General features: G+C 55.8%; 57 protein-coding genes, 1 tRNA gene and 1 pseudogene (2 of these 59 cut by a window edge). 35 read left to right on the top strand and 24 right to left on the bottom strand.

Features of this window, described 5'->3' with window-relative positions; genetic code table 11:
* From iolB to OXE05_02540, 5 genes are all read left to right on the top strand, one after another.
* Positions 1-200: the 3' end of a 5-deoxy-glucuronate isomerase gene (iolB, locus tag OXE05_02560; GenBank protein MCY4436199.1), read on the top strand. It extends 643 nt beyond the left edge of the window; 200 of the gene's 843 nt are visible here — the last part of the coding sequence; its start codon lies beyond the left edge, outside the window; its stop codon occupies positions 198-200.
* 95 nt (positions 201-295) lie between these two features.
* A complete protein-coding gene (locus OXE05_02555; protein ID MCY4436198.1) occupies positions 296-1,687 on the top strand; it encodes a dihydrolipoyl dehydrogenase in 1,392 nt (463 codons plus the stop codon).
* A 526-nt stretch (positions 1,688-2,213) separates the two neighbouring features.
* Positions 2,214-2,298, top strand: a tRNA-Leu gene (locus tag OXE05_02550).
* A gap of 778 nt (positions 2,299-3,076) precedes the next feature.
* The gene (locus OXE05_02545) at positions 3,077-4,255 is read left to right on the top strand and encodes an ATP-binding protein (GenBank protein ID MCY4436197.1); all 1,179 of its coding nucleotides are present in this window, start codon (positions 3,077-3,079) and stop codon (positions 4,253-4,255) included.
* Between the two features lies 1 nt (position 4,256).
* Positions 4,257-4,925 (top strand): response regulator transcription factor, encoded by a 669-nt coding sequence (locus tag OXE05_02540; protein ID MCY4436196.1) that lies wholly within the window; start codon positions 4,257-4,259, stop codon positions 4,923-4,925.
* 170 nt (positions 4,926-5,095) lie between these two features.
* Here OXE05_02540 and OXE05_02535 read toward each other — a convergent pair whose 3' ends face one another.
* From OXE05_02535 to OXE05_02515, 5 genes are all read right to left on the bottom strand, one after another.
* Positions 5,096-5,269 (bottom strand): winged helix-turn-helix transcriptional regulator, encoded by a 174-nt coding sequence (locus tag OXE05_02535; protein MCY4436195.1) that lies wholly within the window; start codon positions 5,267-5,269, stop codon positions 5,096-5,098.
* A 4-nt stretch (positions 5,270-5,273) separates the two neighbouring features.
* Positions 5,274-5,873 carry a hypothetical protein gene (locus OXE05_02530; GenBank protein ID MCY4436194.1) on the bottom strand — a complete coding sequence of 200 codons (600 nt, stop codon included), beginning with the start codon at positions 5,871-5,873 and terminating at the stop codon, positions 5,274-5,276.
* Between the two features lies 1 nt (position 5,874).
* Positions 5,875-6,753, bottom strand: a complete 879-nt coding sequence (locus OXE05_02525) for a nucleotidyltransferase (GenBank protein MCY4436193.1) — start codon at positions 6,751-6,753, stop codon at positions 5,875-5,877.
* 115 nt (positions 6,754-6,868) lie between these two features.
* Positions 6,869-7,993, bottom strand: a complete 1,125-nt coding sequence (locus OXE05_02520; protein MCY4436192.1) for an ATP-binding protein — start codon at positions 7,991-7,993, stop codon at positions 6,869-6,871.
* A gap of 95 nt (positions 7,994-8,088) precedes the next feature.
* Complete coding sequence (locus tag OXE05_02515; GenBank protein MCY4436191.1) at positions 8,089-10,965, bottom strand: hypothetical protein; 2,877 nt, start codon at positions 10,963-10,965, stop codon at positions 8,089-8,091.
* Between the two features lie 152 nt (positions 10,966-11,117).
* Here OXE05_02515 and OXE05_02510 point away from each other — a divergent pair, with 152 nt between their 5' ends.
* The 3 genes from OXE05_02510 to OXE05_02500 are packed head-to-tail and all read left to right on the top strand — an operon-like array spanning position 11,118 to position 15,213.
* Positions 11,118-12,308, top strand: a complete 1,191-nt coding sequence (locus OXE05_02510; protein ID MCY4436190.1) for a DUF4338 domain-containing protein — start codon at positions 11,118-11,120, stop codon at positions 12,306-12,308.
* A 29-nt stretch (positions 12,309-12,337) separates the two neighbouring features.
* A complete protein-coding gene (locus tag OXE05_02505) occupies positions 12,338-13,453 on the top strand; it encodes a hypothetical protein (GenBank protein ID MCY4436189.1) in 1,116 nt (371 codons plus the stop codon).
* Positions 13,454-13,455: 2 nt separating this feature from the next.
* Entirely contained in the window at positions 13,456-15,213 is a 1,758-nt protein-coding gene (locus OXE05_02500) for a DUF87 domain-containing protein (GenBank protein MCY4436188.1), read from the top strand.
* A gap of 187 nt (positions 15,214-15,400) precedes the next feature.
* On the opposite strand, the gene OXE05_02495 is transcribed toward OXE05_02500, so the two are convergent.
* The 10 genes from OXE05_02495 to OXE05_02450 form a co-directional block, all read right to left on the bottom strand.
* Complete coding sequence (locus OXE05_02495) at positions 15,401-15,589, bottom strand: hypothetical protein (GenBank protein ID MCY4436187.1); 189 nt, start codon at positions 15,587-15,589, stop codon at positions 15,401-15,403.
* A 215-nt stretch (positions 15,590-15,804) separates the two neighbouring features.
* Complete coding sequence (locus OXE05_02490) at positions 15,805-16,782, bottom strand: transglutaminase family protein (protein ID MCY4436186.1); 978 nt, start codon at positions 16,780-16,782, stop codon at positions 15,805-15,807.
* Positions 16,783-16,789: 7 nt separating this feature from the next.
* On the bottom strand, positions 16,790-17,755 hold the full coding sequence (locus OXE05_02485; GenBank protein ID MCY4436185.1) for an alpha-E domain-containing protein: 966 nt from the start codon (positions 17,753-17,755) through the stop codon (positions 16,790-16,792).
* Positions 17,756-17,783: 28 nt separating this feature from the next.
* Positions 17,784-19,181 carry an ammonium transporter gene (locus OXE05_02480; GenBank protein MCY4436184.1) on the bottom strand — a complete coding sequence of 466 codons (1,398 nt, stop codon included), beginning with the start codon at positions 19,179-19,181 and terminating at the stop codon, positions 17,784-17,786.
* A gap of 28 nt (positions 19,182-19,209) precedes the next feature.
* Positions 19,210-20,625 carry a circularly permuted type 2 ATP-grasp protein gene (locus tag OXE05_02475; GenBank protein MCY4436183.1) on the bottom strand — a complete coding sequence of 472 codons (1,416 nt, stop codon included), beginning with the start codon at positions 20,623-20,625 and terminating at the stop codon, positions 19,210-19,212.
* A 404-nt stretch (positions 20,626-21,029) separates the two neighbouring features.
* Complete coding sequence (locus OXE05_02470) at positions 21,030-23,192, bottom strand: ATP-binding protein (protein MCY4436182.1); 2,163 nt, start codon at positions 23,190-23,192, stop codon at positions 21,030-21,032.
* On the bottom strand, positions 23,189-24,415 hold the full coding sequence (locus OXE05_02465) for an ABC transporter substrate-binding protein (GenBank protein MCY4436181.1): 1,227 nt from the start codon (positions 24,413-24,415) through the stop codon (positions 23,189-23,191). The genes OXE05_02470 and OXE05_02465 overlap by 4 nt, the downstream gene beginning before the upstream one ends.
* Before the next feature lie 50 nt (positions 24,416-24,465).
* Positions 24,466-24,885, bottom strand: coding sequence for an ATP-binding protein (locus OXE05_02460; GenBank protein MCY4436180.1), 420 nt, complete (start codon positions 24,883-24,885; stop codon positions 24,466-24,468).
* A 2-nt stretch (positions 24,886-24,887) separates the two neighbouring features.
* Entirely contained in the window at positions 24,888-26,048 is a 1,161-nt protein-coding gene (locus OXE05_02455; GenBank protein MCY4436179.1) for a SpoIIE family protein phosphatase, read from the bottom strand.
* A gap of 90 nt (positions 26,049-26,138) precedes the next feature.
* Positions 26,139-26,477: an STAS domain-containing protein gene (locus OXE05_02450; protein MCY4436178.1), complete on the bottom strand. Its 339-nt coding sequence runs from the start codon at positions 26,475-26,477 to the stop codon at positions 26,139-26,141.
* 763 nt (positions 26,478-27,240) lie between these two features.
* Between OXE05_02450 and OXE05_02445 the strand changes: the two genes are divergently transcribed.
* Positions 27,241-27,594 (top strand): hypothetical protein, encoded by a 354-nt coding sequence (locus tag OXE05_02445; GenBank protein MCY4436177.1) that lies wholly within the window; start codon positions 27,241-27,243, stop codon positions 27,592-27,594.
* Here OXE05_02445 and OXE05_02440 read toward each other — a convergent pair.
* Positions 27,582-28,739, bottom strand: a complete 1,158-nt coding sequence (locus OXE05_02440; GenBank protein ID MCY4436176.1) for an NAD(P)/FAD-dependent oxidoreductase — start codon at positions 28,737-28,739, stop codon at positions 27,582-27,584. The genes OXE05_02445 and OXE05_02440 overlap by 13 nt on opposite strands.
* A gap of 228 nt (positions 28,740-28,967) precedes the next feature.
* Here OXE05_02440 and rfbD point away from each other — a divergent pair, with 228 nt between their 5' ends.
* Positions 28,968-29,837 (top strand): dTDP-4-dehydrorhamnose reductase, encoded by an 870-nt coding sequence (gene rfbD / locus OXE05_02435; GenBank protein ID MCY4436175.1) that lies wholly within the window; start codon positions 28,968-28,970, stop codon positions 29,835-29,837.
* Positions 29,838-29,962: 125 nt separating this feature from the next.
* Here rfbD and OXE05_02430 read toward each other — a convergent pair whose 3' ends face one another.
* Positions 29,963-30,628: a metal-dependent transcriptional regulator gene (locus OXE05_02430; GenBank protein ID MCY4436174.1), complete on the bottom strand. Its 666-nt coding sequence runs from the start codon at positions 30,626-30,628 to the stop codon at positions 29,963-29,965.
* A gap of 334 nt (positions 30,629-30,962) precedes the next feature.
* Complete coding sequence (locus OXE05_02425; GenBank protein ID MCY4436173.1) at positions 30,963-31,427, bottom strand: hypothetical protein; 465 nt, start codon at positions 31,425-31,427, stop codon at positions 30,963-30,965.
* 236 nt (positions 31,428-31,663) lie between these two features.
* On the opposite strand from OXE05_02425, the gene OXE05_02420 reads away from it, so the two are divergent.
* The 21 genes from OXE05_02420 to OXE05_02320 all read left to right on the top strand — a co-directional run bounded on the left by OXE05_02420 (position 31,664) and on the right by OXE05_02320 (position 49,969).
* Complete coding sequence (locus OXE05_02420; GenBank protein MCY4436172.1) at positions 31,664-32,632, top strand: MraY family glycosyltransferase; 969 nt, start codon at positions 31,664-31,666, stop codon at positions 32,630-32,632.
* Between the two features lie 30 nt (positions 32,633-32,662).
* Complete coding sequence (locus OXE05_02415; protein ID MCY4436171.1) at positions 32,663-33,661, top strand: C-terminal binding protein; 999 nt, start codon at positions 32,663-32,665, stop codon at positions 33,659-33,661.
* Between the two features lie 25 nt (positions 33,662-33,686).
* Positions 33,687-34,523, top strand: a complete 837-nt coding sequence (locus OXE05_02410) for an SDR family oxidoreductase (GenBank protein MCY4436170.1) — start codon at positions 33,687-33,689, stop codon at positions 34,521-34,523.
* A gap of 326 nt (positions 34,524-34,849) precedes the next feature.
* Positions 34,850-35,977: a Gfo/Idh/MocA family oxidoreductase gene (locus OXE05_02405; protein ID MCY4436169.1), complete on the top strand. Its 1,128-nt coding sequence runs from the start codon at positions 34,850-34,852 to the stop codon at positions 35,975-35,977.
* A gap of 138 nt (positions 35,978-36,115) precedes the next feature.
* The gene (locus OXE05_02400) at positions 36,116-36,343 is read left to right on the top strand and encodes an AtpZ/AtpI family protein (GenBank protein MCY4436168.1); all 228 of its coding nucleotides are present in this window, start codon (positions 36,116-36,118) and stop codon (positions 36,341-36,343) included.
* An 8-nt stretch (positions 36,344-36,351) separates the two neighbouring features.
* Positions 36,352-37,119, top strand: a complete 768-nt coding sequence (gene atpB, locus OXE05_02395; protein MCY4436167.1) for a F0F1 ATP synthase subunit A — start codon at positions 36,352-36,354, stop codon at positions 37,117-37,119.
* 76 nt (positions 37,120-37,195) lie between these two features.
* Complete coding sequence (gene atpE, locus OXE05_02390) at positions 37,196-37,426, top strand: ATP synthase F0 subunit C (protein MCY4436166.1); 231 nt, start codon at positions 37,196-37,198, stop codon at positions 37,424-37,426.
* Positions 37,427-37,498: 72 nt separating this feature from the next.
* On the top strand, positions 37,499-37,993 hold the full coding sequence (gene atpF / locus OXE05_02385) for a F0F1 ATP synthase subunit B (GenBank protein ID MCY4436165.1): 495 nt from the start codon (positions 37,499-37,501) through the stop codon (positions 37,991-37,993).
* A complete protein-coding gene (gene atpH, locus OXE05_02380) occupies positions 37,990-38,526 on the top strand; it encodes an ATP synthase F1 subunit delta (GenBank protein ID MCY4436164.1) in 537 nt (178 codons plus the stop codon). The genes atpF and atpH overlap by 4 nt, the downstream gene beginning before the upstream one ends.
* A 26-nt stretch (positions 38,527-38,552) precedes the next feature.
* Positions 38,553-40,085, top strand: coding sequence for a F0F1 ATP synthase subunit alpha (gene atpA, locus OXE05_02375; protein MCY4436163.1), 1,533 nt, complete (start codon positions 38,553-38,555; stop codon positions 40,083-40,085).
* The gene (atpG, locus tag OXE05_02370) at positions 40,086-40,967 is read left to right on the top strand and encodes an ATP synthase F1 subunit gamma (protein ID MCY4436162.1); all 882 of its coding nucleotides are present in this window, start codon (positions 40,086-40,088) and stop codon (positions 40,965-40,967) included.
* Positions 40,968-41,014: 47 nt separating this feature from the next.
* Positions 41,015-42,436 carry a F0F1 ATP synthase subunit beta gene (atpD, locus tag OXE05_02365; protein MCY4436161.1) on the top strand — a complete coding sequence of 474 codons (1,422 nt, stop codon included), beginning with the start codon at positions 41,015-41,017 and terminating at the stop codon, positions 42,434-42,436.
* Positions 42,437-42,438: 2 nt separating this feature from the next.
* Entirely contained in the window at positions 42,439-42,873 is a 435-nt protein-coding gene (locus tag OXE05_02360) for a F0F1 ATP synthase subunit epsilon (GenBank protein MCY4436160.1), read from the top strand.
* Positions 42,874-43,062: 189 nt separating this feature from the next.
* Complete coding sequence (gene murA, locus OXE05_02355; protein ID MCY4436159.1) at positions 43,063-44,343, top strand: UDP-N-acetylglucosamine 1-carboxyvinyltransferase; 1,281 nt, start codon at positions 43,063-43,065, stop codon at positions 44,341-44,343.
* Positions 44,344-44,351: 8 nt separating this feature from the next.
* A complete protein-coding gene (locus tag OXE05_02350) occupies positions 44,352-45,362 on the top strand; it encodes a rod shape-determining protein (protein ID MCY4436158.1) in 1,011 nt (336 codons plus the stop codon).
* Positions 45,363-45,810: 448 nt separating this feature from the next.
* The gene (locus OXE05_02345; protein ID MCY4436157.1) at positions 45,811-46,581 is read left to right on the top strand and encodes a YebC/PmpR family DNA-binding transcriptional regulator; all 771 of its coding nucleotides are present in this window, start codon (positions 45,811-45,813) and stop codon (positions 46,579-46,581) included.
* 9 nt (positions 46,582-46,590) lie between these two features.
* Positions 46,591-47,082 (top strand): crossover junction endodeoxyribonuclease RuvC, encoded by a 492-nt coding sequence (ruvC, locus tag OXE05_02340; GenBank protein MCY4436156.1) that lies wholly within the window; start codon positions 46,591-46,593, stop codon positions 47,080-47,082.
* Complete coding sequence (gene ruvA, locus OXE05_02335) at positions 47,079-47,660, top strand: Holliday junction branch migration protein RuvA (GenBank protein MCY4436155.1); 582 nt, start codon at positions 47,079-47,081, stop codon at positions 47,658-47,660. The genes ruvC and ruvA overlap by 4 nt, the downstream gene beginning before the upstream one ends.
* Positions 47,661-47,793: 133 nt before the next feature.
* Positions 47,794-48,828, top strand: coding sequence for a Holliday junction branch migration DNA helicase RuvB (gene ruvB, locus OXE05_02330; protein ID MCY4436154.1), 1,035 nt, complete (start codon positions 47,794-47,796; stop codon positions 48,826-48,828).
* Between the two features lie 18 nt (positions 48,829-48,846).
* Positions 48,847-49,479, top strand: a complete 633-nt coding sequence (locus OXE05_02325) for a CPBP family intramembrane metalloprotease (protein ID MCY4436153.1) — start codon at positions 48,847-48,849, stop codon at positions 49,477-49,479.
* Between the two features lie 238 nt (positions 49,480-49,717).
* Positions 49,718-49,969 (top strand): Trm112 family protein, encoded by a 252-nt coding sequence (locus tag OXE05_02320; GenBank protein ID MCY4436152.1) that lies wholly within the window; start codon positions 49,718-49,720, stop codon positions 49,967-49,969.
* A gap of 126 nt (positions 49,970-50,095) precedes the next feature.
* Here the strand turns inward: OXE05_02320 and OXE05_02315 are convergent, their stop codons facing one another.
* The 3 genes and pseudogenes from OXE05_02315 to OXE05_02305 form a co-directional block, all read right to left on the bottom strand.
* Positions 50,096-51,193: a DSD1 family PLP-dependent enzyme gene (locus tag OXE05_02315; protein ID MCY4436151.1), complete on the bottom strand. Its 1,098-nt coding sequence runs from the start codon at positions 51,191-51,193 to the stop codon at positions 50,096-50,098.
* A complete protein-coding gene (locus tag OXE05_02310) occupies positions 51,190-52,185 on the bottom strand; it encodes a Gfo/Idh/MocA family oxidoreductase (protein ID MCY4436150.1) in 996 nt (331 codons plus the stop codon). Before OXE05_02310 ends, OXE05_02315 begins: the two co-directional genes overlap by 4 nt.
* A gap of 96 nt (positions 52,186-52,281) precedes the next feature.
* Positions 52,282-52,548, bottom strand: a pseudogene (locus OXE05_02305) (metal-sensitive transcriptional regulator).
* Between the two features lie 317 nt (positions 52,549-52,865).
* Between OXE05_02305 and OXE05_02300 the strand changes: the two are divergent.
* Both OXE05_02300 and OXE05_02295 read left to right on the top strand, forming a co-directional pair.
* Positions 52,866-53,264: a MaoC family dehydratase gene (locus tag OXE05_02300; protein ID MCY4436149.1), complete on the top strand. Its 399-nt coding sequence runs from the start codon at positions 52,866-52,868 to the stop codon at positions 53,262-53,264.
* On the top strand, positions 53,261-53,668 hold the full coding sequence (locus OXE05_02295) for a MaoC family dehydratase (GenBank protein ID MCY4436148.1): 408 nt from the start codon (positions 53,261-53,263) through the stop codon (positions 53,666-53,668). The genes OXE05_02300 and OXE05_02295 overlap by 4 nt, the downstream gene beginning before the upstream one ends.
* Before the next feature lie 34 nt (positions 53,669-53,702).
* Here OXE05_02295 and rfbB read toward each other — a convergent pair whose 3' ends face one another.
* From rfbB to OXE05_02280, 3 genes are all read right to left on the bottom strand, one after another.
* Positions 53,703-54,731, bottom strand: coding sequence for a dTDP-glucose 4,6-dehydratase (gene rfbB, locus OXE05_02290; protein MCY4436147.1), 1,029 nt, complete (start codon positions 54,729-54,731; stop codon positions 53,703-53,705).
* A gap of 43 nt (positions 54,732-54,774) precedes the next feature.
* Entirely contained in the window at positions 54,775-55,152 is a 378-nt protein-coding gene (locus OXE05_02285; protein ID MCY4436146.1) for a phage holin family protein, read from the bottom strand.
* A 301-nt stretch (positions 55,153-55,453) separates the two neighbouring features.
* Positions 55,454-56,158, bottom strand: coding sequence for a hypothetical protein (locus OXE05_02280; GenBank protein ID MCY4436145.1), 705 nt, complete (start codon positions 56,156-56,158; stop codon positions 55,454-55,456).
* Positions 56,159-56,406: 248 nt separating this feature from the next.
* On the opposite strand from OXE05_02280, the gene OXE05_02275 reads away from it, so the two are divergent.
* Together OXE05_02275 and OXE05_02270 are read left to right on the top strand one after the other, a co-directional pair.
* Positions 56,407-56,919 (top strand): hypothetical protein, encoded by a 513-nt coding sequence (locus OXE05_02275; protein MCY4436144.1) that lies wholly within the window; start codon positions 56,407-56,409, stop codon positions 56,917-56,919.
* A 44-nt stretch (positions 56,920-56,963) separates the two neighbouring features.
* Positions 56,964-57,671, top strand: the start of a protein-coding gene (locus OXE05_02270) for a DUF5671 domain-containing protein (protein MCY4436143.1). It continues 993 nt past the right edge of the window; 708 of the gene's 1,701 nt are visible here — the first part of the coding sequence; its start codon is at positions 56,964-56,966; its stop codon lies off the right edge, out of view.

Here is a 57,671-nt window from a genome sequence, read left to right as displayed (position 1 = left end):
TTGAAGATGGCGACGTGGTGGCCATTCCTCGGGGGTACCATCCTGTCGTCGCAGGACCGGGCTATCAGCTCTATTACCTTTGGATTCTCGCCGGGAATCAACGAGTGCTGGCCCCCAGGGACGATCCGAATCACGCCTGGCTGAAAGACAGTGAAGCGGTGATTACGGCTGTGGGTGGAATGGGAACACCCGCCGGGTGAATAGTCCCCCAATGGCATACCGATGCAGCATAGACGAATGCCAAAATCTATCGCGTACGCAGCAATTGCAATGACACGAGGAGAATGGAAGACCCTTGGATGATCGTTTCGACCTGGTCGTTCTTGGCGGCGGCAGCGCCGGCTACGCCGCCGCGCGCACGGCTGCTGAGGCGGGCGCTCGTGTGGCGATAGCAGAGCAAGGGCCGTTGGGCGGCCTGTGTATCTTGCGGGGTTGCATGCCCAGCAAAGCCATCCTTGCCTCGTCCAATCGTCTCTACCAATCCCAACACGCGGCAGAGCTGGGCATTGGTACCCGTACGCTTACGCCCGATCTGCCCGCCATCATCGCCCGTAAGCGACGGCTCATAGAGGGATTTGCAGACTATCGCATTGAGCAACTCAACGCCCCGGACATCGCATTGATCGATGGCGCAGCGCGATTCCTCTCGGCCGAGCGTGTCCGAGTGGGCGACCATGTTCTCTCGGCGCCCAAATTCATCATTGCCACCGGATCGGTACCATTCGTGCCCAAAGTTCCGGGGCTGGAGGAAGCTGGTTACCTGACCAGCGACGATGCGCTGGAGTTGGAAGAGTTGCCGGAGTCAATCTGCGTACTTGGCGGCGGTCCAATCGGCTTGGAGTTAGGGCAATTCTACTCACGGCTTGGTGCGGCCGTCACCCTCTTGCAGCGCAGTAACTGCATCCTAAGCAACGAAGATGATGCGGTGGGCACGGCGTTGGAGGAATACCTGCGGGAAGATGGTATGGACGTGCGTTGCGCCACCCGCCTTACGGCCGTAGCGCAACGCAACGGCAAGAAAGTGCTGCATCTGCTGCAGGACGACACCGAGAGCGTCATCGAAGTCGACCACATCCTGGTCGCCACCGGGCGCAGTCCGTACTTGGAAAGTCTAAACCTTGGCGCCGCCGGTGTGGAGAGCACTTCGCGCGGCATTGCCACTGATACCGCCATGCGCACGTCCAACCCGAACATCTTTGCCGTTGGCGATGTAACGGTCTCATTCGACATTGTGCATGTGGCTATCCAACAGGGCGAGATTGCGGCCCACAACGCCCTCGACGCCGGTCCGCCGCAATACATGGACTACCGCGTCGTGCCCATCGTCATCTTCACCGAGCCGCAGTACGGACGCGTGGGCATGACGGAGAAGGAGGCCACCGCTAAAGACATTCCCATCGTCACCGCTTCTTATCCGTTCAACGACCATGGCAAGGCGCTCTGCCTGGGCGAAACACGCGGCTTCGTGAAGATGATCGGCCACGCGCAGACGGGTGAGCTTCTCGGCTACCAAGTGCTGGGACCGGAAGGGGGCGAGTTGATCCACGAGTGTATCGTGGCACTTCACTATCGTGCTACAGCGCAGGACTTTATGCGCATCCCCCACTACCACCCGACCCTTGCGGAAATCCTCACCTACCCCGCTGAGGAAATCGCCGAGCAGGTCGCGGCAAGGAATGGACAGTAGTGGTCTCACGGGTTCGGATTGATGGGTAGCGAAGGTTTTGCATCCTGCGCTCTTGTTGACCGGTAGTGCCGGCTATAAACCTATGCCAGGCCGGCTGCAGACCTACGCCAGAAGGTGTTGGCATTGACCACCCGATCCGTGTATCTGTCTCCCGTTCGCGCTGAGCTTCCACCAAATCCGTTCCCGCTGAGCTCCCACTGGTTCCGTTCGTGCTGAGGTCCTCAAGCTGTGATCCTTAAGCTGTGATCCTTAAGTTGAGGTCCATAAGCTGAGGTCCTTAGGCTGAGGTCCTTAGGCTGAGGTCCTTTAACCGTTCGCACTGAGCTTGTCGAAGTGCGCAGGCAGCGCCAGCACTGCCGATTCGTGTTGAATTCTTGATGGGCCCTCTTCCACCTCGCAACTTGCCACCCCAACCGTTCGTGATGAGGCGGCTGCGCCAAGTCCCTGTCGAAGCGCGAACGGTTGCGAAGTCTGGCGATATTGCCATCTAGTTCCACTGCCGCGCCGCTGCTAGAATGGAAGGTGCGGGGACGTGTCGGAACTGGAAGACGAGCATGACTTAGGATCATGTGCCGCAAGGCGTGCGGGTTCGAGTCCCGCCGTCCCCACCAGAATGCGGTTGGCAACAGACAAGTACACCGTTGTTGCCATAGTGCGGGAGAGCTAATGCATTGCCCAGGCAATCTTGCGACCCTGCAGGATAGGGTTGGCGACCAATGCGCAAGTTTGGCTAAGGCCCCAAGGTGCGCGGGCCCTAAGTTTGGCCGGATTTCCTTGCTCCCACTTCTTGCCGTACTGCCGGGCAGTCCTACCTGGATTTGAACTACGTAGAGTTCTAATCTCTGCCTCCCAGTTTCACGGGTGCCCCGGTCGTTTAGCCCACCCGGTCTCACCGACGCTTGCTCGTCAAATTAGGGACAGGCTAGGTCATCTTGGAGTCTTGTCTCAAACCGCTCAACTGCCGGGACGGGTGGGGTTCTTAGCCGCTGTCTCCCCAGTCCCATGTAATTTTCCAGTTTCCTAAACATTGCAATCTTACCCAGATCGGCCAGGTATCCTCCACGGTTGCGTATAGACTAAGACTTAGAACTAGAACCTCTCACCGGCAGAACGTATCAATACATTCATATCCATTTGTTAGATACTAATGTATCTTGACAATATCTGCAAAAGAGGTAGAGTACATGCAAGGCTTGATGAGTTTCGCCTTTGCCGACACATGGAATCCTGAACTCATCGAGAGGGTATGCTGGGAAGGCAGACTCATTCTAGTGATCCGAGAGGCAATACTTAGACTTGAGCTCGTTTCCGATTGGATCAATCTTACCAATTCGAACAGTAGCAGCAACACTAGCTGCGGCGCACTCCTTCTATTGTCGTCAATTCAACTTGGATATTACTGATCCTGAAGAGATTCGCTATCCGGCCAAGATTTCCGTATGGGTACGTTGGTTCATTTGCATTGCCTGCCTGATCGAGCTGATTTACCGACCTGTATTCACCTACTTCACGTATGCTGCATACATATTGTGTTTCTTGGTGTTGGTCGCACTCAATGGGTACGTACACTATCGCGTTCAGACCGGTCGCACAGTCACTTTGCATTGGATACTCGCGCTTAGCGCGATGGATGTAATCCTGATAACAGGCGGCATGATTGTTGCCGGTGGATTTAGCCATTTCTTCTTTTACTTACTCTATTATCCCGCCCTGGTTTGGTTTGCAGTTTTCTTCAGTTCGTACCGTCTGAGCTTTGGGTGGGTGACAATGGTCGCCCTGCTATACGTAGTGGTGAGCTTGACGGCTGGAGAGGGCTTGGACTTTGACGCGAGAGACGAGAAGGCGCTCTTTGCCAGAATTGTCGTGATGTATGCGATTGTGGCATCTGTCAATCTTGTATCCAGTTCTGAGAGGAACAAGCGGCGAGAGGCCGTGGAACGTGAGCGGGAGCTCCATCGCGAGCGGATCCAACTCACTCAAACCATACATGACACGACTGCCCAGTCTGCCTATATGATCGGGATGGGAATTGAAACTGCAATCGAGTTGGCAGACAAGTCCAATCAGGCGCTGGTCGATAAACTTGAGGCGACGTACGAACTCTCGAAGTCGGCCATGTGGGAATTGCGGCATCCCATCGATATTGGCCTCATTCTTGAAGGCAGAGAATTGGGCCACGTGTTGCAATCCCATGCGGAGTCATTCACCGCGATCACGTCGGTCCATTCTGATGTGGTGCTGAGAGGCGCCGAACCGCCGCTCTCCCCGGTCACGCGCAGTTTGCTCTTCTCGATAGCGCATAACGCATTGACCAATGCCTTTCGCCACGCGCGCGCCGATAGGGTCACTATAGAGCTTGCCTTTCATGAGAACGGCTTGCGCATGTCACTGTCCGACGACGGCATCGGCCTGCCGGATGACTATGCCGTTCGCGGGCACGGCTTCAAGAACATGAGAGCCGACGCCGAGCGCATGGGTGGCAGACTGGACGTTGAATCGGGCATGTCCGGCCAAGGCACAACGGTAACGTGCGTAGTAGAGTACAATTCGGTAGAAGGAGGAACATGAATTGTCTACAGTACCGCTTACGACAGTTATGATCGTGGACGATCATTCGATCATGCGAGATGGTCTGAAGGAAGTCTTGAAGCTTTCTGGGGCGTTTGAGGTGGTGGGCCAGGCTCAGAATGGGGTGGAGGCTGTGGCCCTGGCCCAAGACGTCAGGCCCGACGTGATTATTATGGATGTGATGATGCCGGAAATGAACGGCATCGACGCGTGTCGAGAGATCATGGATTCGGTGCCGGATACACGCGTACTGATGCTGACGGCATCGACCGATGAGGACGCCGTCATCGCGGCGGTTTCCGCTGGCGCTACGGGCTATCTGCAAAAATTCTCCGGCAAACAGAAACTCCTCTCCACAATCCAGGAGGTAGCCAGCGGCGAATTCAGCATGCCCGGCGACCTGACAAGGCGGGTATTCAACAGAATTCGCTCCGCTGGCGAGAAACCCGAGTCACCGGATCTGGACAATCTCACCGAACGGGAGCAGGAAATACTCACCCTCTTCGCCCAAGGCATGTCGTACGCAAAGATTGCCGATGCGCGCGGCAACCGGCCCTTGACTATTCGTAACGCCATCTACGTCATCCGGGACAAACTGGGGGCGAAGTCGATTCAGGAAATGGTGGTCTGGGCCGTCCGCAACGGCCTGCTGGACGACAAGCCGCAATAAGGCATTGCGCCCCAGACACCCGCGAGGACCGGATTGGTTTGCCAGCCTGCCAACCGGTCCCGCCCCGAGCATACCCCCTTCTTGTCTAGCGCAAGCCCCCGTGCCAGACTCATGACGTGGGGGCGGTGTGACAATTCTGTCGCAAGTTGTGGCGCAAGTTTGTCGCAAGTTCAGCCGGAGCTATGCGCCAGCACGTACTCCAAGCGGTTCGTGCCTGCCCGACGCTGGAGCAATCCCCTTTCCACCAGTGCCCTCAGGTCGCGCTGCAGTGTCCGCCGTGAAACCTTAGGCAAGAGCGCTTGGCAATCCTTGTACTTGGCCTTTTGCACTCCAAAAAACCTCATTATGTCACATGGGGCCTTCATCCCGGCACAACCTAAGCGTTCCAAACTCTCTTCTTCCCCTGCCTGAATAGTATTCGCCCTCAAGTATCGTACCCTTTAGCTCAAGCGTCGCTGTACCCTTGTGGATGTTCATCGTGTCGAGGGCAGTCGACTTAGGCTCGTTCACGTAGAGGTGCACGAATTCGGGATATGGAAGGTCATCCGTCCTAATCGCCGCCGCAATACTATTCGAGCGAGAGTGTTCGGTCTCGAGTCTGAAGACTATCTTGGACCAGCTTTGCCGTATATATACTGAGACTGGATTTGCAACGGTGCTCTGTGTATGTGACGATTTGACCCAGCCCGACCACTTGCCATTTAAATCTGGCACCTCAACTAGCTTGAGGCTCCGTAGAAGTCCCAATCTCCATAGGTGGAGGTCAAACACTTTATAGAGGAGCGTGTAGATTCCCACAAACGATGGCGCGCTAATCCACCAGGGGGGTTCAAAACTGATGGAATCCAAGCCAACATCAAGGAGCCAAACTAACAAGACACTGACTATGGCGAGGGAAACCAGTACCCACTCCCTACTATCCGCCTGGTAAGGATGCACTTGATCCACCTCAACTCCAGAATTCCCACAACGCCACTAAACTGTTTACAAAAGCCCGAGCCTCCGCCACTGACCACTGATCGGGAGACGGCCCGAACAAGTATTGCTGACCATTCTGGCAAACAAGCTCATTGAGATTGGTTGAAGCCATCCATTTCACAATTGAACAGTAGGTATCCTGAAATCCGTATTGAAATGTTGCGTTAGGCGCATTATAGAGAAGAGATTCAATAAAGTAAGATGGGGCCAGCACAGCATTGATTATTCCATTGGACTCCAGGAAATTGCGGGCATTCTTGAACATTCGCACAGTGCGCTTGTACCTGTCAAAAGTGCTGACGCTCTTGGCCGCACCATTCTTGTAATGCTCTGTCGGAAAATTGATGATCCAGTACTTGTCCTGCAATGCCCAAAATGTGATGCCTTCTACGTATGAGTAATAGTTGAGATACCTCCGGTACTCCATACAAACAACGACGTCGGCTGCTAACCTTGGAGGGTTAGCTTTTATCTTGATTGATTTGTTGCCTTGAGCCACTAAGCTGTTGTCGAACCAATTCACTAGGGCTTTAAGTGTTTCGCGTCTGAAGTCACCCCAATCGTACAGGGCTGTAGAGAATGTCGAGTCTAGCTGATTCTGTTCCAATGGGGACAGCAAACTTGCGTCATGCCTAAATGCAGAGGTAAGTTGCACAACTACATCAACGTCGCTGTCTCCACGGATGTTGGTGTCGTTTTTGTAGGAGCCCTGAAGATAGACATCATATGTCATTCCTTGAGGCCAGGAGTGGGCCTCGAGCGCCGATCTTATTGCTTGATGAGTGCGAATCGAAGCTTCCTGAGGTCCATGGTGAGACCATCTGCTTAGTTGTGGTTTGGGAATTGCCATAGCGGATTTCTTCTCCAATGCCGATGACGTAAGCAGCCAATTCGCTTACGATGCCCGATAGGCAGTGATAGGTCCTACCAAATCAACAAATCGTGACCTGGTTTGCCCTGCATCTCTATTGATCTAGGTAGGGTGCCGCGTCAACCTCTGTCATCGGTCTTTGCTCTGCCTCGAACTGGATCTCCAGCGAGCAAGGTGTTGGCTCGCGTAAGTTGTCACCAAACAACTGCCCTTCCAGTTTTGCTAGTGTAGGATGCGCACAGCCGAACCAAAACGGATTAGTCGTCCACACTGTTTCTCGTGGCCGAATATCCCCAAATTCCACGACGATCTCCCACTCATCATTACGGTCTTCCAAGTGGGTCTCAGGCTTTTGGCCAACCAGAGGCATCGAGTCAAATGGCACTGTCTGTATGCCTTCGATGGGTATACTCTTCAGCACCTCTTTCACTTCTACCCCGCCGGACTTGCTCAGAACTCCTTCAAATCTTATGTTTTTCCCAAGCACTCCGCTTTTATTGTAGAGTTTCACACCAATCCCAATAAAGAAGGCCCTCTCGAATGTACACCAGATGACCTCCTCAGAATATCTTGGGTTCCGACCGATATCCACGGTTAGATAAGCAGAACGCGGTGGTGTGAATGTATCGTCGGGAAGAGGCGGAAAAAGTGCCAGAGAGTGCAGTATACATGGCGACTCAAGCGCAGTTCTTGAATCAAGGTCTGCCCAGTCAAGCGAAAATTGCGGTGTCTCTTCCAACACACCTTGACTTCCCATCTTCGCAATCTCATCGGGCGTGGCAACCCTCGTCGAACTACCATCTCTAATGTAAACGTCACTGCTACCCAGGTCGCCATACCGCTTTTTCAAATACACAGGACGATCTTGCAGGGGGATTTCAATGACACCAATTTCAACGCCCTCGATTTGCACAATCTTGTAGATGAACTCGACAGGACGTTGGGTCTTTCCATTAACAAACTGATGGAGACGGGCATCGTCCAGATGCTCTGTTACGCCGAGAATTCTGCTCCGCTTTCCCTTCACCTCTTCCACGCCAATCAGTATGTAGGCGGTTGCTCGGCGCCAGGAATTCGTAAAGGCCAAGATATCTTTGAGCAATTTTGCTTTCTGGCCGATGTCAGCCTTGTCAAAAGGATACTGTGCCGCCTTAAAGTCAAGCGAGGCTCCTTCTTCCTCATGGAGTAGAGTTTCAAGGAGTTCTAATTCAAATGGCAATACCCACGCTCCCTAGAATAGTCTGAACATTCGACTAATAATCCAGATGCAGAGATAGCTAATGTCCATCAACCTTAGGATGTTTCAAAGCCCTATTACAAATCTACCACGGTTTTGGTGTCGCCGGCGGTGAGGGCGTTCATGTAGGCGAGGATGAGGTTTTGGGTGCGGTAGGTACCGAATGTGGCTTGGTCTTGGCGTTGGACGATGGGGAAGGTGCTGAGGATGTAGGCGGCGTCGTTGCGGGAGATGCCGTAGAGGTGGAAGTAGCAGGCGTCGAGGCGGGCGCGGAGGTGGCGGCGCTCTTCTTCATTCCAAATGAAGGGAGGGCCGGTGTAGCCGAGGTCGCGGGCGAACGGCGCCATGTCGTGGGCGGTGTAGGTGAGGCGTAGCACGTGGTCGCGGATGAGGGCAAGGGCGGTGGTCTGGCCGAATTGGCGGTCGTAGCCGGCGGGGGCGATCACGGGGAGTTGCTCGATGATGAACAGGTTGAAGTTCGCGCCCTGAATCTTCTGTCTTGTAATGAAGTCTAGGCAGATTGAGTTCAGGTTTGCCACAAGGCAGGCCAGTGTGGTTGCACGGAAGTCTATCCCATCTTCTCGAGACTCCCTGGGTTCACCCATGGCTATTTCGTCCAATGTAAGAATTGGAATGCTGTTGCCAAAGCCAGAAAACGGCGCAATGGCGGTGATTGCGGTTCTCGCATCTGTAGGCCGGGTAATGTGACGAATGCCTAGAACATACTCCCGATTCAAAGGCAGTGCCGAACCTACATTCTGAGCGGGGACCCAATACTCAGATTGGGGTAGGAATTTCGGGTTCGCGTGCTGCAATTCGCTAACCTCTTCGCTGAGGTAAGGGTTGTGGGTGCTCTCAAGATTGACCCGAACTGAGTTGGCGCGATGGTCAAATTGATGGATCATGCGGCCTTGGTAGAGAGGCAGATAGAGCTCCTTCCCGCGTTGCCAGCGGTTGCCTTGGACGGGATAGAAGCCTTCTTCGTCTAGCTGCGTGGCGGTGCGGAAGAGGTGGGAGTCGTTGGTCATGTCGAACATGCGCACGTACTTGACCGGCCAGGTTTTCTTCTCACCCCCGTCGGAGCGGTTGACGAGGACGGGGTGGCGGGCGTAGATGGCGCGGGTGATGTCGGCGTCGCGGCGGGTGCGGAAGACCGGGGCGGTGCCGGTGTTGGGATTGACGCGGGCGAAGTCCTCCGGCGCCAACGGGAAGCAGCGGTCAGCATCGGTGATGGTCTTGGTGTCGTGGAGGAAGAAAGCGCATGCGGTCTCGTCGAACCGCCGTGCCGTGCCGCCAACGATGAGGGCGCAGAACTTGAACGAGGCGTGCACGTCCTTGAAGAAGATCTTCCTGTTTTCAAAGTCGTACAGTCCGGCCACACGCCCGCGAGTGGAAACCGACTTAAAGAACTTGGCCGCGGTCTTATCGGCATAGATGCCGGACGGGGTGAGCAGGCCGACCAGACCGTCGGTTTTGACCAGGCGCAAGGCGTTCTCGACGAAGAGCGAATAGAGATTTATGTTACCTCCGCCCAGCAGGGGATAGTGGCCGGAAGCCCGCACCAGTTTGCCCAGGCTGTCGGCGCGGGCTTTGGCGTCATCGAAGTCCGCCGCCAGCGGGTCGCCCTGCTTGCGCAACGCCGCAATTTCAGCCCGGCGCGCCGCCGCGGTGGGGGCGCGGGCGAGTTCCGGCGCGCGGGTGGCGAACCACTCCACCTCCTGCAGCTTGATACGGTCCGAGGGCGGATTGCCGATCACGGCGTCGACCCCGCCGGCCGGCTGCGCGTCCTGCCACTTTTGCCACACCCCCGGAAACGCCACCTCCCAGTGCAGGAAGGTCTCCCGGTCGGCGATAGTTCTAGCGTTGCGCCAGAGGGTTGCGAATTCGGTTGCGGCACGTTGGTCACTGGCCCGCGTTTTCGATTCTTTCCCTCCGCCGGACGCAGGTTGCAAACCTGCGCTACCGGAGGATGGTTGGGCGGGCTTCTGGTCGTCACTCCCGTGAAAACGGGAGTCCATCTTAGGCGGGGAATATGGGTTCCCGCTGGCAGGCGAGTCCACGGATTCGGAGGAAGATGGATTCCCGCGCAAGCGGGAATGACGGAGCGAGGCGCTTGCGCGGGAATGGCGGCGTAGCGCGGAGGCTTGCCCGCCCGCATCGTCCGCCGATTCTCTGCCCTCTTCGGACGCAGGTTGCGCGCACGTCTCGTGCGAACCTGCGCTACCGGAAGATGCTGCATCAGGCGAAGATGGATTCCCGAGTGCGCCCAAATGACGGTTGCTGTCTGCGCGGGAATGAGCGATGCCAACCGGTGTTTGAGACTCAATTGCGTCCGGCCCGTGCGCCAGGAGCTTGAAGGCGTCGACAGGTTTTTGGTCTAAGGTCTCGAGCAAAGGTAACTCAAAGAGCGTGCGCTCTTGCTTTTTCATGCCCGCAGTCAGCCAGCGCATGCCGCAGAGTATGTCAAGCAGGCCGCGGAGTTCGGCGGTGGTCTCTTCCACACCCTGAAAGAGCGCCGCGGACTCCCGCACCTCGGCCACGTCGGCATCAGAAAGGGACTCGATGCGCTGCATGCCCGCGGCGGCATTCTCCGCGCCTGTCATAGCTGACCATGCGGCCAAGCCGCCCAGTCGATTCAGTTCGTCAACGGCTTCCGTCACGCGCATGCCAAGCAGCGAGTCACCGCAACGCAGGTGGTGGTCCAGGAACGAGAGCGGCGCGCCGACGGTGAAGCTATGGAGCCAGAGCGAGACCTTGGCCAGCTCCACGGCCAGCGGGTTCTTATCTACACCGTAGATGCAGCGCTTCAGCACCATGCGCCGGATGATGGCCTGATCGGTGAGTTGCAGCTTGTCTATAGCCCAATCCGACTCACGCGCCCGCTGAAAAATTTCTGCTCGGATAACCGCAATGCGCTCCACAAGCGGCGAAACGTAGGCGCTACCTTCATCCAATTTTGGATGGTCTTGGGTATCAATTGGGAGCGAAGCCTTTCACAATCCTCGGAGAGTTGCTAATGTGGAAACGAGCTAATTCATCTTGATCTACGATTGGTCGCTATTGGTCATAAGTAAGGGTGAGCTGACTGTTAGAGTTGAATTTCTCGATGACAGATATAAATCCCAAGCATGCAGACAACAATCAAAATCCTCAGGAATCCCCAGAGGAAGACGACTCAAGCGTTAACTTACTGCGGGAGAGGGTAATCCAATCTCTAAAGGATCAAGGATTTGTCTTGACAGAATCAGGAATACAGCCTCCAGACCATACCGACAAAGAGTTACTTAGGAGGCTACACTTCCTCGCAGTACAACACAGAATTGAGCGAGCTTCTGGTCTACGTTCAAAAGAACCTATGCTCATTGAGCGAATTGCCGCCGGTTCTGAAGTGAATCCGCATTGCATTGCTCCTCGACTTGTGGAGGTATTGCCTGGTACTCAAGATGAATTGCTCTTTCGCTATGCGGCTCTTCACTGGAGCATTCCTGTGTCTTCAGGCTACGGACGACGCATAAGATTCTTGGTTCTCGACTCCCATAACAATAGGCTCATAGGAGTTATTGGCATTGGTGATCCAGTATTTGGCTTGGCAGCAAGAGACCAGTGGATTGGATGGAACTCGTCAGAGAGAAGAATCCGTTTGCGCCACGTATTGGATGCCTACGTACTTGGTGCCGTTCCACCATATTCTAATCTCTTGGGTGGAAAACTCATTGCCATGCTGGCTACAAGCAATGAGGTTCGAAGCACTTTCGAGCGTAAGTATGCACAGAAGACCGCGCTAATTAGTGGTGCAAGTGGGGACTCTAGAGTTGCTATGCTTACCACGACATCTGCGTTGGGCCGCTCTTCTATGTACAATAGAATTCGGTTTCATGGCCGCCTAGTATTTGAACCAGTCGGATTCACTTTGGGATCAGGAGAGTTTCACTTTGCAAATGGTCTGTACGACGAGCTGTATTCGTTCGTGGAAGCCAATTGCAGCCCAACTGCCAAGAATAAGAATTGGGGAACTGGATTTCGCAGCAGGAGAGAGGTAGTGCGAAAAGCACTTCGCAAATTGGGACTGCCCCATTCTCTTAACTTCCACGGAATTAGGCGCCAGGTGTTTGTGGCACCACTGGCCACCAATAGTCGGCAATTCCTTTCAGGTTATGAAAATGTGTTGGACTACTCGTGTAGTGACATGGAGAGTCTATTTTCGCACTTCAAGGAGCGTTGGCTTCTTCCAAGGGCAGGGCGGAACAAGTCTTACCGGAAGTTTGACCCCAAGACCTATCTTCTTTGGAACAAATAGACACATCTGACAAATGAGTCAACACCCTTATGTTGTCGAATGAAAGTCGTGAAGGGTATGCTCGACTGCCTGAGGACCTTTTGAGGGATCTTCTCGCAGGTGCAGGCGAAGTCGTCGAGGAGGTCGCAAGTCTACTTGCCCCAGTGCTCGACTCTCGTGATCGTTTAAGAAGTGTACTGCTAGACCTTGGCCTCATCCGCACATTCAAGAACATGTCCCCCTGTTCAATTGCTGGAATTGATGGCGGATTCGCTGTAGAGCGAACCTCTGCGATTGACCTATCACTAGCAGTTGGGGTCGGTGTGGAAGGTCTGGGATCAACAACTATCTGGGACTCCACTCAGTACGAATGGTGGACCAATGTAGCCAGGCACAATGTGGACGCCGAACGCTTGGCGAGAGGAGTCATGGTTGCATCGGAAATCGCGATATTGGAAGTGGCACCCCATAGCCTGCGGATTCTTGATGGGTCACACTTGACCCTTGTAATTCAGCTAAATTCAGCCTTGAGCTCTGAGTCACCAGACATTCGTAGTGAAGCCCGACGTGTATGGAAGCGTCTTGGTACTGAAAAGGGCTTAGCTGAAGTCTGCTCTAACCCTGACATCATAGCTATGCCTAAGTACGATTCGTCGAATACGATTGCAGACAGGTTGGAAGCCCAGTTGGGAATTTCGTTACCAGGAGATGACAAGTATCTCATGGGCCTCCTCCTGGAGCCTGGAGAGTTGCTAGTTCCCCAGCAAGTTCCAAAACACCCCTGGCAGACCTTACACTTCAACGCTGGATCTTCCGCAGATGAGGACTTAGAGCAGTCTTTCACAGACGCAATCCTACCGCTTAAAGAACGAAGACTTATGTTTACATACTTTAAGCCAGACCGGCTGTCTCCTGCATTTCGCCTGGAGATTAAGCCTGTAGTGCAAGAGCCCGATTTAGACATTCTCTGCTCAACACTTAGCAGTCAGATCACTGGGCCATTCGTCAGAGAGCCGTACCCACAATATCTTTCGGACGTAATGGCTAAGTCCGTAGGCCTGGGTCTAAGTGCGCTCCAGACCGCCGTACAACTTGGTCTAAGCGGTATGGGCAGACCTGAGCTCTCAGAGGTCCTGATTCGCTCATATCGTACCGAGGGGGTCTGACTATGGATGAGATAGGATTGGTGGGTTCTCCCAGTACAACGGCAAGAGTGACCGTTGACATCATGGAAGATGCTGCCGACTTTCCGCTGCGCGGCCAGCTTGTCTCCCTGATTCATCAGCTAGACAACAGCTACTTAATCGCTCTAGGTACTGTCATGGAGATTAAGACATCAAATCGATGGCATGAGGATCCAAACATGCGAGGAGTTCTCAAGCATCATGGCAGTCTTCCGCATCTTAGCGCGGTTGGTGATGTTCGAACGGCTGATGTGGCCGTGCAAGCTGTCTATATCGCAGACCATGAGAATCCTGCATGTGGAAGTCCTGCCAAGGAAAGTGGCGGAGCCCTTGCTATGTCCCCGACAACGGGTGCCCGAGTGCGAAAAATTACGGACCAATTCTTGTCTAATCTTCTTCGACGCCACGAGAGCAACATCATACGGTTGGGGATGGCTTACGGCATGGAGGATGTTAGGCTACCTTTGACTCTCCGCCACTTTGGTTCCGCGGCGACTGGTGGTGCTGGCGAAGCATATCATATTGGCATCTTTGGAATGACTGGGAGTGGTAAGTCAGGTTTCGCTGCATACTTGCTCGCTGCATATGCACGCCACACTGATCTCGGAATACTCATCATTGATCCACAAGGACAATTCGCGAGCGAGGCAGGCCTTCCTTTCTCACTTCAGAGATGCTCGAAGGAGATGGGGAGAGAGGTCAAAGTGCTGTCTGTTTCTCAAGACCTGCGCCTTCGAAAAAACGCACCCCTGTTTATTGAGCTATTGGAAAGCACTCGCTTCTTCAAAGACCTCCTATCAATTCGTAGCAAAGATCCATCTGAATCGGCGGTAGCCGAACTTACACGTGTCGTTCAAAGTCAAGAAAACTGGCCAGAGAAAGATGCTGCGTCGCTCTTGCGGAGTGTATTGGAAGTTCTTGCAGGCGACGACTCAGCTATTGAGCGAATTTATGCAACAATACAACACAGAAAGAAGCTATCGGCACAGATTCATTCAATTTTGGACAACGAACAGGTCTTTCGGATGGCTCGGGATCAATTTGAGCCACTCCACTCACTGTTTTCAAGCAAGAATCTCAGTGGTGGAAACCGAGAATCCATGGAATCTGTGCTACACGGTCTGTTGAATACTGATGTGCAGACACGTCCGGTGATAATAGTTGACGTATCTAGCAAGGATGTTTCAGGAGTTGCCGATTCCGATTCACCTGCCGCTATCCTAGAGACAACTCGCATTAAGGCACGTTTACTACGTGAGATTTGCGGTTCTATCGCAAGAGTTGCAGAAAGTCGCTTTAAAGAAAACCGCACTCTCAATACAATGGTTGTCTTCGACGAAGCTCAACGCTTCGCGGCGGAGAGCCCTGAAGACGACGAATCTATTTCCCTTGCTGACCGACTAGTAGATTATGTTCGAACTACCAGAAAATTCGGTCTTGGTTGGATGTTCATTACCCAGGAGATCAATTCATTGCGCCGAGGCATTTACTCTCAACTCAGAGTGCGCAGCTTTGGGTATGGTCTTACCTCAGGTACTGAGCTGCAACGCCTCCGTGAAACCATAGGGGACCCAGAAGCTCTAGACCTCTATCGATCTTTCGTTGACCCTCAGGCAATCCGACCATCACAGTATACTTTCATGATTACGGGTCCAGTTTCGCCGTTGTCATTTACAGGTGCTCCGGTGTTCCTATCGGTTTACACTGACTTTGCCAAATTCAAGAGTGACAACAACCTTTAAGGGTAGTTACCTGACGTTCTTAGTTGGCACGGATCTATCGACGGGCCTATAGCTACACTCAGCAAACTCTGTATTCCATCTAGCATTGCGGATGATGAGAGCAAGGCACCAACAGAATTGTGCGACAGTCGTCAAGTGATTAGTCAAAGTTAGTTTCCTGGGAGCAATCTAACTTGCCCTAGTGTGGTCACTCTTGCCGCAAGCGTGAGCGGAGGATCCAAAACAGGTTGGCGACGGCGATGGCTATGGCGACAACCCAGAGGGCGGTGCCGAGCGTGGGATTCGCCGTCAAGCCGATGCCTAGTCCGAGATAAAAGACAATGATTGCCACCAAGAAGAGCGCGATGTGGGCAATCTTCTTCAGTGTTTTCCGCATGGTTGCACTCTCCTATGGAATGAGCGAGCAGGCGCTAAGCTGAATTGCTGCGTAGTCTGCGGCAGAACGGGCTAACCTGGACGAATCTACATGCACGGTTTCGCCGCGACGCTTGCGATACCGTGTGCGCTGTCAGCGACATCTCGATGGTAACAGAGGCTGGCGAACGCTACCGCGCGGGTTCCGGCGACTTGCTGCGGGCAGGACGCCGCCGGTCACGCCGTTTCGGCCGGCGCTGGCGGCAGCAGGCGCATGCGGACGTCCACCTCGAGGTCACTCTCAACGAAGCCGTGCAGTACGCCCTTAGACGGTGGCACGTCCTGATAGTCACGTCCTATAGCGATAGAGACGTGATGGTTGCCGGCCAGGGTCTGATTCGTGGGATCGAATCCCACCCAGCCGAGGCCGGGCAAGCGGCATTCTACCCACGCGTGGGTGGCGGTCTGCGGCGAATCTGACGAGGTCTGCGTCTGCGACGAGGTCGGCGTCTGTGACGAAGCCTGCGTCTGCGGCGAAGTCTGCATCTGCGCGAGGGTAGGCGCGTGCGCGCGGCCTTCGCCTGTTACATGGACGTAGCCGGAGACGTAGCGCGACGGCACGCCCCACGAGCGCGCAACGGCAATCATGACGTGGGCATAGTCCTGACACACGCCCCGGCCGGATTCCAAAATGTGCTCGATGGGTGAGGCAACCGACGTGCTGCCGGGCACGTAGTCGAAAGCGCGATTCAACTGTTCAGATAGTGAACCGAGGGCCTGAAGGGGATCGTCGTCAGGCTTGATGCCCTCCCGCTCGATGAAGGCCGTGAGGGCGGGCGATGACTGCGCCAGCGGGCTATCGTGCGTAAAGTCCCAGAGCGCGAAAGAATCGCGCCACGCGTGAATCTTGTCCCAAGCTCCGGAGTCCAAAGAGGTAGGAAGCTGGACGACCGGACCCATATCTACTGTGGCGCGGGCGGTAATCTTAAGGGACTCGTGCCATTGATGCACGCTAAAGACGTGTTTCGTGTTCCCGTAGGGATCAATCCCTACACTGTAGTGGGAAACAGGCTCTGTGGTCAGATCGAAGTGCACGAGTTGCTGCTTGACGCTGTTGCGCGGCTGCAGGCAGAGCGACATCACCGAGTGCCGCGCCGGAGACGAGTACCGGTAATGAGAAGTGTGCGCGATCTCGAAGCGGTTCGATCCGGCCATGGCGTCATTAGACAGGGGAATCGTCGACTTGGTAATCGAAATACGTCTGCACAATGAGGCTGTGAAGGTCCCGGCAGAACGCGCCCAAGTCCTGCAAGGTCTCCTTCCGGTCTTCCTGGTCCGGCCATTCGTAATGGATCAACGATCCTAAGCGACCGGCAAGCCGACGTGTGGCGCCACTGGATTCGGCACTTGGACCCTTGCCAATTGCGTCTAGCTGGGCTCCCAAGACGTCGAGGGACTGGCACAACGAATCAGGTAGCAGCGGATCGGTGACAAGCAGATCCAACACCTGGCCCGGCTGCATTTCCACGCTATAACTGCGGTTATAGACTTCCAAAGCATGGTAGGCGCGTAGCAAGCTAATCCAGTCCGCTTCGGATGACTCTTCGAAGTGGACTTCAGAAGCGAGTTGGGCAAGAAACAACGAGACTGCGAGTTGGGCGCGTTCAATGAAGCGACCAAGCTGCAGAAAGTGCCAACCTTCGTCACGGTACATGGTGCCTGCGGCTACACCCATGAAGGTGTCAATCTCGTTGGTGGTCCGGCTGTAGAAACTCTCGGGGGATGTGGTCCAGATGTCCTGTATGTCTCGATCTTGCAGCCGCAGGTAGACCAGGTTTAAGTGCGACCACATCTCTGCGCTCACGCAATTGCGCGTTTGACGGGCGTTTTCCCGCGCCATGGCAAAGCAACTCCAGACGGAGCCGGGATTGGAACGCTCGAAGGTGAGATCATCCGCCAGCGTGTACGAGTCTGCCAGCGTGAAGTCATCGCTATCGGTGAATTCCAGGCTGCCGCCGGGCGGCAGCCGATTTACAGTTATGTAAATACGACTCCACCCAAAGTAGATTTCCTGGACGGGGCGGTCCACCAAAGCCGCCGTCTGCAGTTGCAGAAGGCGGCAGAGGTGCTGCGCCCGCTCAAGATACCGCCCCATCCAGTAGAGGCCCTGTGCGCTGCGTGAGAGCATTGGTTTAGTTTCTCAGTTCCTGCATACGCTAGTCATCATCATGCTCTTCAGGCATGAGTACAAACTCGGGATAGGCTTCTAATCCCAGCTCTGCCGTGTCTTGTCCCAGGCGCTCGACCTGCTCGGAGACCCGCAAGCTGAGAACCACATCGAGTACTTTCCAGAGGACCAGCGAGACTATGAAAACAAATGCGCCTATGGCAAGAATGCCGATAACTTGCACGCCGATATTGGCGCCGGCGGCAATGGCAACCGCCAGAGTTCCCCAAACGCCCGCGAACAAGTGGGCGGGGATTGCCCCGACAACATCGTCCAGCTTGACTTTTTCAAGCAACAATATGGCGAGGGTGCAGATGATGCCGCCGATAGCGCCGATGATGACGGCCCAATAGTGCTGCGTAATATCGGGTCCAGCCGTAATTGAGACGAGACCGGCAATCGCGCCATTCAAGCCGGCAAAGAGGTCAGTCCGGCCCAAGAGCGGCCGCGAAATGATGAGGGCGGCCATCACGCCTCCTGCCGCGGCAAGGTTAGTATTCACCAACACGTGACCTATCGCGACTGCATCTATAGCGCTTCCCAGCGCCAGTTGCGAGCCGCCATTAAATCCGAACCAGCCTAACCACAGGATGAATACGCCCAACGTCACGAGGAGCACGTTGGAAGGTGGAGTGGGTCTAACGGTGCCGTCCTTGCGGTACTTGCCAAGGCGGGGGCCGACGATGATCACGCCCGCAAGCGCCGCCCAGCCGCCAGTGCTGTGTACGATAGTTGAGCCGGCAAAATCCTGGAAGCCCATATCAGCCAGCCAGCCGCCACCCCATGTCCAAGCGCCTACCACTGGGTAGATGAATGCTGTGAGGACAAGAATGAAGAGGAAGAACGACCACATTTTAACCCGCTCGGCCAGGGCGCCGGAAATGATGGACGCGGTGGTCGCGACGAAGACCATCTGGAAGAACCAGTCGGACATGACGGAGTAGCCGCTCTCGATCACAGCCGCCGCAGCGCTTTGATCGCCATCCAGCAAGGCGAGTTCATCGGATGATGGGCCATAGAGTAGGCTAAGCGATCCTACCAGTCCCCCAAACCGCTCGACGTCGACGTCGATGTACATAAGGTTGTAGCCGACGAAGAAGTAAGCAAGCCCGGCGATGGAGTAAAGACCGATGTTTTTTAGGCAAATCATGGAGGCGTTCTTGGTGCGTACCGCGCCGGCCTCGAGCATCGTGAAGCCCGCAGCCATCCACATCACCAACACACCCCAGATTAGGAATGCAAACGTATTGAGGACGAACGTAGTTTCGCTATCTGCCGCTGCATGGGCAACCGCCGGTCGGAGCAAGAAATAGAGAAATGTCAGGATCAAGACTGCCGCAATTACTGCGATACGGCGATGACGTGCAAGTGCGTCCGTGAATACCATGTACCCTCTCTCCTTTGAGATACAATGATCAGTCTTCCACCACCCAGAAGTCCTTGCCTCCTCCTCCTTGACTAGAATTGACTACCAAGCTGCCGCGGCGCAAGGCGACACGGCAGAACGCCCCGGGAACGATGCGGGTCTCGCGGCCATGCAGCACAAACGGTCGCAAGTCCACGTGACGTGGCTCGAAGTTTCCTTCGATGAAGCATGGCGACCGCGAGAGCGCAAGAACTGGCTGTGAGATAAATCCGGCTGGGTCCGCGCGCAACTGTTCAGCAAATTCATCCCGCTCTTCAGGAGTAGAGTGGGGGCCAATCAGCATGCCGTAGCCACCGGATTCACCGACACGTTTTACCACTAGGTCTTGTAAATTGTCAAGCGTATATTCCAAGTCCTCGCGTCGCCGACAGAGAAACGTCTCCACGTTGGCAAGGATCGGTTCCTCTCCGAGGTAGTAGCGAATCATGTCGGGCACGTACGCGTACATGCTCTTGTCGTCGGCAACGCCCGTGCCCGGCGCATTCACCAGGGCGACGTTCCCAAGTTTGTAGGCGTGTAGAAGTCCCGGCACGCCGAGAAGCGAATCCGGGCGAAAAACCAGCGGGTCCAGGAAATCGTCGTCCACACGCCGGTAAACAACGTCTACCCGCCGCAGCCCCGTGGTAGTGCGCATGTAAACAAAACCGTTGTTGACAAGCAGGTCGCGGCCCTCCACGAGCTCTGCACCGATTTCGCGCGCCAAGAAGATGTGCTCGTAGAAGGCGGAATTATATACACCCGGAGTCAGCAAGACTATCGTGGGGTCGGATTGCCCGCCCGGCGCGAGTTCCCGTAGGGTTGTTTGGAGCACCTGACCGTAGTTCTCGATTTCTCGCACGCGAGAGCGCCGATACAGGCGGCGGAAGCTCTTCTTTACTGCCTCGCGGTTGGCTAGCATATAGGATACACCGGAGGGAACGCGCAGGTTATCCTCTAGCACGCAGAAACCCTCGCTGGTGCGCACCAAGTCTGAGCCGCAGACTGCGACCCACGTGCCGTGGGGGGCCGAAAACCCGCGCATCTCGACCCGGTATTGCGGGCATCCGCGCACCATATCCACGGGAATCACACCGTCATGAACGATGCGCGGCTCACCATAGAGGTTCTTGGTTTGAGACTCCCCGTATACATCCTCTAGGAAGATATTCAGCGCTTTGATTCGCTGCTTGAGACCGGATTCGATCCTCTGCCACTCAGTGTTTGAGAGGATGCGGGGCAGAGAGTCGATTGGAATTATGCGCTCATCAGCCTCGTCGTCGCCGTACACCGTGAAAGTAATGCCTTCATTGGAGAAGGATCGTGTAACCCTATCCTGAATGCTAACCAGCTCTTCGGAAGTTAACTGGCAAAGAATCTCGTGAAGGTCTCGGCTGTGTTTACGGGGGGTGCCGTCAGGCAGGAACATTTCATCGTAGACATCTGCGTCAAGCTGATAGTCATCAAAGTTCACGGCATAACTCGCTTAGCAGGCACATTTCGCTCGTTTCTCGTATCTGGGACACACCATAGCGTCGGGCAAGTCTCTGAATTGGCGGTATTCCTGTAGTTTAGTGGAAAACGCGTAATTGAATCCCGCCAGCACAGTACCAAACTGCGCAAGTAAATTCAAGATAGACTCTGCACACTCCTGTGCGAAGGGTATCCTGCTTGCCCGCAGTACACCAAAAGTCTGCGGCCGCTGAGAGCCTTTCAGGACCGTGCCTCACTCCAGAAAACTGCGTTGCCCAAGCAGAAGCACAGTTCCTGCCGACTAGATTGCACCCTACAGCCTAACTTCGTTATTCAACTGCTGGAAGTCCCTAGTATACCCTATGCCTGGACTACCGCTTCGTCGGCGTCTTCCTCAATTGCAACGGGTTCAAGGGGAATCTCTATGGTCATTTCAGTAAACTCACCGGGTTCGGACTGCACTCGGATAGTGCCGCCCCGGCGGCGTACGATGTCGCTGGACATGGCAAGCCCCAGACCGGTGCCTTTATCGGTAGGCTTGGTGGTAAAGAAGGGGTTGAAGATCTTTTCCTGGACGTCCGGCGGGATGCCGGAGCCATTGTCTCTTATGCGAATTTCGGCGAATTCCTCGCCGCGCTTTGTCGCAAGCCAAACTGTCGGGCTGTAGTTATCGCCGCCTGCCTGCTCAATAGCGCGCCGACGCTCATCGGTTGCATCACAGGCGTTGCTCACCATATTCAGGAAGACACGGCCCAAGTCCTGCGGAACGACCTCGACCTCTCCCATCTCCGGGTCCAATTCCTGCTTCAGGTCCAACTGGAAGTCCGGATCAGTGGCGCGCTTACTGTGATAGGCAAGGCGGGCGTGCTCATCGAGCAGATTGTTGAGATTTGTGGGTTGCATGCCACCGGTGCCGCGACCCATGGATAGCATATCGTGAACGATGCGGTTGGCGCGTTCCCCGTGCGTGCGAATGCGCTCAAGGTTTCCGGTAAGATCATCCGATATCTCATCAATGAGATCGCGGTCATCTCCGCTCAATTCACCGCCGTTTTCACCGAGCACCTCTCGTAGTTCTTCGAGAAGGTCTGCTGAAGATTCGGAGAAATTCTTGACGAAATTAAGCGGGTTCTTGATTTCATGGGCCACGCCTGCGGTTAGTTCACCCAGAGCTGCCAGCTTTTCGCGCATGACAATCTGGTCTTGCGCCTTGCGGAGGTCCGCCAAAACGCTCTCGAGTTCATCGTTCTTGCCCTGTAGTTCATCGGCGAGTTTCTCAACCAGATTGAGGCGCTGCACTTCGAGGGCATGGCGGCGGAATACCTCCAAGGCAGCAGCCATCTCCGCCACTTCGTCACGTCCCCCAATCTCCACTTGCGTTTCCAGATCGCCGCCTGCCATGCCACGCATCCAACCCGAAAGCATCTCAATGCGGCGCACCACGACCCGACCAACGAAGAGCCACACAATTATGAGGGCGCCGATGATACTAACAATACCGATAGCAAGAAGGAGGAGCCGACCGGTCAGGATAGCCTGCGTAGAAGCCTGTGTTGCTTCCTCTACGCTGTCCGAGGCCGCACTCACGAGACCTTCTACCTCGCCCAAAAGCTCATTAGCCAAGTCATTGTTGCTCGCCAATAGGTCATCCTGGTGCTGTATGAGCCGCAACTGCTGCGAGCGCAAGGCGAATACACTCCCTAATGCAAACAACTCGTCAAAGATTGGGGCAAGCTCTGCATAGAATGGCGCATCCACCAGTGCGAAAAGGCTGCGTTCAATTCGGCTCTGCGCCGACTCGAAGCGTTCTCGCAGTGGCTCGACAAAAGAAGCATCGGAAACAACATAAGAATTCGCCAAGAGCTCAGTAGCGACATTCGCTTCTCTGCTCAAGATTTCTAAGTGGCGATATCGATTGAATTCTTCCTCGGAAAAGTGGTTTTCCCGCGCCGCAGCAGACCCTCCGATTACGCTATAGCCTGTGATGAGATAGAAAATCTGATCATCAATCAGGGGGGTCAGAATGTCTTCCAGATTGCCTCGCGTGGTCGCTAGTTCTACGCGCAACTGCTCACTCTGATCGTTAAGCTGGAACGACTCCGACATCCCGGTCTCAACTGCACCTATATTGGAAATAAGCGCATCCGCGCGGGCGCGAACGCGCGCAAAGCGGTCATCTCCCGCGTCGGCCTGCTCCAGGATTGCCAACTGCTCTTCCAGCGCGGCATGCGCTTCGTCAATGCTGGCAGCGACTCGGTTGAAGTCTTCCGGCGTCGCGGCGCTCGTCAGCCGTGGGGCCGCGGCCTCTAATGAGTTGCTATGTTGTGCCACGCGAAAGGCAGCTTCCATTTCGGGGACGCTGCCTTCGTTCACACGGCTCTGGACTTCACCGACGCGGTTGAAGGAGAACCACCCGACAAGACTGGCCGCAATAACGAGCGCCACAGCGCCGCCAATGCCCAAGTAGAGCTGTGTTGAGATCCTGTAGCGGCTTTCCAGCAAGCCCCTGATTTGCTCAATCACCGGTTCAAATCCCGAAGTGAACTCATAGGCTGATACGTGCCATCTGGTCCGATCATCGTCAGAAAAACTTCGTCTGAACCCTGGTTATCTTCCGCTCCATAGTTAAGCTCAAAACCGCTAAGGTCGATTATGCCGGTGTTGCGAATGCTATCGAGGAAGCACTCTCGTGTAGGCTGCGGCCCACAGCGCTCAAGCCCGGCAATTGCCAAGCGTCCGGCGAGGTAACCCTCTAAAGAGACAAAGCCGGGATCGTGCCACGCGGAAAATTCCCGAATGGCACGCCGATACTCTTTGACGATTTGCTGGTTCTCATCCGTGGGAAACGGGACCACCTGTGTTACGAACACGCCCTCCCCGGCTGGTCCAAGCTCCTGTGCCAGAGCATTGCTACCCACGAATGACACGGTCATGAACACCGGGTCTAAGCCTATTTGCCGCGCCCAGAGGATAAGGGCGGCGACCGGCTTATAGGCGCCAATCATGATTACCGCTTCAGGGTCGCCGCGACGGAGATCAAGCAAAGCCGCCTTAACTGCAGTGGTGTTACGCGCATAGACCCCAATCGAAACCATTTCCATGTTGCGCTTATCAAGAGCCCGCCGCACGCCGTTGTAGCCGGCCCGACCATAGGAATCGTCCTGGTACAAGACTCCGATGCGGGTGATACCCAAGTCCGTCGTCAGGCGCTCCACCATTTCTTCGGTCTCTTGAAAGTAGGAGGCGCGCATGTTTACGACATTGAACAGGTCAGAGTTGCGCAGGAATTCGGCGCCGGTGAAGGGGGCAATGTACGGCACACCTGCTTCGAAGGCAACCGGCACCGCGGAGCGGGAGGTCGGCGTGCCAACGGCTCCAATGAGCGCGAAAACACCGTACTCCTCAATGAGCTCTCTCGTGTTTTCAATCGCGGCTTCCGGTTCGTAGGCGTCATCCAATTGGAGTAGCATGAGCTCCCGTCCATGGACGCCGCCCTTCTGGTTGACTTCATGGAAAGCGGCCCTAATGCCGAATTCCATGTTTGTGCCAAGCTCTTCCGCGGGGCCGCTGAAAGCTGCGGATTGCCCGAAGAGGACTTGATCCTCCGTGACACCGGGGGCAAGAGACTGAGAATCTTCGGTAACTGTCTCCGGTGTTGCCGAAGCTTCCGCAACTACCGAATCGCCTTCTTGAGCAGAAGTGGAGCAACCGATGAGAAGGGTGGCTAAGAGAAACCCAACTGCCACCCTGTTTCCTAAGCGAACCAACGAGGCCGCAGGAATGCAGGAGACGGTGTTCATTTTGCTAAGCTCGTAACCAGGGTCAAGTGGTTCTTTCCCTCTTCCCGACGGTAGCGCACGTCATCCATCATCTTGCGTACAAAATGAATGCCCAAACCACCTATGTCTCTATCCTCTAGTTCGGCGTTCACATCGGGTTTAGGTGCGTCATGCAACGGATCAAAGGGTCGGCCGTCATCTACAATTTCGATGGTGAGGGAATCCTCATCGGAGGTTAAGGTGATATCGATCTCATGGAGTCCACCATCATGGCCATAATTCATGACATTGATCACGAGCTCTTCAAGGGCCAGGTTCACCTTGAATATGAGATCTATCGGCCAGTCTGCTTCCAGGCCAAAGCTCTCTATTGCTGTCGAGACCCGATCGAGCTCGTCACGTCTAGTCTCGACCTTTAAATTCAGCTCGCTACCCAACTTTACGACTCGCTACGATACAATGCTAAGCATGTTATGTCGTCAGACTGGGGTGTTTCGCCGGCAAACTCACTCACCGCAGCAAAAACCGCCTCGTTTGCCTCTTCTGGATCCCGGGGAGGGTTGGTTGCAAACACTTCCTGCAGGCGCTCCACGCCAAATTCCTCTCCCTCGGCGTTCATGGCCTCGGTGACTCCGTCTGTGTAGAGGAACGCAAGATCGCCTGGAGCCAGGGTCACCGTCTGCTGTTGGTATGGCAATTCAGGCATGACACCAAGCGCAATGCCACCTGTAAGGGGAAGCAGCGATGAACTCCCATCCGGACGCACCAGCAGAGGACTATTGTGCCCGCCGTTGGCATAGGCTAATTCTCCACTCGTCGGACTATAGACCGCATACAGAACAGTGACGAACATTCCCGTGTCATTGTCTTCATGAAGCAAATCGTTTACCTCACACAGCACCTGGCCCGGCTCTCCTATGCCGATGGCAGAGCCCTTCAGAAGCGTGCGGCTAGACATCATGAATAGGGCAGCGGGTACGCCTTTGTCGGATACGTCCGCAATCGCAAGGCCAACCATGCCGGCATCCAAAGTCAAAACGTCAAAGAAGTCTCCCCCAACATTGCGCGCAGGTTCCATGCTGGCATAAATTTTGTAGTTTTCGCCTTTAGGAAATATTGTTGGCAAAATCGACTGCTGGATCTGGCTGGCGACATTCAGTTCATTCTGCAATGCAACCAGTTTGTCACGCGAAGAGAGTGCTTCTCGCCATTCAGTCATATGACTCAATGTGCGATCGATTGTGATTTGAAGGTCTGCAAAGTCTAACGGTTTGGTTACAAAGTCGAAAGCGCCACGATTCATGGCCGTGCGGATGTTCTTCATGTCTCCGTATGCTGAAACGATTACGGAGCGGATGTTGGGATCGACCTTGGGAATCTGTTCAAGCAGCGTTAAGCCATCCATGCGAGGCATATTGATATCGGAGAGAACCATATCAATGTCATCCTCTTCGGTCAGGCGTTCAAGCGCTTCAACTCCGTTCTGAGCGAAGACGAACGAATAGCGTCCCGCCCGAATGTGGCGACGCATTCGCTGCAGCATGAGCGGCTCAAGGTCCGGTTCATCGTCGACAACGAGGATTTTGTAAGGTGGTTCCATCGTTCCCTTCCTCGAGAACTGCATTATCTGACCCTGTAGGGAGTACCCACGGGCCAGTTGAATTCTCGATGCTGCGCAAGAATGGGCGGGTTAATTCTTGAGTGCGTCTATTGCTTCATCTCGAGAATCGTGCACGGCAATGATTTGATCAAAGCCGCTGATCTCGAATATCTCTCGAATTGATTCTGAGAGCGAGCAGACGGCAAACTTCGCGTCTTGCTTCTGCAACGACTTGGCTGTTAGGAGGATAACTCGCAAGCCGGCACTACTGATATACGAAACTTCTTCCAGGTCCAAGACGACGGCACGCTCACTCGAGTCAATGGCGGCGTCTAAGGCATCCTGAAATTCACGGGCATTCGCCCCATCAATGCGACCATCGGTCTTTGCAATCAGTGTGTTATCTTGCCGCTCCGTAGTTACTCCCATTGGGCGCATCTCCTTAACATTGCAACTTGGTCTTGCTGAACACCATACCTGAACTCTAAGTCGTTCTCAACCTCTAAATCCTGCACGTGACTTATGACAGCAAGGGCGGGAACATACCGAATCCACGTCCAATTGGAACCGATGATTTTCTCGCCACAGGGTAACACGATCAATGAATTGCTCAGGCTCATTCTCGACGAACGGTCTGCGCGAGCACTCTGCTCCTTTCTCTCCACTGCCCCCTGGAAACTACAATGAAAGTCTTGTTAGGTTTCCTCACCGTCTCCCCACCGTCAATGTGCATCTCGTCTCCTCTCTAAAGAAGGGAGATGCCAAAGCAGTGCGAGGACAAAACACTTGCCCAAGATCCGAGTTATCCCCAGTTGTGTAGCCACTCGGTTCATTGGGTGCAATAATTCTACAATATTTTCTGCCGACCAATTAGCCAGAGACCACCAAATCGTAGAATCATCACTGTGATTTCTGGCCATTAACCTACCAATTGGGAGTGCCCATGTCAAGCTAACATATAGAATGGAAGCTGTTTGAAATCGCATTGGCGTGGTTACGGAAATTGCAGCCCTATTTCTGGGTGTCGCATAGGCAACCGAGTAGCTGGCTGCATGTAGATTCTCATCCCTAAAGAGTTAGAGCCGGCCGAGAAACTTGCATCGTCGACGAGCACGAGGTTGAAGACATGTCCCAGGAACCTCTAATCCTCCTTGTATGTACTGTCTTGTTTGGGTTACGAGTGCTGGGACAAGTGGTAGTCGTCTTGTTCTCGCCTCGCTGGTTGCCTGCGATGGAACACTGGTACTCGGGATTGATGCCCTACCGCTACCTGCTCCCTGCGCAGCTAATTCTGTTTTCGCTCCTGGCAGTCATTGCTGCCGACGTTTACCGGACTGAGGGTCTCTTTGCTTCGAGCTGGTGGGGCATGTTGGCGACGCCCCTCAGGGCTGCCGCAGCAGTCTACTTCGGTGCGATGTTAGCGCGCTATATTCTAACGATGAAGCTCAAGCCGGAAAGGAGATGGCTCAAACGGACGATCCCAATCTGGTTTCATATGGTGTTGGCAACAGCGCTTTGGTCCTTTGGCAGCTATCACAGCCTTTGACGGCTCAACACTACCCGGGCAATCCGCTTTGCGTCCACGGCGATATTGTAGAGACCGCCCCTGCCATCGTAGTTGTGACCAATGAAGTAGAGATTAGGGAATTCAAGGCTTCTCACGCGGTCTCGTCGTTTAGCGAATCCGCAAGCATCTCTGGCGTTGTAAGCTCCCATCCACTCAATGGACGACCTGTATCCGGTAGCCAGAATCACCGCGTCGAACGCGTGTTGTGTGCCATCAGCAAATGTCGCTCCATCCGGCGTGAAACGATCGATGCCAGGCAGGAGGGCGATAGCACCAGATCGCACGGCGTTGGCCAGCTTCATACCGATGAGGGGTACGTCCGGGCAATTGCCGAACCCCTTTTTGCGCGGGATTGGGTTGCCGCCCCGGACTACGGCTCCCACGAGCCCAAACGTCCGTGTCAATCGCTGTTGGATTGGACGAGGCAGCCAGGAGATTGCCCACCCCAGGTATTGGCTCGGAAGCCCAACGACGCTTCGAGGCACGTTGTTCACTCCCGAACGGACAGATATCGCCACACGTACACCGGCACTTGCAAGCTCCGCCGCAATCTCCGCTCCGGAATTGCCTACGCCAACGACTAACACACGCTGGTGTAAGAATGGCGATGGCCTCCTGTAGTCCGAACTGTGGATGAGGTATCCCTCGAAAGATTCCGACCTAAGTTGGCTGGGCACAAGCGGCGACGACATGATGCCGGTTGCTACGACTACGGCGCGCGCCGTAACCCAACCTTCACTCGTCTTGATTCTCCATGTGTCCGCTTGCCGCTCAAGCGCCTGCACCTCTACACCAACCCGCAGGGGCAGACTGAATTGCGCCACGTAGTCTTTGAGATAATCCATGAATTCCCCACGTGAAGGGAAAAGGCTGGTCCCACTTGGGTACGGCATTCCAGGCAACGCGCTCAGGTGCTTGCCGGTGTGCAGGCGGAGACTCTCGTACGTCTTGCTCCACATCCAACCGGGGTAACCGCCCTTCTCAAGAACCACGCTTGCGATACCCCGCTTGCCCAACTGCTGGGCGGCGGCAAGCCCCCCAGGTCCCCCGCCGACAATTGCGACGTCTATGTCTGGCGCGTCGGGTGACGATGCTGCCGGGTTACGTAGCGTTGGCTGCGACAACTAAAGAATCCTCACTCGAAATTCTGACAAGTACACTACTTTGTGTCCCCTATGCCTTCTCTTATGTGTAGCTTCCTCGAACATCAATGCACCCCAAGTCGTTTGTCCAGGATAGCGGCGACCGTGCTCATTTTCAAAGTAGTACACTACTGAAAACCTCAGTGCGTGCAGGCTGATGTATGTTAAGCAAAGCGGGTATGCGGCGAGAAGTGTAACGACGAGGGTGGAATGCGAATCCTTATCACAGGCGGGAACGGACAGCTAGCGTACGACCTCAGGCTCTCACTCTCTCAATATGAAGTACTTGCGCCGCCGCGCCAGGACCTAGACATTTGCAACGCCGGCCGGACCGCTGAGATTGTTCGTTCATTCAGGCCGGATGTGCTCATTAATACCGCTGCCTTTCATCGCGTAGACGACTGTGAGGCACAAGCGGAGACCGCCTTTGCCACGAATGCTCTCGCCGTACGTCATCTCGCCCAACTCTGTGCAGAGCAGAATGCACGATTTGTGCACTTCAGCACAGACTACGTGTTTGGCGGTCAGGCGAAACGCGCTCCACTAACCGAAGACGATCCACCGGCGCCCCTGTCCGTCTATGGGACTTCCAAGCTGGCCGGAGAGTATCTTGCGCAAGTTACGTGGCGGAGAGCGGTGATAGTGCGAACGTGCGGCCTGTACGGCGTTGCGGGCGCCGGCGGCAGAGGAGGCAACTTCGTCCAAACGATGCTTCGCAAGGCCGGAGAGGGGTCGGCGCTCCGGGTCGTTGATGACCAAGTGTGCACGCCTACCTCAACCAGAGACCTGGCTGAGAAAGTAGCGTGGTTGATTGGGCAAGACATTTCAGGCGTCGTCCACATAACCAACGCCGGTTCGTGCACCTGGTACGAATTCGCCAAAACAATCTTTGCGTTAGTGGGCGTCGACGCAGCGCTTTCTCCGACATCGTCGAAGAAGTACGTTACGCCGGCGGCGCGCCCTCCCTACTCCGTATTGGCAAACGAGCGGCTGGCAGCCCTCCATCAGGACGACCTTCGGCCCTGGCAAGATGCGCTTGCCGACCATTTGGCAGCCCTGCGAGCGGGATCGCGAGGGTAGCAACAGCCGGTAACCTCCGAACGGGCTCTCCAGACAGCGACAAACTACCTAGGTTCGTCAATGTCGCCATGTCTGTGACAGAGATAAGTAGCGGCCAAACGCGCGAGCGCCGCGAGTGAATCTACCTAAGAGACTGGGCCGGAAACGCGAACACTTTGAGCCCAGCGCACCGAAATAACGACCTTGCGCTCATCTGTACTCAGTAGTAGCTGTCCTGCTCGCAGGTCAATGTCTTCGACCAAGACTGGCGATCCTGGCAGCAGGCCCTGGCTATGTGCAAAGCGGAGAAGATCGCCGTCGTCTTCACCTTCTTCGGTGATGCGGAGAATCACGACGCTCTCCCCCACCCTTGTTTCTGTCAGCTTTCGTGCGCCTAGCAACCGTTCCTCATCCGGCGACCCTGGAAACGGGTTCCCATGTGGGCACGTTGTCGGCTCTCCAAGACTCTCGAATAGGTAGGTTTCTAATTTAGATGAAAGTGCGTGTTCCAGGCGTTCCGCTTCATCATCGGCATCGGCCCAATCGAACCCCAACGTATCAACCAGTAGCCTCTCAATTAGGTAGTGCCGGCGAATAATCGATTCAGCTATGCTACGCCCTTCAGGCGTCAATTGAAGACCCCAGTCGTGGTCAATGACGGCGAGCCCCTGTCGCTCCATGCGTTGGAAAGCCTGTGTCACCGCCGACGCGGAAACTCCCAGCCGTTCTGCCAGGCGAGATCCAACTACTCGTGACCCCTCGCGAAGCGTCGTGTACACGCGAATCAGATATTCGCCTTGTACTGAACTCATCTCAAATTCTGGTGGATTCTGTGACATTGTCCCCAATCTGACTAGAAACTTCATTCGATTCAGTCTCTACCGGAAATCTTCGAATCCTTCCTCATTGAGATGCAACACCGAGCCGAGAGTCACTCACAAAGCCAAATGCAAAGTGCCTGGAAACGCCCTGACACTCTACCCATTGCAACTCTACCCTATTCTTGGAATGTCAACAGTGTTAAGTGTGAGACTTGTTGGTCGGTGGGAACGAAACACGCTAGATACTACTAATCTTAACAGGAACTCTGCGGATGGCGCTTCCCCGGACCCCTCTCGCGAACCCAGCAAGTCAGTCCTGGCGTGTCTAAAGCCTAGGGAGCCTTCCCAAGGACTCGGTGAACGCCTGAAAGACCATTATTGGAATGGAGAAGAGGCCCAGCATCCAGCCGATGAACAGGCCGTTGCGCAGACTCAACGTCTGCCCACCTTCTTTTAAGGAGAGTGCGAGTGCGATGGGCAAGAAAGAAAAGAACAATCCCCCAATCAAAACGAACAATGCATAGTCCTCACCGGCGGTTCCGATTAGGCGGTCCAAGTTCAGTAGCGGCCGCGTAGGCTGGGTGAACCTATCAAGTTGCGGTACTACATTTAGTAGCAAGACGCCGAGCGACCACAGCCACGTTGTCGAGCCCACCGCGCTGCACATGGCGCCCGCGACAAAGCCGCCGAGAAATCCCAGAGGGTCGCTTTCTTCAATGTGTTGCTCCGGTCGATGCTCAGGAAGTCTTTGGGGGCCTCTCTCGGTATCATTCATTGCATACTCTGTCATGCGCATGACGACATCCTCCCATACCGTTATTGTACCGCCACGGCGGCGCTTGCGTCTAAACAGGTAATGCAGCGAAAGGTGATGGTATACTTATGGGCGGACACAGTCCCACCTTCGCAATACTCACTCCGGGTAGAGTTGTGCAACCTGCTACCAGCACCCTTCTGTTTGCCCTTTTCTCTGCGACAGTTGTTGCTTTACTCCTGACCGACGCCGTGCGACGTACGGCGCTGCGTATGCAATGGTTGGATCAGCCTGGCGTAGGGAGGGTGCACAAGAGGCCGGTTCCACGGATTGGCGGTCTCGCCATCTTTGCGGCATTTGCCGGCATCTTACTTGCAACGGTGTGGCTGCGCGAGGATCTGTCGTTAGACCCGAAGATCCTGGGTCTTCTGCTGGGCGCCGGCTTGATTACGCTCGTCATGTTCATTGATGACGTTCGCGGCCTACCACCCCTTCCCAAATTCATCGCGCAGGTTGCCGCGGCCGGTATAGCTGTCTTTTTCGGGATTTTCATTGAATTCGTCCGCGATCCATTCGGTGGAAACATCTCCTTCTTGAGTGGCATTGCTACCTACATGGACGGCCACATTTTCTTTCCTTATTGGCTGTCGGTGTTCATCACGCTCTTTTGGATTGTAGGCATGATGAATGCTATAAATTTCGTAGACGGCTATGACGGACTGGCCGGAGGGCTCTCGTTCATTGGGGCGGGAGTGCTCTTTTTCCTCAGTATGTCGTTGCAGCAATTCAGCTTAGCGTTTCTGCCGCTCATCCTCGCCGGAGCGATCCTCGGCTTTCTTCCCTTCAATGTCTATCGTGCGCGCATCATCATGGGCGACAGCGGGGCCCATTTCCTCGGTTTCGCCCTAGGCACTATAGCCATCATTGGTGGAGCAAAACTAGCCACGACATTACTGATCTTTGGGGTACCCGCCATTGACGTGGCGTGGTCTATTATTCGCCGTACATTGCGAGGCGGCCGCTTCTACCAACGGGATACGAGCCACTTGCATCATCGCCTGTCGGAACTAGGGCTGCCTCCCCTTGGCATTGCGCTCGTCTACTGGTCGCTGGCGGCCGCTTTTGGCGCGATAGCGTTATTGCTGCCCACGCCGCTGCAGAAGATCTACGCGTTGGGCATTCTTGGTGTCATCGTTGCTGCTTTGCTCATAGTTCTTGCGCGCAGTGGCAAGTCCAAATAGCCGCCATAACTCCGCTTACAAGGAGAATGTATGCGCTACCGCGTTCTCATCACCGATTACGTTTGGCCCGCGCTGGACAGAGAGCGAACAGTCCTCGAGCCGCTTGGCGTCGAGTTGGTCCCATCACCAAGTGGTGATGAAGAGACTTTGGTACAACTTGCCGCTGGCGTTGACGGCATCATGACGTGTTTTGCCTCCGTCACACCTGCAGTCGTGCGCGCTACAGATCAGCTCAGAGTCATAGCGCGGTACGGCATCGGCGTAGACAACATTGCTGTGGACGTAGCCACGGGCCGCGACGTAGTAGTAACGAATGTGCCGGACTACTGTGTGGAGGAAGTAGCAGAACACACGCTTGCCCTCCTCTTCGCCTGCGCCCGGCGACTAACCCGCTACGATAGAGCGGTGCGCGCAGAGAATTGGAATAGCAAAGTGGGCATGCCGCTCTTCCGCATCCATGGCAAGACATTGGGTATTGTCGGCTTTGGACAGACCGGCCGCCGGGTGGCGGCCAAAGCGCACGCTCTGGGACTGCGGGTGCTTGCGTACAGCCCTCATTTGACGTCTGGGGATGCCCAACGAGCAGGCTGCCGCGCAGTCAGCTTGCCAGACTTGCTGAAAGAGTGTGACTTTGTCAGCTTGCATCTTCCTCTCACACCTGAAACCACGCTCATGTTCGATCGGGAGCGATTCCGCCTCATGAAACCTGGCGCGATCTTCATCAATACCTCCCGCGGCGGCTTGGTCGAGAGTGCTGCCTTGGCAGAGGCGCTTGGTGCCGGGCACATTGCCGCTGCCGGAGTCGACGTGCTTCCCCAGGAACCGCCTGACCCGAGCGACCCGCTCCTCAAACAGGAGAACCTGATCGTCTCTCCCCACGTCGCCTTCTATAGTGAGGAGTCGCTTGCGGCTCTGCAGACGCGCACAGCCCAGGCAGTCGCCCAGGTACTGCAAGCGAATATGCCGGAAAGTGTCGTCAATCCGGAGGTCTTGGCGCGCGTAACGCTACAACAATCTGCAAGCGATTAGTTGCTGAGACGGAAAGAGTAGGCCTATGTTTGACTTGTCGGGACAAGTAGCCATAGTGACGGGGGGCGCATTGGGAATCGGTGGCGCTACCGCGCGACGGCTGGCCGCCGACGGCGGAAAGGTCCTCATTGCTGACATCAACGAGGAAGCGGCAAGGGAGAATGCCTCCGGCATTCGTGAGGCGGGCGGTGAGGCTGAAGTTGTGTTGGCAGATGTGGGTGACCACGCCGACATCGTCAAAACCATCGACAGGGCCGTGGAGCATTGGGGACGGGTGGATATTCTTGTGAATAACGCGTACTCCCCGACGTCGGCCCAAGACACGAGCATTCTCGAGACGACAGAAGAAGCCTGGGATTCCGGCTTAGCGGTAATGGCCAAAGCCCTCTTCCTCGCCAGCAAGTACGCAGTTCCGCACATTGAGAAGAATGGGGGCGGCAACATCATCAATATCTCGTCCGTGCATGGCCTCTTACAATCGCCCGGCTTTCTCGTCTACGAAGCGAGCAAGAGTGCAGTGATCGGCATGACACGTCAGATGGCAATTGATCTCGGCCCGCGTGGCATTCGCGTGAACGCTATCTGCCCGGGCCACATTGTCACCGAGAATATCCAGGCCCGCATGTGGGAGGACAATCCAAGCGGCTACGCGTTCTTTGAAGAGCAGTACCCCCTGCGGCGCTGCGGGAAGCCGGAGGAAATTGCCAGCGCAATCGCGTTCCTCTGCTCGGCACAGGCGAGTTTCATTACGGGTCACGCCCTGGTAGTTGACGGTGGTCTCAGCATTCAGTTGCAGGAGAATCTCGGTGTTCGCCTCGCACACTACATGCAAGAGAATCCAGACACCCAACTCCCTTACTGATGCTCGTGTCATGGGTCGCGAGAAGGAGTGAGAAGGCCCGGGAGAGGCTCGGCATGGGAGTGCCGCGCCTAATGTTAGCGCGTACCTTGTTTTCTTGAATTCGCTCGAACATCCGCTTGCCCTTACATTTAGAGTATTCAAGCGTTGAACGGCGCGTGACGTAGACACGAGCCCAACACGTTCTCCCGCTTACGCGTGCCGGGTATCCAGCCTTACTTCTGAAGGCTGCGATAGAGGGCTTGGCTGCAATTGTTACGGGGAGAGTGACGTTGAACGCCGGAGAGCACAGTAAGCCCAAAGAGATTCCACGTAGGAGCAACGATAACGTGACCGCACCACCTCGGATCGGCATTCTTGGCATCGGTCAGCGCGGATTGCAACACCTGGCAGCGCTTTGGCGTTTGCAGGAAGAGGGAGTGGCTCAGGTCGCCGCGCTCGGGGACATGCACGAACCCAATCTGGTGGAAGAGAAGATCCGCCGTCATGTTCCTGATTATCGACAGGAGAGTGTCCGCCGCTACACTTCCTTAGACACGCTCCAGGCAGCAGAGGAACTAGAGGCGCTCTACGTGTGCATTCCACCTAACCGCCACAACGGCGAGGTGGTGTGCGCCGCGGAACGGGGCCTCAACCTCTTTGTGGAAAAGCCCATGAGTCTCGACCTCCAAGAAGCGCACGCCATGGATGTTGCCATTGAACGCAACAACGTCATTGCTGCAGTTGGCTTTCAGGAGCGCTACGATGCCTGGCATGCCGCAATGCACGAGTATCTGCGAGGCAAGCGCATCGTCATGGCAACCATGGTTCACACGGGAAGCGTGGAAAGCCATAACGCGAAGCACACACCGACCGAAGACCTTGGCGGACCGGCGAGCCGGGTTTGGACTGCCTTTCAAGATTGGTCCGGCAGTTCGGTCGTCGAAGCCGGCATTCACCAGACTGATTTGATGCGTTACTGGTGCGGTGAGATTGACAGCGTACAAGCTCATTACGTGCCACGGGACTCCGCACTTGCCGCTATTGAAGGCGACAATCCGACAGCCTATAGCGTGACGTACACATTTGCCAATGGGGCTGTGGGACACCTAATTATGTCGCGTTTGGCCCGAGTCTTCTATCAGGAAAGCTACATGCACGTGCTGTGGGACCACGGCCATCTGAGCCTGGAGCCCCAAGGACCGGTCGCCTACTTTCATGACGGAGCGTACACTCCTCGCACGCCGCCATCAGCCGAAGTACTGCGGCATCGATTGCCCGCAGGCAATCGCGGCGACGCCACGCTTGAAGCCAACCGCGCATTCGTTAGAGCGGTAGCGCAGGGCGACCCGTCATACATTCGCAGTCCCTTTAGCGATGCGATGTACAGTCTGGCTGCCGTGCTCGGCGCAAATGTCTCAGCCGGTCGAGACGGAGCTTCAGTTTCCATACAAGACCTACTGACACGCGCTCGCTGAGGAACGGGTTCAATGATCCAATTAATCAACCTCGCTTGTAGACAAATTAAAAAGATTGTGAAATAATGCACATGCGCGCGGAGGCTTTGAGGCGGACATCGGCGTATGCTATACTTGCTTGACGCAAGAGGAAGGACAATGCCGCCCCAGCCCAAGAAGCGCATCGAGATAGGGCCGCTGCGAGCGGGAATGTTCGCGCTCCAATTCGGCTTTGTAGTGGGCGCATTTGTGCTCGGTGGTGTTTGGGCCGGCAACTATCTTGACGAACGGTTCGGCACGGGTCCGTTGCTGGTTCTCGTAGGTATGTTAATCGGGTTATTGTTGAGCTTTGGTACGCTCTACCAGCTCTTTCGATTGCAGGTGTAGGGAGCACTATGGATTTCCTGGAAATCATTGGCTTCAAAGGACTGCACATTTCGCTGGCTGCGGAACCCCTGTTTCACATAGGCCCTATTACAATCACCAACACCATCTTTACCGCCTGGATCGTCATGGCGCTGCTGGTGATTGCCTCCATCCTTGCCACGCGTAACATGCAATTGGTCCCGAGCGGCCTACAGAATTTTGCCGAAGCCATTGTCGGCATGCTCTACGAAATTGTTGAGGGCGTCGTCGGTGCCCGCGCCCGCATCGTATTTCCTATCATTGCGACGTTCTTCATCTACATTGTTGTTGCGAACTGGATGGGACTCTTGCCAGGCTTCAACAGCATTGGCGTTTGGGGAGACGACGGCAAGGGGCACGAGATTTTCATACCGATCTTTCGAGCTGCCAACAGCGACCTCAATATGACAATCGGTATGGCGTTGATCGCTTTCATTCTCATCCACTCCGCGGGACTAATCGTTCACAAGCCACTGGGATACCTAAAGCACCTGGCAGGCCCCCTGCCAATACTGATCCTGATAAACATTGCGATCGAATCTTTTGTGCCGGTGTCGCTCTCAGTCCGTCTTTTTGGCAATATCTTTGCTGGAGAAGTCTTGCTCTTGGTGATGCGCATACCGTTGGTAGGAGCCGCTTTCATGGTCTTGGAGGTTCTCTTCGGACTAATCCAAGCGCTCATCTTCACCATGCTCACACTAATCTTCCTTGGACTGGCCATGAGCGGTGAACATGAACACGAGGAAGCGCATTCCTAGGGTTTTGTCACGCGTAAGAGCAGTTAGGTTTATCGTACCGAACTAGTAGTGGTAAGAGTAAGGAGAAGAGGAATCCATGGATCCGGAAACTGCTGCAAAGTTGGCTGCGGGTATCGCAATGGGCGTCGGAGCTATTGGTCCGGGCTTGGGCATCGGAATTGCGGTGCGCGGCGCTATGGAGGCAATTGGTCGCAATCCAGAAGCCGCGAATGACGTTCGCAACACCCTTATCATTGGTGCGGGCCTCGCCGAGGCGATTGCAATCTACTCGTTGCTAACGGCGATCCTGCTTATTTTCCTAGGGTAAGGCATTCGAGAATCGCACTGCCGATTCTAGATAGACTCGAGATACATCAGGCAAAAGGGAGAAGGTACCGCTATGGGCGAGCTTGGGATCAACCCGTTCTATCTCGCCTTCCAGATCATCAACTTTCTGCTTCTCGTCTTTCTGCTGCACCGTCTGCTTTACCGCCCCGTGCTAAACATGCTCGATCAGCGGAAGGAGCGTATCCGCGAGGGCCAAGAGGCAGCGGAACGTGCGCGCAGTGAGGCAGAGAATCTCCGCGAAGAGTATGAGCGCCAGCTTGAAGAGTCGCGCGCTCATGCGCGCAAGATCATCGATGACGCGACGGCGGCGGCTGAGCGCTTACGCGATGAAAGCGTCGCCAATGCTCAGCAGGAAGCGCAGCGCATTCTGGAGAGAGGCCAAGAAGAACTCCGTGCTGAAATTGGGCACGCTCGCCGTGAATTGCGCCAAGAGGTTGCGTCGCTCTCTGTCGCTGTGGCCGGAAAGCTCATTCAAGAGAGTTTCGATTCAGAGAAGGACCGCCAACTCACGGCCCGCCTCGTTGCAGATTTGGAAGAGTCGTCGTGAGCAGCGCTACCAATGTCCGCCGCTACAGCCGCGGTGTGCTGGACTTCGCGCGAAAGACGAATACCCTCGACCAATGGCGGCGTGACATGACGGCTCTCCTGGCGATTGGCGAGGACCGCACCATACGGCACTTCTTGGAAGACCCGCGCCTGTCTTTGGGGGAGCGGATGGATGCTGTGCAACGTTCAATTGGCGGCCATCTGTCTGCCGCCGGTCAGGAGCTGTTGAGAATTCTCATTGAGGATCGCGCGGTGCGCAGTCTATCGCAGCTAGCTCGACAGGTGTTGCGAGAAGCGGACCGAATTGAAGGAATAGCGCGCGTACACGTGACCAGCGCGGCACCACTGACGGAGGACTTGCGACAGCAACTCAAGAATTCGCTGGGCAGAGATGGCCGCAGCGTGCATTTGGAGGAAACAGTAGATCCCGCCATTGTTGGCGGACTTATACTACGCGAAGAAGACCGCCTGCAAGACCTTAGCGTCCGAGCGTCGCTAAGGGCGATGGAAGAGCAACTGGCGCGTGTAATCTAGCGCGCTCGGAAAGGAGAGAGGGCCTCTTGAGCATCAAGTCTGAGGATATTGCCTCCGCACTTCGCCAACAGATTGAAGCGTTCGATCGCCCGAGCGAGGCGGTTGACGTCGGCACCGTGGTTGAAGCGGGAGACGGCATTGCTCGTATCTTCGGCCTTTCCGGAGTTATGAGCAGTGAAATCTTGGAGTTCTCCAACGGAGTCTTTGGTCTCGCATTGAATTTGGAAGAAGACACCGTCGGTGCGGTCATCATGGGCCCTTACGAGGAGATCAAAGAGGGTGACGAGGTGCGAGGCACCGGACGCGTTATGTCCGTCCCTATCGGACCTGAACTCGCCGGACGGGTGGTCAATTCGCTAGGTCAACCCGTGGACGGCAAAGGGCCGATCAATACGACAGAGACAAGCGTGATTGAAAAAGTGGCCCCCGGTGTCGTCACGCGAAAAAGCGTGAATGTCCCGTTGCAGACTGGAATCAAGGCCATCGACTCAATGATTCCCATTGGCCGCGGCCAGCGCGAACTTATCATCGGCGACCGTCAGACCGGAAAGACGGCGATTGCGCTGGATACAATCATTAACCAAAAGGGCAAGGATGTAGTCTGCATTTATGTCGCCATCGGTCAGAAAGAGTCAGACATCGCCAACGTCATGACGATTCTCGACCGCAACGGCGCAATGGACCACACCATCATTGTAGCCGCAGGGGCGTCCGATCCCGCGGCTCTGCTCTATCTCTCTCCATTCGCCGGGTGCACTATGGGCGAGTATTTCCGAGATAGAGGCCAGGACGCCCTGGTCATCTACGACGACCTCAGCAAGCATGCCTGGGCATATCGACAGGTATCCCTGTTGCTGCGCCGCCCACCCGGCCGTGAGGCCTATCCCGGCGACGTCTTCTATCTCCACTCGCGCTTACTGGAACGGGCTTCCTGTCTCAATGAAGACCATGGCGGCGGCACGCTGACCGCACTACCCATCATCGAGACTCAAGCCGGGGACGTATCTGCGTACATCCCCACAAATGTGATTTCGATTACGGATGGGCAGATATACCTTGAGCCGGACCTCTTCTATGCCGGCCAGCGGCCGGCCGTGAATGCCGGTATCTCGGTTTCACGCGTCGGTGGAGATGCGCAGATCAAGGCGATGAAACAGGTGGCCGGAAGGCTGCGCTTGGACATGGCGCAGTACCGTGAACTCGCCGCTTTCGCGCAAATCGGCTCGGACCTCGACCGTGTTACACGGCAGCAACTCGAACGTGGACAACGGGCGATGGAAATTTTGAAACAGCCTCAGTACGTCCCACTGTCTGTTGAAAACCAGGTAATCAGCATTTTTGCCCTGAATGCCGGTGAGTTGGACGACGTTGCTGTAAATGACATCGACCGCTTTGTCACCGAATTGCTGCAACATATCTCTGCCAGCCACCGCGAGGTAGCGGATGAGATAAGGGAATCCCAAGCCCTCCCTGAAGAGGTTGAAGAGAAATTGACGGCAGCAATCAGTCAATTCAAGCAGGATGTTTTCCAGCCTTCCGTGCAGTCAGGAGCAGCGTAAGTGCCGAGCATCCGTCAACTGCGGCGGCGCATTCGAGGCGTTCAGAATACGCGTCAGATTACGCGCGCGATGGAGCTCGTGGCGTCGAGCAGGCTGCGGCGTGCGCAAGAGAGGGTACTCGCCTCGCGGCCCTATGCGGAGCGAATTCGATCGGTCATCGACAACCTCGCCGCGGTAAGCGGGGCGCAGGAACTCCACCCATTACTTCAAGTTCGCCCCGTTTCCCACGCTGCATTGATTCTCTTTACCACCAGCCGGGGATTGTGCGGCAGTCTCAATTCCAATATGGTCCGCTCGGTGGTGCGCTTTATCCTCGATCGCGGCGTTTCCGTTGACATTATCGCTGTGGGGACTAAAGGCCCGGCTTTGCTAAGATCTGTGGGTCTCAGTAACGCGGTGTCCGCCCAATATCAAGACTTGGGCAACTATCCCAACTTGGCGGACATTCTGCCGATGTCCCGCAGCACAATCGAAGGCTTCACGAGCAAGAAGTATGACGAAGTCTATGTAGGTTTTTCCCAATTCGTAAACTTGATGCGGCAGGAGCCGACCTTGGCACGCATTCTGCCAATCACCCCTGAGGAGCTCGATCCCAGCGAGATCAGTGCATTCCATCAGGTGGACTACATCTATGAGCCAAGTCCTGACGACGTACTCTCTACGCTCTTGCCTCGGTTCATCGAGGCCCAGATCTACCGTGCGCTCCTGGAGAACATTGCAAGCGAGCACAGCGCGCGTATGATCGCGATGCGCAACGCTACCGAAAATGCGGAGGAAATCCTGCAGGACCTGACGCTCACCTATAACAAGGTACGTCAGACCGCGATCACGAACGAGGTCATAGAAATTGCGACGGCAGCGAAAGCCATTGCCGGCGTATAGGATTGAACCAAGATACTAGAGATATCCAGACTGAGGAGCGAGCATCCATGGCAGTAGAAGCGCAAGCCAATGCAAAAGGCCGCGTTGTCCAGGTACTTGGGCCGGTAGTTGACGTAGAGTTTCCAACGGACAACCTCCCCACCATCCACAATGCGATCGAACTGCAGACACCGGATGGCAGTCGGCTCGTGCTGGAAGTGGAACAGCACCTCGGCAATGACTGGGTTCGCTGTGTTGCCATGGGTCCCACGGAAGGTCTCCGCCGCGGTGTGGAAGTCATTGACACCGGAGCGCCGATTCAGGTGCCGGTCGGCGAACAGACACTGGGACGCATCTTCAACGTCATCGGCGAAGTGGTAGACGGCGGCGATCCGGTTGAAACTACGGATACCTACCCAATTCACCGCAGTTCGCCCGACCTCGAAGAGCAGAGCATCGAGGCTGAGATTTTCGAGACCGGCTTGAAAGTGGTTGACTTGGTCTGCCCCTTCCGTCGGGGCGGCAAGATCGCGGTCTTTGGCGGCGCCGGTGTCGGCAAAACGGTCATCATCATGGAATTGATCCGCAACGCCGCTGCCGAGCACCAAGGCTACTCAGTGTTCTGCGGAGTTGGCGAGCGCACGCGCGAAGGCAACGACCTTTGGAACGAAATGCGCGAAGCTGGGGTGCTGGATAAGACGGTGATGGTATTCGGCCAGATGAACGAGCCCCCGGGCGCGCGCCTGCGCGTCGGCTTGACCGGCCTTACCGTTGCCGAGTATTTCCGCGATAGCCAGGGCTTGGACTTGCTGCTTTTCATCGACAACATCTTCCGTTTTACGCAAGCGGGCTCGGAAGTCTCCGCTATGCTGGGACGCATGCCTTCGGCGGTGGGATACCAACCAACGTTGGCGACGGAGATGGGTCAGCTCCAAGAGCGCATTACCTCAACCAAACGGGGCGCCATTACCAGCCTGCAAGCGGTGTACGTGCCGGCTGACGACTATACGGACCCGGCGCCGGTTACGACCTTCGCCCACCTGGACGCCTCTATCCGCCTTGAGCGTGCTATATCCGAGCGCGGCATTTACCCCGCCATCGATCCCCTCGGCTCCACGTCGCGGGTGCTCGACCCGACGGTGGTTGGCGAAGAACACTACCAAGTGGCACGCCAGGTACAGCAAGTGCTGCAGCGCTACCAGGACTTGCAGGACATCATTGCAATTCTCGGCGTTGAGGAGCTCTCCGAAGAAGACAAGCTCACCGTGGCGCGGGCACGCCGCATGGAGCGATTCTTGTCACAGCCAATGTTCGTGGCAGAAGCCTTCACAGGCATGCCGGGCAAGTACGTGACGATTGCAGAGACTGTGCGGGGCTTCAAGGAAATTTTGGAGGGCAAGCATGACGACTTACCCGAGCAAGCCTTCTATATGACTGGTACCATTGACGAAGCAGTTGAAAACGCTGAACAGATGCAGCAAGAGTCCTAGTCATGGCATCGCTTCGCATTGAGATCATAACCGCCGAGCGTGTAGTTCTCACGGCGGAGGCAGTTGCTTCCGTGCGGGCTCCGGCATCGGAAGGCGTGGTAGGAATCTTGCCGCGCCACGCGCCGCTTATGACTGCCTTGGCCCCTGGTGAACTCATAATGCGCAAGGGTGAGGAGGAAGAATCCTTCTTTGTAACGGGAGGATTCTTGGAAGTACGGGACAATCGGGTAGCAGTCCTGGCAGATGCCTCTGAACGTGCCGAAGAGATTGATGTCGAACGCGCAGAAGAGGCGCGTCAGCGCGCCGAAGAAGCCCTCAGCGAAAAGCGTGAAGGTGCGGAACTCGCAGCCGCTGAGGCAGCCATGCGGCGTGCGCTAATTCGTCTGCGTATAGCGCAACAAGCGCGACGCAGGCGCGGTTCTTCTCAGGCGCGATGAACACTGCAGAGGAAATTCGGAAGCGGTATCGCGACGTAATCTCGCAGCAGTTTGAACGACGGTTCGGCCGGGCCCCGCAGATTACCTACTTTTCATTCTGATCCCATTTCTGTCGCTTTCCTACCGGCGGCCCTTCTTAGCAGCTAAACGGTTCTTGGTGCGTGTGGTCTTCCTCAGGAGCAGCCCTGAATGACAGCACTGAAGCAACGAACGCAAGCCGATACTGCCGTCGTCTCTGGCGGAAATCGCTTGTACGGCGAGGTGCGGGCCCGAGGTTCGAAGAACTGCGCGTTGCCTCTCATGGCAGCAGCCTTGCTTACGAATGAAACGTGCGTTCTGCACAATCCACCTTTCATTCGCGATATCGAGGCAATGGCCAATCTGCTCACCAGCTTGGGCGCCCGTGTGGAGGTGGACACGAACCGGCGGACTATTGCAATTACAGCAGAGACGATTTCATCGACGCGCACGCCCACGGAAATAGCCACGAGTTTTCGCGCTTCTTTTCTGGTGACCGGACCGCTGCTGACACGTGTCGGTGAAGTGTCCTCCGTGCATCCCGGCGGCTGCAAGATCGGAGAGCGGCCCGTAAACGTGGACTTGCTTGGCTTCGAGGCAATGGGCGCCACAGTGGAGAGCCAAGACCAGGACTATCGCCTGTCCGCCAGACGACTTAGCGGTGCTCGGCTCTACCTGGACTATCCCAGCCATACCGGCACTGAGAATCTCATGCTTGCCGCCGCATTGGCGAAGGGTACGAGCGTGATTCGGCATGCCTCCTCAGAACCGGAGGTGGTGGCACTGGCCGATTGCCTCAATCAAATGGGAGCGCGCGTCCACGGCGCAGGCACCAATACGATTGAGATTGAGGGAGTAGAGAGTCTCCACGGCGCGGAATGGGACGTGATACCGGACAGACATGAGGCAGGGACATTTGCGTTCGCCAGCGCTATCACCGGTGGTGACGTGACTATTCACAACACGAATTACGATCATATGGAACCCCTGCTCTATAAACTTTCCCAATGCGGTGTTACCATACAGGGAACGCTTGATCCCATTAGGGTGTCGGCGAGCTACCCTCTGCGAGCCGTGGAAGTGCAGGCAATTCACTTTCCCGGCTTTCCCACAGACTTACAGCCACAGATTTGTGCCTTGCTTACGCAAGCAACCGGGGAGAGCGTAATTCACGAGCGCGTATTTGAGGCGCGCTTTAACTACGTGGAAGAGTTGCGCAAGATGGGAGCCGATATTCGGGTATCCGGCGAGAAAGCATACATTCACGGGCCCACACTCTTGCAGGCAGCCTCGGTGCGCGCACTCGATATCCGTTCAGGTGTCGCCCTCTTGCTTGCGGCCCTTGCTGCTGAGGGCACAACACGCGTGACGGACATGCATCACGTGTTTCGGGGGTATGAGTCACTGCCGGAGGACTTGATAGCTCTCGGCGCGCACGTCGCAATGGAATAGCAAGCTAGATGTTTGGTGCACAGCAAATCGGCATCGATCTGGGAACTGCCAACGTGCTGGTATACGTACCGGGACGGGGCATCACCATTAATGGCCCTTCAGTCGTTGCCGTATCCACGGAAGACAATCGCGTAGAGACTATTGGCGACGAGGCACGCCAAATGATTGGTAGGGCGCCGAGTAATATTGCCGTTGTCCGACCGATGCGCGAAGGTGTGATCGCTGATTACGTGGTGACCCAAGAGATGATACGCCATCTAATTCGGCGGGTCTGCGGTCGTGTACGCTTCTTCAAGCCAGACGTGATGGTCTCTGTGCCAACCGGAATTACCAGCGTCGAGCGGCGCGCCGTGCATGATGCAGTCGTCTCGGCCGGCGCCGGCAATGCCTATCTGATCGAGGAGCCGCTTGCCGCGGCGCTCGGCGCCAATGTGCCCATATCCTCCGCCAGCGGCAGCATGGTAATCAACATAGGCGGTGGCACTACTGAAGTAGCCGTTCTCTCACTCAACGCGATTGTAGTTTGCCAATCGGTACGGGTGGGCGGACGGCGCATCGACTCGACAATTCTCAATTATGTCAAGAGACACTATAACCTCTTGATCGGTGAAGGTACCGCTGAAGAGGTAAAGATTGCCGTAGGCAGTGCACTTCCCTTGGACCAGCCGATTTCACTTGAAGTGCGCGGCAGAGATCAGGTAGCAGGCCTGCCAAGAACCATTACTATCACATCAGATGAGATAACTGAAGCGATTCAAGAGACCATCGGCATAATCGTTAAGTGCGCTCGTGACGTTCTGGAAAAGACACCGCCGGAACTTGCTTCAGATATTATCGATCGAGGCATTGTGATGACAGGCGGCGGTTCCCTGCTTCGCAATCTAGACGGGCTCCTCACGCAGGAAACCGGCATTGCGTGCTATCTTGCCGACACTCCCCTCATCAGTGTCGCGCTGGGCACCGGGGTGGCGATGCAGTACTTTGACACGCTAAAGCGCAGCCTGGTCAGTTTTCGCTAGGGTCACTTCAACGTGCCGGCGGTCGCTCACGATGGAGTGTGCGGTTTGGGAATTGCCGCGAGATACAAGGTAGTGCTCTCAGAATCCTCGCCAGGTGCTTTTGGCGTCTGAATTGCTTCAGCCAACCGTCGGTTGCCCTCCGCGCCCGCACATCCCACCACACCTCATCACTAATCCGCACATCTGATTGCATCGAGCGCAGCAGGCTCAATGCGGCGACTGCAGCAGGCATTTCGCTACCTCTGCTCAGCCTTTGCACGTAGTCTGTATTTGCTTTCAGTTGTTTCACCGCTACCTATACTTTTACCCCGGGCCAAGACGGAGAGAAGTGCTATAATGGCTGTAGCAAATCCGTTATTCACTACAGGCACTAGAGACGTCCTCGCAACGCTTTTGACCCCCTGAAAGACCGTCCGCGCTAGTCTGCGTGTTGCCTAGGAGAGTGAGCATGGCAGGACATTCAAAATGGGCGCAAATCAAGCGCCAAAAGGCAGCCAACGACGCAAAACGAGGGCAGCTCTATACGAAATTGGGTCGCGAAATCACGGTGGCCGCCCGAGATGGCGGCGGCGATCCGGAGACGAACTTTCGCTTGCGCCTGGCTATTCAGCGGGCGAAAGACGCCAATATGCCCGCTGATACCATCGAGCGCGCCGTCAAGCGTGGCAGCGGCGAGCTCGAAGACGCCGCTCGGCTGGAGGATATCAACTATGAGGGTTATGGGCCGGGAGGCGCGGCTTTCTTCATCGAGGCGCTGACGGACAATCGAAACCGCACAGTTGCAGAGCTCCGCAACGTGCTGGCACGTGGGGGTGGCAATCTGGGCGAATCCGGTAGTGTGGCGTGGATGTTCGACACCCGAGGACAGATCATCATCGAACTCAACGGCAGCGACCCGGACGAGGCTATGCTGGAGTCTATTGAACTGGGCGCGGAAGACGTGCAGGAAGAAGAAGGCACGCTGGTTGTGATTACCCTCATCGAGCAACTTGAAGCCGTGCGCCGAGGCATGGAAGAGGGTGGTTACACGGTGGATAGTGCTGAGTTAACTCGCGTTCCTAAGACCATGTCGGAACCGGAAACCGACAAGGCTACCCAGTCTATGCGGCTTATCGAGCAGGTGGAAGACCTCGACGACGTCCAGAAGGTCTACACAAATCTTGAGTTGACCGACGAATTGATGGTCGCGTTCTCAACGAATTCGGCGTTATCAGGTTAGGATGACCTCATGCGCATCCTTGGCATCGATCCGGGCACTGCCCGTCTCGGCTACGGCGTTATCGAAGATTCGCCACAACCTTCCCTTGTTACATTTGGTTGCATCACGACGCCTGCCAAAGACAGCCAACCCAAGCGTCTCCTTTCAATCTATCGACAGCTCGGAGAGGTCATTGAATCCGCCGCACCCGATGAGGTTGCTGTGGAGCGACTCTTCTTCAATCAGAACGTAACGACCGCCTTTGCCGTTGGTGAAGCCAGGGGAGTTGTGCTCTTGCGCGCCGCCGAAGCCGGCTGTCCCGTCAGCGACTATTCGCCGCTTCAGATCAAGCAAACGCTCGTGGGGTATGGCAGGGCTGACAAGCGCCAGGTGCAAACGATGGTGTCCATCGCGCTCGCACTCCAGAAACCTCCCACACCCGACGACGCAGCCGACGCTCTTGCCGTAGCAATCTGCCACGCCCACATGCGCTCCGCGCAGCAACTCCTTGCACAAACATGATTGCCTTTATCCGGGGAGAACTCGTAAGCAGCGACCTGGAGTCCGTAACTATTCAGGTCGGCGGTTCTGACACAGTCGGCGGCATTGGCTTGCGCGTCGTCGTGCCTGCCAACGTTGTGCAAGAACTCGGCGCAGTTGGCAGTACCGTCAAGCTTGCGACGAGGCTGCTTGTTCGCGACGACCGGCTAGAACTCTTTGGCTTTACCTCAGAACAGCAAGCAGCTCTCTTCGACCAAGTACAGACCGTGAACGGTGTGGGGCCGAGACTCGCGCTAGCCATCCTCTCGACGTTCGCTCCTGAGCAATTTGTAACTGCGATTGAAAGCGAGGACCTGCGGCAGCTCACACTCGTGAGCGGTCTAGGCAAGCGGACCGCCAGTCGTATCGTCCTTGAACTACGCGGGAAGTTGGCGGCGTCACATGAAACCACAGGCGCCCCCGATGAAACCGCCGATGCGCTGGCGGCGCTGGGATACTCGACCGCAGAGATCGCTCATGCGCTCGCGCAACCGGAGGTGCAAGCAGCCGCGTCGGTCGAATTGCGTGTTGGAGCCGCGCTGCGCCATCTTGGGGCCTAAATCAGTATTGGCAAGGTACCTCTCGCACCCTACAATGCCATCGAACCAAGCTCTTTGAGAGGTCAAGCGCAGACGTTGAAGTGCACGACTTACAGTGCGAGCGAATCCGAGTTCATTTGCAAGGAATGAGCACATGACCGACACACGCGTCGTTGCGCCGCAAGAGGAGCCGGAAGACCTCCAAGTTGCGCAGTCGCTGCGTCCGCGCTCCCTGGAAGAGTGCATCGGCCAGGAAAAAGTGCGGGAGCACTTGCGTATTGCCATCACTGCCGCGAAACAGCGGCAGGAGCCGCTTGATCATACTCTTTTCCATGGCCCGCCTGGGCTGGGCAAGACAACGTTTGCAAACGTGTTGGCTACCGAAATGGGCGTCAACATCAGAGTCACCGCCGGGCCGGCCATCGAGCGTGCGGGAGACCTGGCAGCAATCCTTTCTAACGTACGTTCGCATGACATCCTCTTCATTGACGAAGTGCATCGCCTCCATCGTGCCGTGGAAGAGATACTCTATCCGGCGATGGAGGACTTTGCTTTAGATATTGTCATGGGCAAAGGCATGGCGGCGCGCAGTATACGTCTCTCGCTACCCCAATTCACGCTCATAGGAGCAACCACCCGGCTTGCCCTGGTCAGTTCCCCTCTGCGGGACCGCTTCGGTGCACACTTCCACATGGAGTACTATGACATTGACGCCATGCGAAAAATCGTCCACCGTTCAGCCGGAATCTTGGGTGTGGTAATTGACAAAGCAGGAATAAATGAAATCGCCCAGCGATCGCGCGGCACGCCGCGCATAACCAATCGACTGCTGCGTCGCATCCGAGACTGGGCGCAGGTGAAAGGCGACGGACGTATCACCTCCTCCCTGGCTGAAGACTGCTTGGAAAGCCTGGAGATCGATGGACTAGGGCTGGACGCGGTGGATCGGACGATTCTCATGACAATTCTCGAGAAGTTTGGCGGCGGGCCGGTCGGTATCGACACTCTAGCGGCAGCAATTGGCGATGAAGCGCAGACCATCGAGGATGTCTACGAACCGTATCTGATGCAACTTGGCTTCCTGGCCAAAACGCCACGTGGACGAGTGGTGCTCTCCGCGGCATACGAGCACTTGGGGCTTGACGCCGGTGAAGCCGCTGACAAAGATCAGCCCCGCCTCTTCGATTAGATTACGGATTCACGACTTATGAACCGTACGCCCGCTATTCCCTTCCGTACGGCGCGCGACTCGCTGCGGTGGATAGGCTGGGATGTTGTTCGTCGGCTCCTCCCATTCGCGATTGTGGCTCTTGTTTGGGCCTATGCCCTGGCAGGTGGGGCCGAAACGCTAAAGCTCTCCTGGCGCATTACCGGCCTAGACGTCGCACTCATCCTGGGCACTGGCATTCCGGCATTTGCTGCCTGTACGCTGTTCCGCGCGCGCTATTGGCCAATCCACAGCTTGGCGTCCCGCCGCGCCCACGCCATCGAGGATGGATACTTCCTCTTCTTTAATGCGCCTGCCGAGGAACTCTTCTTTCGGGGCATGCTGCAGTCGTGGGCGATGAGTATAGGATTCTTGCCTGCGGCGGTGGGTTTCATCGGCGTTGCCGTAATATTCGGCTTCATTCACCGTATAGCCGGATTCCCGCTGCCGTTCCTGCTGCTTGCTACTGCAGGAGGTGTCTTGTTCGGACTCCTTTTCTTGGTGTCTGGCACGATTCTTACACCCATAATCGTCCACTTCATTGCCGATCTTGCGCTCTTCAATTTAGGACCTACCGTTCTCACCCGACTTGGCAAGATTCCGTATCGTGTAGTCAGGGCACGGTCTGGTTGACAGTGCATTGCGCCGTTCTTAGACTGAGGATGAATAGAGCTTACATTGCGCTCCTACCTTTGAAACAGGGGACAGGCAGACTGACAAATGTGAATATGATTGACACGTTCATGCCTGTTTTAGGCCTCGTGTGTTCGGACCATAAGCAAGCCCTTGTCACATTTGATTGTCAGCAGCAACGGTCCTCGCTAATACGAAATGTGCGAAAACTCACTCATTACCCCGGAGACTTGATGCCATGCCCATAAGCGAACAACTACTCGAAATCCTGCGGTGCCCCGCTACCAAGGCGCAGTTGCGCCCTCTTTCAAGTGATGAGATCAGCCAGCTTAATTCCCGCATTGAAAGCGACGAGGTCACGTATCAAGACGGCAACGTGGTCGACAAGCCGCTGGAAGAAGGGCTGATTACCGATGACGGCGCCACAATCTACCGAATTGATGAGAACATCCCGGTAATGTTGATCGAGATGGGCATTCCCACAGGGTAGATCTCGCTTTAGAGACGGGCACGAACGGTGCGACGCCTGTCGTAAACGCGCAATTCAAGGCATGCGTACGAAATTCAGAATCGCTCTCTTGCCGCCGAAGCGAGGCTTGAGAGCGATTCGTTTTTCTCACTGCAGTTTGCCGCGACCGAGTATCGGCCACACCACCTCCACGCGGCCGTCGCGAATGCCGTAGAAGTTGTCGTGCAGGAACACGGTCGTATCCCCATAGCCCACAATGAACGAAATCTTGTCTCCGACGCGGGGAATATCGGACCCCTCTACCAGGTGAATTGTCCCATGCTCTGCCGAACAACCTACGGAGGCGACTTCAGGCAGACCACAGGGCTTGGGGGTGCTTGCATCCGTACTCATCGTCTTCTTGCCCGCGTCGCAGATGATGCGCGTCGGTGCGGGCCTACTGGTTACGGTTGAGAGAACCGTAAGCGCATAATCATGCTTTACCCCGAACCGCTCGCGGTACGTAATGTCGCAAAAAATGCCGCCTCCGCCCTGGATTTCAGTTACGCCCGGCTGGAACGCGGTGTGCCAATACGTCCCGCTGCCGCCGCAACTCACGATTTCCACCGGTAACCCAGCATCGCGACAACGATCTGCACTTTCGGTGAGCTGTGAGATAGCCGTTTTGACCATGCGCGCTTTCTCAGCATCATCCTTGGCGCCGAGAACCAACGCTTCCCACGCCATGACCCCCGCGAACTCAAGACTTGGGTAAGATGCGACCTTCTTTGCCAAGCTAAGTACCGGCTCGCCTGGAAGCACCCCGGCCCGGTCGATGCCTACGTTGATTTCAACCACTACGCGTTGCCGCACGCCCTTGCGTGCCGCCGCTTCGGCAATCTCGCGGACATTGTCCTCGTTGTCCACGGCAGGAATCACGTCGGCATGCCTGCGGAGGTTGACCAGCCGTTCAATCTTCTGGGGTCCAACGATCTGGTTAGCGATGAGAATACTGCGGATGCCGCCTGCGGCCATCACCTCGGCTTCACCGAGCTTGGCGCATGTAACCCCAATTGCGCCGGCATCCACAAGTAAGTGCGCTATGGCAGGCGACTTGATGCCTTTGGTGTGCGGACGCCAATTGATGCCCGCATCATGGATGATGACGCGTGCCATGTGAGCAACGTTGCGATCCAAGATGTCGAGATCGACCAACAGTGCCGGCGTGTCGATGTCTTCTGCCGGTCGGCCAATTATGTTCATCATTCGATTGTCACCCACTTTTCGGCGCGGCTTGCTGCGAAAGAGGTCTCTATGATGCGCGTTGCTTTGGCTCCGTCTTCACCCGAGTAGAGCGGCGGTTCACCTGCCAGGACCCTCGCGCTAAAGTCCTCGACAAGCGGTGAGTGCTTATTCTCCGCATTCGGGAGGTCAAATTCCTCGGTACCCGCGGCATGCTTCAGGACCAGATTCGCCCCATCGGTAGGTGTGCTGAACAGCGCTCCTTCCGTTCCAAATATCTCAATCGTGTCGTAACCGACGCCTATGCTCCAGTGAAAGGAGGCGGTCACCTGAACGCCGCTTGCCATCTTGATCAATAGCACATCCGCATCGTCCGCGGGATACGAGTGCACGAGCGTCTCGTTGCGGGCCGCCACCGCAACAGGATCGCCAAACCAGTGGCAAAGGAGATCGAGTCGATGGGAGCCTACGTCTGCGATCGGACCCCCGGCACTTTTCGCCGGGTCTACGCGCCAGATCTTCGGGTCATCCGGCGTCGGGTCGTAGTTGCCGGTCAAGACCATGCGCACCAAGACCGGTGTGCCGATTGCCCCGCTAGCGAGTAGCTCCTTGATCTTGATGTTCTTGGGATAGTAGCGCCGGTAGTAGGCGATCGCCAAATTCACACCGGCCTGCTGACAGGCAGAGATCATCTCACGGCACTCGGCATCCGTGAGCGCCATCGGCTTTTCGCAGAGCACGTGTTTGCCCACCGCCGCGGAAGCAATTGTCTGCGGCAGATGCTCATACACGCGACTGGCGGCATAGACTACATCAATCTCCGGGTCTGCGAGGAACGCTTCAATGTCGCTATAAGCCCGCTGCGCGCCATGCCTCGTCGAGAAGTCCTCCGCCCGCTCCTGGCTGCTACTCGCGAAGGCAACAAGGCTACTATTTGGATCCTCGTTGACGGCAGGCGCCACGGCTTTGTTCGCGATGTCGCCGCATCCAATAATGCCCCAGCCAACACGTGCCATAGTTTACTCCTCTTGTTGAAATATTCTTGATACCGGCTCCGTCGTACTCGCCGTGTGCGGGGGAACCACCCAACGGCCGACACCGTTTCGAATCGCGTTCATCAACTCCTCGATGAGTTCTTCCTCTTCGCCGGAACGAATCGCTTCCGATACGCATCCCTCGATGTGGTTCCTCAACACAATCAGCGAGACTTCCTGTAAACCGGACGTAATTGCCGCCATTTGTTGGAGGATTTCCACGCAATAGCGGTCTTCCGCAACCATGCGCTGAATGCCCCGCACCTGGCCCTCGATGCGCCGCAGCCGATTGAGCAAGGCCTGCTGCTCGGTTTGATAGCGGTGTCCGTTCGGCGTTTCAGACAATTCGACCCCTTGCTCGGAATCTTTGCTATCAAAGAATCTTCAGTTGGTACCTTGCGCGTACTTCAGTGCAATCCGAGTCAGGTGATGGGTGTTTTGCTGGTTATTGTACACCAACTTCACGCATATGGTGGGCGCGTACGTGCATCTGGAATGGGCGCAGCCTTTGCGGCTATAATGGGCCGCAGTGGCTTGCATCCTTCAGGCGTGAATGAGGAGTAGAATTGCAGCCGACAGAGTCGCTGTAGTGGAATTCAATGCAGGTGTGTGGGTCGCGCCATCCCGGTTACCCATACCTAGCGCTGAACGAGCAAAGAGACATGCCTCGGTTTTCCGTCGGTTATCGCTTTCCTGAACAAACGGTACACGTTTCCCCCGACAGAGTGCAGCAGTATCTTGCCGCGGTCGGCAGTGAGAGTCCGCTGTACCACGGCGACGGCAACGTTGCGCCACCGCTGGCAATTGCGGCATGGGTCCTAGCGGGGCTTATAGAGGCCATTGGACTACCGCCCGGTTCGGTACACGCTACCCAGGAGTTCTCGTTCCAAGACATCGCCCCAGTAGACAGTACGCTCACCGCGACCGCAGAAGTCGTCCAGGCCACGTCACGGGCCGGTATGGACGTGATTGTGGTTGAGATTACGGCCTTTCACCAAAATCGACCGATATTGTCAGGCCGCTCTATGCTGATGATGCCCGGGAGTGAGGAAGCGGAATGAGTGCAAGCGAGCGTTGGGGACCTGGCGCTGAATTGCCTGCCCGCTCACGATCAATAACGCTGGAATCGCTACAGAGTTATGCGGCGGCGAGCGGAGATCATAACCCTATACATACTGATCCAGCATTTGCCGCCACCACACCGTTCGAACGTCCGATCGCTCACGGGATGCTGCTACTCGCGTATGTCATGGAGATGCTAACAACCACGTTTGGAGAGGCATGGATCACGTCAGGTCAGTTGAAGGTCAGGTTCCGCAAGCCGGCCTACGTGGGAAGCACGGTAACCGCCTGGGGAACTATCAAGAAGGTAGACAGCGAGACGGGCAGCCTTCAGATCACGGTCGGCTGCCGTGATGAAGACGGCAATGACCTGGTTACAGGCAGCGCGGAGCTCAAGCCGTAGACTTGAATGCCGCCACTAGTGTGCGGAGTGGAGCCTATCCTGCGACGAGGGGACGCGAGCGGGCAAGCCGTTCGGCATAGTTCCGCTCGTAATACTCCCCATACCCGCCGGACTTGATGGGTCGCCACCAGTCCTCATTGTCGACATACCAGTTCACCGTCTCCACCAATGCTTGTTGGAACGCGTACTGCGGCTGCCAGCCGAGCGCCGCAAGGCGGGATGAGTCCAGACTATAGCGGAAGTCATGGCCGGGGCGATCCTCAATTAACCGCATCAATGCATGCGGCTTGCCGAGAGCATCTAAAATACTCGTCGCCAGCGTTACTGTGTTAACCTCAAACTCCACGCCGACATTGTATACTGCGCCAGGTTCCCCCCTTCGCAAGACGAGATCGACACCGGCGCAGTGGTCTGCAACGTACATGTAATTGCGTACGGCTTCACCCTCTCCGTAGATGGGCAATGGCTTGTCGTCGATGGCGTTGGTGACAAAAACCGGTACCACCTTCTCCGGATACTGGCGGGGGCCGATAGTGTTGGCGCCGCGCGTAATCATCACCGGCAGACCAAAGCTGGTGAAATATGCAAGGGCCAGCAACTCACCCCCGGCCTTGCTGGCCGAATAGGGGTTGCGGGGCGCCAGGCGCGCATCCTCGGTTGAGGTGCCTACAGGCACATGTCCGTATACCTCGTCAGTGCTCACCTGCACGATACGCTCCACGCCGTGCGCGCGGGCCGCTTCCAAGAGTACGCGGATTCCCTCCACATTCGTCCGTACGAACGCCGCCGGGTCCATTACCGAGCGGTCCACATGACTCTCCGCGGCAATGTTGACGAGGGCGTCACAGCCCGCCATCGCTTCATCAATTGCACCGGCATCACAAATGTCAGCATGTACGAATTGAAACCGAGAGTTTTCTTCAAGAGCGGCGAGATTGTCCAGGTTGCCGGCGTACGTTAGTTTATCCACCGCCACCACATCGGCATCCGGATACTCCGAAAGGACGAAGCGCACATAGTTACTTCCAATGAATCCTGCGGCGCCAGTCACCAAGATTCGCATTTCGCCTAAGTCCTTTAATTGCTTGAGGTACGGTCGTGCAAACTCATTCTTTGTCTTCGTCCTCTTTCACAACTCTATTGACGGCAAAGCTGACCACACTAATGATAAGTGCAACAAGCATGGCCGAGAGTAAGGTCGGTCGGCCCGACTCAGCCAGCTCAACCCCTGGCAAGAGGGCGGTACCCAACCAGAACAGCAGGCCGTTCAAAACAAGAATCCAGATGCCTAAGGTCAGTACTGTCACCGGAAACGAAATGACCTTGAGTACCGGCCCGATCACCGCGTTGATCAAAGCCACCCCTACTGCAAAAACAATGAGCGAAAGCCAATCGCCGCTGTCGGTGAATTCCACAAGCGCAAAGCGGCTCGCAATCACTACGGCAACCAGCACTGCCAAACTTCGGAGTAACAAGACGCGCACGAGAGATTCCTCCGCCACTGCTGTCAGGATTTGCCGATCCTCGGATCAATTATACGGTCTCGGCATTGGGCTGCACGACTCTGCAGCCAAAGGCACAAGAAATAGTGCCCTTCCTGCCAATTCTTGCTATCGTCACACGGCTATTGTGCGTCGAAGGGCCATGCCGGTTGTACACCCTAGCTTACGGAGCCTCGACGTCTGCCACACGTTGAAGTGCACGCCAATTGATGGCGCCAGACTCTGTAAGCGTATTTGCGTTCGCACCTTGCCTGTAGAGGCATAGCTAAGACTGAATCAAACCCTACGGCTGGTCTCCGATTTCCTCAACCGGCTTCAAACTTTTCCGTCGGAGCAAGCCCACGCCAAGTAATATGCTCCAGACTGCCCAAAAGACAAAGCAAAGCCGTGCTATCTGGATCATGGAATTCGTTAGAGACGTGACGCTGATGCCGATGATCTGACTCACGAGCGCGATGAGCGAGACAACGGCAATGATCCCGGCGGCAATACGGTTGAAACCCTTTCTGGTTGCAAGTCCCAAACTAAAGAGCAAAAATCCCAGCGCGACACAAAGACCCGCGATCAGGCTTATCCCGAATTCAACCCTGAAAACGGCTGCGGCTGACTGGAAGGAGGCAGCACTTTCCGTGTTCGTATCGGCCATTTCCAGGTTCAGCCCCTGCATCACTACCCAACCGATTGCGCCCACCGCCAGAAACAACAGGCCCAACTGAGAAAGAGCCTCATCGCCTGTGTCACTCTGCAAGCTGCGCAGAAGTGCGAATTGGCCGTAGAGGGCGAGAGTTAGTCCCAGCGCAATACCGATACCCGTGAGGTTTGCCAGAGCATGGTAGCGCTCCAGAGCGACAATGGTAGCTTCGGCCTTGTCCATCAAGGCGTTGTTGTAGAGGACGCCGCCAGGCTGGAAGACAAAGAAGACGAGCGCCAGGATCGGGCCCACAATGAGGCACAATCCGCCAAGAGTCCTTCCTGAGAGTACGCTCATCCACAATCCTCCTCGCGGCAAGTACCGCGCCGCACCGGTCTGAAGCAACTCCTGCCCTTAAATTCTACGCGATCTCTCCCTGAGTCACTACAGAAGCCTTCACAAGCGACTATTCCAACGTAGTACGCCGGTGCCTCTTCTGAAAGCTAATCCATGTTGCAGGTTTCTATCTAGTTTCAATGCCGTCTTGCTATACTAGACTCATAGTCGATCTTGCAGCACGCTACTGAGAATTGCAGGCAGGTCCGATGCTAAAAGGAATTGACCGATTTCTGGCGACGATTCTTATCGTCATATTCTTCATCATAGTATTCGCCGTCGTTCTTGTATGGCGCTCTCCTACCTCGGTTGAGCTTGAATACAGTGCCGGCGCCGCGCCCGAAGACGTCGTGCACAATCTTGTGGTTGCGGCAACGCGCGGGGACAATGACCGGGCAAAGTCCTATCTCTCGCCGGAAGTCCTGGAGGACATAGAAGAACGGGAGAAAGATAGCGGTTATTCACTATTACCTTCGCGTCGCTCAGGGTTGAACACCGGCGTGCGCCTGGTGGTCGAAGAAGCGGAGACCGTGGAGGGTCTGGCCACCGTGCGGGTCAACATTACTACCTGGTACTCCCGTCCGACGCCCTTGGGTCTCCTTGGAGTCTTTGAGTCTAACCGGTACTCGCGTGAAGTTGAAGTGCGGTTGCGGCAGATCGATGGCGAGTGGAAGGTCGTTAAGCCCTTCGATGTATGGATGCTGCACAATATCGTCGCGTAGGAAACGTCACTGCAATCAGCCATTCGCGTAGCGGGGAACAAGCAATGCTTACGGTACGGCGCCTCTACATTCTTGCTGCTGCCTTTATCGGCCTCTTGCTTTTCATGCATGCCAGCAGCGAACTGCTGCGGCTTGCTCTCCTGACATTCTCGCCAGACGCCGAGTTCAGTTTGGGCAGTGACTGGTGGCGCGAACAACTGAGCCTAAACCTCGCACTGATCGCAGTGGGAACTCCACTCTGGCTGGGACATTGGATATGGGCACAGCGACTTGCGCGCAACAGCGCCGAGGAAACCAGCCCGCTCCGTGCACTATTTTTTCTAGGCGTCCTGGGCGTTACCCTCATTGAGACCGCCGAGGGAGCAGGGGAGGTCCTATTCGTTCCGCTTGCGCGCCTTGCGGGCAATCCCTTCGAAACGGCCAATTTGCTGGACCATCTCGCTGAGGTGGTAATCTACGGTTTGTTCTGGACGTACCATATCCGCCAGCGACCACCCGCGCAGCTTCAGACCGGAGCGGCCGCAACCATCACGCGCTGGTACTGGTACGCCGCATCCTTCGGCAGTTTGGGAATAGTGGTTACATCACTCATCCCACTGCTCACAACGATTATTCAACGATTCTTTGGCGCTGATTCAGCCGATGCTGCGTGGTGGGAATTGCCCATCGTAAACAGCGTTGCATGGATCGTTGTCGGAAGTGTCGGCTGGTCATTCCACTGGGCCATGATCCAGCGCCAAACCGCCACTGCC

It is taken from the genome of Chloroflexota bacterium, from assembly GCA_026710945.1.
Taxonomy (GTDB): Bacteria; Chloroflexota; UBA11872; order VXOZ01; family VXOZ01; genus VXOZ01.
The sequence above is the reverse complement of the archived record's forward strand: the minus strand, read 5'-3'. Positions and strand labels throughout refer to the sequence as shown.

Excerpts from the sequence above, each read along its gene's own strand:
- OXE05_02480 (MCY4436184.1), bottom strand. The coding sequence starts at position 19,181 with ATGGTATTCACGGACGCACTTGCACGTCATCGCCGTATCGCAGTAATT.
- OXE05_02475 (MCY4436183.1), bottom strand. The coding sequence starts at position 20,625 with ATGTTCCTGCCTGACGGCACCCCCCGTAAACACAGCCGAGACCTTCAC.
- OXE05_02510 (MCY4436190.1), top strand. The coding sequence starts at position 11,118 with ATGACAGATATAAATCCCAAGCATGCAGACAACAATCAAAATCCTCAG.
- ruvC (MCY4436156.1), top strand. The coding sequence starts at position 46,591 with ATGCGCATCCTTGGCATCGATCCGGGCACTGCCCGTCTCGGCTACGGC.
- OXE05_02490 (MCY4436186.1), bottom strand. The coding sequence starts at position 16,782 with ATGGCCGGATCGAACCGCTTCGAGATCGCGCACACTTCTCATTACCGG.
- OXE05_02425 (MCY4436173.1), bottom strand. The coding sequence starts at position 31,427 with ATGACAGAGTATGCAATGAATGATACCGAGAGAGGCCCCCAAAGACTT.
- OXE05_02410 (MCY4436170.1), top strand. The coding sequence starts at position 33,687 with ATGTTTGACTTGTCGGGACAAGTAGCCATAGTGACGGGGGGCGCATTG.
- OXE05_02420 (MCY4436172.1), top strand. The coding sequence starts at position 31,664 with ATGCAATGGTTGGATCAGCCTGGCGTAGGGAGGGTGCACAAGAGGCCG.
- OXE05_02400 (MCY4436168.1), top strand. The coding sequence starts at position 36,116 with ATGCCGCCCCAGCCCAAGAAGCGCATCGAGATAGGGCCGCTGCGAGCG.
- OXE05_02430 (MCY4436174.1), bottom strand. The coding sequence starts at position 30,628 with ATGAGTTCAGTACAAGGCGAATATCTGATTCGCGTGTACACGACGCTT.
- OXE05_02300 (MCY4436149.1), top strand. The coding sequence starts at position 52,866 with ATGCCTCGGTTTTCCGTCGGTTATCGCTTTCCTGAACAAACGGTACAC.
- OXE05_02275 (MCY4436144.1), top strand. The coding sequence starts at position 56,407 with ATGCTAAAAGGAATTGACCGATTTCTGGCGACGATTCTTATCGTCATA.
- rfbD (MCY4436175.1), top strand. The coding sequence starts at position 28,968 with ATGCGAATCCTTATCACAGGCGGGAACGGACAGCTAGCGTACGACCTC.
- OXE05_02455 (MCY4436179.1), bottom strand. The coding sequence starts at position 26,048 with ATGGAACCACCTTACAAAATCCTCGTTGTCGACGATGAACCGGACCTT.
- OXE05_02415 (MCY4436171.1), top strand. The coding sequence starts at position 32,663 with ATGCGCTACCGCGTTCTCATCACCGATTACGTTTGGCCCGCGCTGGAC.
- murA (MCY4436159.1), top strand. The coding sequence starts at position 43,063 with ATGACAGCACTGAAGCAACGAACGCAAGCCGATACTGCCGTCGTCTCT.
- ruvB (MCY4436154.1), top strand. The coding sequence starts at position 47,794 with ATGACCGACACACGCGTCGTTGCGCCGCAAGAGGAGCCGGAAGACCTC.
- OXE05_02360 (MCY4436160.1), top strand. The coding sequence starts at position 42,439 with ATGGCATCGCTTCGCATTGAGATCATAACCGCCGAGCGTGTAGTTCTC.
- OXE05_02315 (MCY4436151.1), bottom strand. The coding sequence starts at position 51,193 with ATGATGAACATAATTGGCCGACCGGCAGAAGACATCGACACGCCGGCA.
- atpF (MCY4436165.1), top strand. The coding sequence starts at position 37,499 with ATGGGCGAGCTTGGGATCAACCCGTTCTATCTCGCCTTCCAGATCATC.
- OXE05_02280 (MCY4436145.1), bottom strand. The coding sequence starts at position 56,158 with ATGAGCGTACTCTCAGGAAGGACTCTTGGCGGATTGTGCCTCATTGTG.
- OXE05_02450 (MCY4436178.1), bottom strand. The coding sequence starts at position 26,477 with ATGGGAGTAACTACGGAGCGGCAAGATAACACACTGATTGCAAAGACC.
- OXE05_02495 (MCY4436187.1), bottom strand. The coding sequence starts at position 15,589 with ATGCGGAAAACACTGAAGAAGATTGCCCACATCGCGCTCTTCTTGGTG.
- OXE05_02325 (MCY4436153.1), top strand. The coding sequence starts at position 48,847 with ATGAACCGTACGCCCGCTATTCCCTTCCGTACGGCGCGCGACTCGCTG.
- OXE05_02320 (MCY4436152.1), top strand. The coding sequence starts at position 49,718 with ATGCCCATAAGCGAACAACTACTCGAAATCCTGCGGTGCCCCGCTACC.
- atpE (MCY4436166.1), top strand. The coding sequence starts at position 37,196 with ATGGATCCGGAAACTGCTGCAAAGTTGGCTGCGGGTATCGCAATGGGC.
- OXE05_02500 (MCY4436188.1), top strand. The coding sequence starts at position 13,456 with ATGGATGAGATAGGATTGGTGGGTTCTCCCAGTACAACGGCAAGAGTG.
- rfbB (MCY4436147.1), bottom strand. The coding sequence starts at position 54,731 with ATGCGAATCTTGGTGACTGGCGCCGCAGGATTCATTGGAAGTAACTAT.
- OXE05_02350 (MCY4436158.1), top strand. The coding sequence starts at position 44,352 with ATGTTTGGTGCACAGCAAATCGGCATCGATCTGGGAACTGCCAACGTG.
- OXE05_02505 (MCY4436189.1), top strand. The coding sequence starts at position 12,338 with ATGTTGTCGAATGAAAGTCGTGAAGGGTATGCTCGACTGCCTGAGGAC.
- ruvA (MCY4436155.1), top strand. The coding sequence starts at position 47,079 with ATGATTGCCTTTATCCGGGGAGAACTCGTAAGCAGCGACCTGGAGTCC.
- OXE05_02525 (MCY4436193.1), bottom strand. The coding sequence starts at position 6,753 with ATGGCAATTCCCAAACCACAACTAAGCAGATGGTCTCACCATGGACCT.
- OXE05_02485 (MCY4436185.1), bottom strand. The coding sequence starts at position 17,755 with ATGCTCTCACGCAGCGCACAGGGCCTCTACTGGATGGGGCGGTATCTT.
- atpD (MCY4436161.1), top strand. The coding sequence starts at position 41,015 with ATGGCAGTAGAAGCGCAAGCCAATGCAAAAGGCCGCGTTGTCCAGGTA.
- atpB (MCY4436167.1), top strand. The coding sequence starts at position 36,352 with ATGGATTTCCTGGAAATCATTGGCTTCAAAGGACTGCACATTTCGCTG.
- OXE05_02345 (MCY4436157.1), top strand. The coding sequence starts at position 45,811 with ATGGCAGGACATTCAAAATGGGCGCAAATCAAGCGCCAAAAGGCAGCC.
- OXE05_02310 (MCY4436150.1), bottom strand. The coding sequence starts at position 52,185 with ATGGCACGTGTTGGCTGGGGCATTATTGGATGCGGCGACATCGCGAAC.
- OXE05_02535 (MCY4436195.1), bottom strand. The coding sequence starts at position 5,269 with ATGAGGTTTTTTGGAGTGCAAAAGGCCAAGTACAAGGATTGCCAAGCG.
- OXE05_02295 (MCY4436148.1), top strand. The coding sequence starts at position 53,261 with ATGAGTGCAAGCGAGCGTTGGGGACCTGGCGCTGAATTGCCTGCCCGC.